Genomic DNA, 55,419 nt, shown 5'->3' on the forward strand with positions numbered 1-55,419 from the left:
GACAGCCAGCACCGCCTGATCGGCCTGACCCGCCCCGACGGCAGCAGCGCCACCTACCAATACGACGCCTTCGGCCGGCGCATCCGCAAAACCGTCGAGGGCCAGACCACCGAGTTCTTCTGGCAAGGCGACCACCTGATCGCCGAAAGCAGCCCGACGCAGCACCGCAGCTTCATCTACGAACCCGGCACCTTCCGCCCACTGGCGATGCTCGACGGCAAAGGCCCGAAACGCGCCTGCCCGTTCTACTACCAGCTCGACCACCTCGGCACCCCGCAGGAGCTGACCGACTACAGCGGCGACATCGTCTGGTCCGCCAAATACAGCGCATACGGCAAGGTCACCTCGCTGGAGCTGGCGACCGAGGACTACCTGAACCAGCCGCTGCGCTTTCAGGGGCAGTACTTCGATGATGAAAGCGGGCTGCATTACAACCGGCACCGGTATTACGACCCGGACGTGGGCCGGTACCTGACGCCGGATCCGGTGAAGCTGGCGGGTGGGCTGAATCAGTACCGGTATGTGCCGAATCCGACGGGTTGGGTGGATCCGTTGGGGTTGACGTCCAATTGTCCGCCGCCGAATAAGCCGGGATGTCCGGTGTCGGACAACGTTAGTGGAAGTATGGCAATCGAGGGCAACCCACCGTTGCCTATCGTTAATCACAGTGTTGACCCAAAATCTTTGAAGCGGACGCATGCGATTTCAGGAAAAACCTCAACTAAAGAAGTCGAGAAAATGGTGAATACAATGCGAGGCACAGGCTACGACAATCGATACCCCATAGACGTAGCGGAGCACCAAGGCGAACTCTACATTTTGGATGGCCACCACCGCGCCGCCGCCGCTAGACAAACCTCCACCAACGTCAGTATTAAGCTAATAACAAATATTAGAGAGCACCACGGCACTCTAAACACCATTGAAGAGGTGTTGGAGTCAGCACAAAGTATCGGGAACGACAGACTAGAGCACCGTAGAAGAAAATGACCAGACCTGAAATCACACTTGAAGATCTGATAACCGACTTCCTATCTAAAGTAGATATCGGCACGAAGCTATTAGAGGAAAAATTCGGCACCCGCAATATTCTGAGACTATGGCGTTCCAAACAAATAGAACGATGCGGAGAAATAAAGGATGGCGTTCAGTATGAGCTCCACGGCATTGGGTGCTTCATAATTTTCGCCACAGAGTCCGTGAATTTTGACTACGGGTCAGGCGATAGAGTTGATGGATTTGATATTTGGCGCCTCTACTCGTATGCCACCGACCGACCCTTGAGATACAAAAAGTACTGTGACAAACAAACTCTCGAAAACGAGTTTAGAGAATATTTGTCCTCAAAAAAAATAGAAAAAATGTCTCCAGTGGATGATCTGTATGTCCTAACAAATACTAACCAAACTTAATAAAAACGTGGGTGCGACAAGCACGCACCCATTCACTCATCATCATCAAAATCCTCATACTCAAGCTCCTCCTCACCCTCCAAAAGCGGAACCGTCGCATCATCCATCAACGACCCCGGATCTTCATTCCCCGGATCATTGATAAACGGCAATCCGCTCGGGCCTTTTTCTTCCTTGCCTTCGGTTTCGGGAGTCATGGCGCACCTCGTCAATCGCATTCGTATAGAACGTTCGAAAAGTATGGTCGCCATTCGTTCCTGCGCATGACGCGCAGGCAGAAAAAACCCGGCATAAAGCCGGGCTTTCGTAGAACCGGTCACTCAACGATGACGGTTCTTGTGTTTGTTCTTGTGCTTGTGGCCGCCCCCGGAGTGCGACTTGCCGCCATCGTCACCCAGGTTATTGCCGACCGCACCACCCGCTGCGCCGCCCAATCCTGCGCCGATAGTCGAACCGGTGGAGCCGCCGAGGCTGTTGCCGACCACGGACCCGCCTGCGGCGCCGAGGCCACCGCCAATGGCGGCTTCCGTGCGATTGCGTTTGTTCGCGCCGACGGCGCTGCCAGCTGCACCGCCAACACCAGCACCCACCGCAGCACCGGTGCTGCCACCGAGCTGGCCGCCGACCACATTGCCCAACGCGCCACCCAATCCGCCACCCACTGCAGCCGTGCCGTCACCGGCGGCCATCGCGCCTTGGGCCACGAGCAATCCCAAAACCAATGCGGATAATGTCAATCGCATACAGACCTCACAGGTCCCGAGTCGGGACGGTACGCCCGCGGAGGGGGCTATGTGGCATTGGAGGCGTATCCGGGAAAAACGTTCAGCAACGAAAAGGCCCGGCATAAAACCGGGCCTTTTCAGTCACGCGTTGGCAATCAGTGACGCTTGTGACCCTTGGACAGATTGCTGCCCACTGCGCCACCGGCTGCGCCGCCCAAGCCAGCACCGATGGTGGCGCCAGTTTTGCCGCCCAGGCTGTTGCCGATCACCGAACCACCTGCCGCGCCGACGCCACCACCGATGGCCGCTTTGGTACGAGCACCTTTCTTGGCAGCCAATGCGCTACCGGCCGCGCCAGCTACACCAGCACCAATCGCTGCACCGGTGCTGCCGCCCATTTTCTGGCCAACCACGTTACCCAGCGCGCCGCCCAGACCGCCACCCAGTGCGGCGGTACCGTCGCCAGCCATTGCACCTTGAGCAACCAGAAGCCCCAGAACCAGAGCAGGCAGAGTTAAACGCATGACGAAAACCTCAACAGAAGGGATAAAAAAAGGGCGCAGATTGAATGCTCTTGCCGCGGCAATGTCCAGCATCGCAGCGCACTTGGCGCCGATTGGACAGCGAATACGGAAAAGGTTTTATGGCAGGCAAAAAAAAGCCCGCTGGGGAGACGGGCTGGAGACTTGCTTTCTAACGGATGGCTTCACCCTACTCAGGCGGGTGTGAAAAGTTTGTGAAAGAAACCAGACGAATCCGCAATTTCTGTAGGACGCTTCTCAAAAAATAGAAACAAAAAACCCCGCTCAATGGCGGGGCTCTATGGCATCCGGATTACTTCCTGGAACGTGTCGTCACCCTGGGCAGAAATTTTGCTTTAGGCCCCTTGGGTGCTGCCGACTTGATCTTGCCGGTCTGCACCGGATCCTCGCCAAACCCGGCCTGATACTCCGTCTGGCCACAGCGCACGCAATTGTTGAATGGAAATTCAGCCCCGTCGTCTTCGATGTACGGATCAGTCATCTCTTCACCCCTTTTCAAATGCGGGCCGACACCGGCAAACCCTTTTGCCTGAAAAAATATCGACCTCCAAGGCTTTTGAGACTAGCCGGTCATTCCTGGACTTGTGATTCATATCACCCGAAGCCCGACGAATGGCTTACGGAAATTAAACACAACGACGAACCGTTGGTCCCGCACCACTAAAGATTCCCGGCTACCAGCCGCTGCCCTTTTTCCTGCGCAATGAATCTCAAGGAGAGAACATGGAAATCAAAGGATTCCCGACACTGCCCGTTGTAAAGCTCACGGACGAACAGATCGCCGCCGGCAAAGCAGGGGCGGAGAAACTCAAGGAAAAGATCGCTTCGGGTGAAATCGTCATCAAGCAGCCGACCGGACCGAGTCCGTTGCAGCCTGGCGTCATCTACCATCCAGACCCGGTTCAGCCAGTTCAACCAGGCAATACTCCGCCACTCGTCGCGATCGACACCCCACTGACCTACGACTCGAAAGGCACCATCCTGCTCAAACCGCAGGGCTGACTGTCAGTAACGAGCCCATTCCGTTGAATGGGCTCACAAGCGGAAACAATGCTCAGCGCAACTTGACCGCCGTACCGGTCGCAAACACCACAACCATGCCACCCTTCCCTGCCGGCATGCTGATCTCGAAATCCACCCCGACCACCGCATCCGCCTGCAAGGCCCGCGCGCGCTCCCTGATCTCGTCAGTCGCCTGAACACGCGCCTCCTTCAACGCCCGCTCCAGCGTCTGCGAACGCCCACCGAAAAAGTCCCGCATACCGGCGAACATATCGCGAATCACATTCACGCCCTGCACCGACTCGGCACTGACGATGTCCAGATACGCCGTAATCTGCCGGCCTTCGATGGATTGGGTGGTGGAAATGATCATGGAGGTCGTCCTTTTACATGCCGGATAAAACCGCGATTGTAATGCCCTGGCAAAAGGAAGCCGAACCGATCTCTGTGACCAAAAAAATCCGGACGCCAGAATGCACAAAACCCCTGGCTTCTTTCGAAACCAAGGGTTTTGTTTACATCGAATTTGGCGGTGAAGGAGAGATTCGAACTCTCGATACAGTTTCCTGTATACACACTTTCCAGGCGTGCTCCTTAAGCCACTCGGACACTTCACCGTATCTCTTCAAACATGTTCTGTCTGTCGAGGCGCGCTAATGTAGTCGAAAGCTTTTCTGATGGCAAACTTTTTTTCAGAATTTTCATGCGGTTAAGAGAAAAAGTCGCTTCAGCAGTCGATGGGCCATGGCAATCCGGCCAATCTCGGGTGGGCGCAGCCCTTCTATATAGATGCGCAGGCGTCAGGCGCGGGGCGTGTTGCAGCGCATCTGCCGGTAAACGGTGACTGGCGGGTCAGTCACAGTGCTTTACCTGACCGGCGACGGTGGGTAACGTCTGCCCATCTTTCTTATAAGGAATTGCGCCATGAGCGACCTGATTGCCTACCACCTCGAAGACGGTATCGCGACCCTGACCCTGAGCAACGGCAAGGTCAACGCCATTTCCCCGGACGTGATCGCGGCCTTCAACGCGGCGCTGGATCAGGCGGTGGCGGATCGCGCCATTGTGATCATCACCGGTCAGCCGGGCATTCTCTCTGGCGGCTACGATCTGAAAGTGATGACCGCCGGCCCTAAAGAAGCCGTGTCGCTGGTGACTGCCGGTTCTACCTTGGCCCGTCGCCTATTGTCGCACCCGTTCCCGGTGATCGTTGCTTGCCCGGGACATGCCGTGGCCAAGGGCGCGTTCATTCTGTTGTCCGCCGACTATCGGATCGGTGTCGACGGCCCGTTCAGCATTGGTCTGAACGAAGTGCAGATCGGCATGACCATGCACCACGCCGGCATCGAGCTGGCTCGTGATCGTCTGCGTCGCTCGGCGTTTCATCGCTCGGTGATCAACGGCGAAATGTTTGATCCGCAAAGTGCTGTGGATGCCGGTTTCCTCGACAAGGTTGTTTCGGCCGAAGAGCTGCAAGGTGCCGCTCTCGCCGCTGCACGTCAGTTGAAGAAGATCAACATGACCGCGCACAAGAACACCAAGTTGAAAGTGCGCAAAGCGCTGCTGGAAACCCTGGACAACGCGATCATTCAGGATCAGGAACACCTGGGCTGACCCCCGGCTCATACCGATTCAGAAAAGCCCGACCGTCGTGTCGGGCTTTTTATTACGCGGCCTGTTGAAAACTCCGCAGCAGCTCTAGGACGCCTCTGACCAACAAGTCGGAAACATGCGCTTAAACATCGCCCATCTCCGGACTCTATAGCGGCAATTGCCGAAAACAGTGCACATCCGTACACTGCGCCACCTTTTGTCCCGATGGGCCTGAAAATGCTGTTTGTGTTTCGTATGTTATTGATGGGCCTGCACTTTATTCTGGCGGGGATCCTCGGAGTGATCCTCGGGCTGTGCCGGCCATTCAACCCGGACAACAGTCGTCTGTGTGCTCGTCTCTATGCATTGCCAGCGATGTGCATTTTGCGTCTGCGAGTGAAGGCCGAAGTCGGCCCGTTGATGAACAAACCCGACAGCTGCGTGATCATCGCCAACCATCAGTCCAACTACGACCTGTTCGTGTTCGGCAACGTGGTGCCGCGTCGGACGGTGTGCATCGGCAAAAAGAGCCTGAAGTGGGTGCCGCTGTTCGGACAGTTGTTCTGGCTGGCGGGCAATGTGTTGATCGATCGTGGGAACGCGCACAAGGCGCGCCAGTCGATGCTGACGACCACCGACACCTTGCAGCATAAAGACACCTCGATCTGGGTGTTCCCGGAAGGCACCCGCAACCTGGGTGAAGAATTGCTGCCGTTCAAGAAGGGCGCGTTCCAGATGGCCATTGCCGCCGGGGTGCCGATCGTTCCGGTGTGTGTCAGCAGCTACATCAAGCACATGCGCCTGAACCGCTGGCACAGCGGGAAAATTCTCATACGCTCGCTGCCGGCAATTCCTACCGCCGGCCTGACCATGGACGACATGCCCATGCTCATCACCCAATGCCGCGAGCAGATGCGCGAGTGCATCGATGCGATGGATCGGCAGCTGCAAGCCGCGTGAAAAAGAAGCCCGACCTGTGCGGGTTTTCTTTTGCCCGGTGAACTGTGCAGATTTCACTGACTCTCAAGCAGCGACACGGCTAAGCTGAAGCCATGTCTCCCCTGCCATCTGCCAAGAAGAAGTGAATCACCACCATGGGTCGAGTTGTTGCTGCTGCGGTTTACAGCGCCGGTAAGAAAGTCACCAATATTTCCCTCGACGAAGGCGCGGCCTGGGCCGCCAAGACCGGCCACTTCGTCTGGATCGGCCTCGAAGAGCCGAATGCCCAGGAACTCTCCAACCTGCAACGCCAGTTCAACCTGCACGAACTGGCCATCGAAGACGCCCTGGAAAAGCACAGCCGGCCGAAGTTGGAAACCTTTGGCGACGCGCTGTTCATCGTCACCTACTCGCCGGTGCGCGAACACGGGATTCTGCAGTTCATCGAAACCCACATCTTTGCCGGCAAGGGCTACATCATCACTGCCCGCAACGGCCACTCGGCGTCCTACGCCCACGTCCGCCAACGCTGTGAGGCGCGACCGCTGTTGCTGGAGCACGGGGAAGATTTCGTACTGTATGCGCTGCTGGATTTCGTGATCGAAAACTATCAGCCGGTGGGCGAAGCGATTCACGCCGAGATCGATGAACTGGAACGCAACGTGTTGTGCAGCGCTTTGAATGAATACGACATCCAGAAGCTGCACGGCCTGCGTCGCGACGTCCTGCGCCTGCGCCGTTACGCCGCGCCGATGGTGGAAATCGGCGAGGAGCTGCAGAAGCTGAGCTTCCCCTTCATCGACAAGAACATGCGCCCGTACTTCCGCGATGTGCAGATCCATGTCACGCGGCAGATGGAAGATCTGACGACCCTGGCCGACATCGCCAGCCAGACCATCGAAATCGGCGTTCTGCTGGAGGCGTCACGCCAGAGCGTGGTGCAACGTAAATTCGCTGCATGGGCGGCGATTCTGGCGTTCCCGACGGCGGTGGCGGGGATCTATGGGATGAACTTCCAGAACATGCCGGAGCTGAGCTGGCACTACGGCTATTTCGGCGTACTGGGCTTTATCACGGTCGGCTGCGTGAGCCTGTGGGCGAGCTTCAAGAAATCGGGCTGGCTATAAGAAAAAACGCCCCCGTGCAAAACACGGGGGCGTCTACATTCAAGCGGCGGTCGGCTTGTGCGCCACGAAACGCATCATCCATTCCGCAACGGTGGTGCCGTGGTGCTGATGCTCCAGGCTGGCCACACCCTTGCTGTACACCTGCTCACCCAGCGCTTCCTGACGCAGATCCAGCAGCGCCCGCGAGTAGTCGTGAATGAATTCCGGATGCCCCTGGAAGCACAGCACCTGATCGTTGATGTGGTACGCGGCGAACGGGCAGAAATCGCTGGAAGCAATCACTGTGGCGTTCTCCGGCAACGCCGTGACTTGATCCTGGTGACTGATCAACAAAGTCAGCTCTTCACGCACCGGGCTCATCCACGGTGCCTTGGCCGCCAGTTTGTAATTGTGAATGCCGACGCCCCAACCCTGTGTAGCACGCTCGCTCTTGCCACCCAGCAGCAGCGCCAGCAGTTGATGGCCAAAGCACACGCCGAGCAGTTTGTCGCCGCGCTCATAGCGGGTCAGCAGGTATTGCTTGAGGGTCTGGATCCACGGGTCGGTGCCGAACGAGTCGGCCTTGCTGCCGGTGACCAAATACGCATCAAAGGTCAGGTCATCACTCGGATAATCGCCCTGCATCACGTTGTACACCGTGAACTCGGCGGCGATCGGCTGTTGCGAGAACAGGCGCTGGAACATCTGCCCGTAACCCTGATATTCATCGACCAGTTCCGGACGCAGGATGTCGGTTTCCAGAATGCAGATGCGTAGCGACATAAAAAATACCTGACACGTGATGGGAATAATGCACACCCCAGAGCCTGCCTTGAAACCATCCGGCAAGGCAAGCCCCGAAATGCGTCCCCGCCCCCGTTAGAACAACTCGCCTTTCGCGGCTTTTTCCAGCAGCAGCGCAGGCGGCGCGAAACGCTCGCCGTACTGCTCCGCCAGGTACTGCGCCCGGGCGACAAAGTCCTTCACGCCATATTGGTTGATGAACTGCAACGCGCCGCCCGTCCAGGCCGCGAATCCGATGCCGAAAATCGAGCCGACGTTGGCGTCCGCAGTCGACGTCAGCACGCCCTCTTCCACGCAACGCACGGTTTCGATGGCCTGCACGAACAGCAACCGGTCACGCACATCTTTCGGCGAAATCTGCCCGTCGGCTTTCTCGAAACGGGTTTTCAGCTCGGGCCACAGATGTTTCTGCCCACCCGCCGGGTACTCATAAAAACCGCCTCCCGCTGCTTTGCCCGGCCGCTTGTATTCGTTGAGCAGCAAGTCAATCACGGCGAACGCCGGGTGCTCAATCAGCGGTTTCCCTTCTGCTTGAAGGTCTTTGGCCGTTTGCTGACGGATATGGCTCATCAGGCTGAGGGAAACTTCGTCGGAGATCGCCAGAGGTCCGACAGGCATGCCGGCCTTGCGCGCTTCGGTCTCGATCATCGGCGCGCTGACGCCCTCACCCAGCATCGCAATGCCTTCATTGGTAAAGGTGCCGAACACCCGCGAAGTGAAGAAGCCGCGACTGTCGTTGACCACAATCGGAGTTTTCTTGATTTGCAGTACGAAATCGAACCCGCGTGCGAGGGTTTCGTCGCTGGTTTGCGCGCCCTTGATGATTTCCACCAGCGGCATCTTTTCCACCGGGCTGAAGAAGTGCAGGCCGATGAACTTGCTTTGATCCGGTACTGCGGTCGCCAAGCCAGTGATTGGCAAGGTCGATGTGTTGGAAGCAATCACAGCGTCGGCGCCAACCACCTGTTGCGCTGCTGCCGAGACCTTGGCCTTGAGTTGACGATCCTCGAACACCGCCTCGATGATCAGATCGCAACCTGCCAGATCGGTATCGCTTTCGGTCGGGTGAATACGCGCCAGCACCGCTTCACGCTGCTGCGCAGACATTTGCCCGCGAGCGACTTTCTTGTCCAGCAGCGCCGCCGAATGCGCCTTGCCCTTTTCCGCGGCAGCAAGGTTGATGTCCTTGAGCACCACGTCGATCCCGGCCGATGCGCTGACATAGGCGATCCCGGCGCCCATCATGCCTGCGCCGAGTACGCCCACACGCTTCGTCACATAAGGTGCAAAACCCTGCGGCCGCGAACCGCCGGCATTGATTTCATTGAGCTGGAACCAGAAGGTGCCGATCAGGTTTTTCGAGATCTGGCCGGTGGTCAGCTCGGTGAAGTAGCGGGTTTCGATCAGGTGCGCCGTGTCGAAATCCACCTGCGCGCCTTCCACCGCCGCGCACAGAATCTTCTCCGGCGCCGGCAACGTGCCCTGGGTTTTGGTGCGCAGGATCGACGGCGCAATCGCCAGCATCTGCGCGACTTTCGGATTGGATGGCGTGCCGCCGGGAATCTGATAACCCTTCACATCCCAACGCTGCACGGCCGCAGGATTGGCCAGAACCCAGGCCCGTGCCTTGGACAGCAATTCATCGCGATCTGCCGCCAGCTCATCGATCAAACCTGCCTGCAACGCCTGCTGCGGACGGACTTTCTTGCCTTCGAGCAGATACGGCAAAGCCTTTTCGATGCCAAGCATGCGCACCATCCGCACCACGCCACCACCGCCCGGCAACAGGCCGAGAGTCACTTCCGGCAAACCGAGTTGCACCGACGCATCGTCCAGCGCCACGCGGTGGTGACAGGCCAGGCAGATTTCCCAGCCGCCGCCGAGCGCCGCGCCGTTGATCGCCGCGACCACCGGTTTGCCGAGGGTTTCCAGGGTGCGCAACTGGCCCTTGAGGGTCAGCACCATGTCGTAGAAAGCCTTGGCTTCAGGCTTGCCGACTTTGATCAGTTCATTCAGGTCGCCGCCGGCGAAGAAGGTTTTCTTGGCCGAGGTGATGATCACCCCGGCGATGTCCTCTTTTTCCGCCTGCAAACGGGCGACGCTTTCGGCCATGGCCTCGCGGTACACCGCGTTCATGGTGTTGGCGCTCTGGCCCGGCATGTCGATGGTCAGGAGGACGATGCCGTCCTGGCCTTTTTCGTAACGAATGGCTTGGGTCATGACAGGATTCCTTGGGGTCAGAGGCGTTCGATGATGGTGGCGATGCCCATGCCGCCGCCGACGCACAGCGTCGCGAGGCCGTAACGCAGGCGTCGGGCTTCCAGTTCATCGAGCAAGGTGCCGAGGATCGCGCAACCGGTGGCGCCCAACGGATGGCCCATGGCGATCGAGCCGCCATTGACGTTGACCTTGTCCGGGTCGACGGCCATGTCCTTGATGAATTTGAGCACCACCGAGGCGAACGCCTCGTTGACCTCGAACAGGTCAATGTCCTCCACCCGCAGCCCGGCCTTGGCCAGCGCCTTGCGAGTGGCCGGCGCCGGGCCGGTGAGCATGATGGTCGGATCGGTGCTGGTGACCGCCGTGGCGACAATCCGCGCCCGGGGTTGCAGGCCCAACGCACGCCCCTTGGCTTCGGAGCCGATCAACATCAGCGCCGCACCGTCGACGATCCCCGAACTGTTGCCCGGCGTGTGCACATGATTGATTCGCTCGACATGGCTGTAGACCCGCAATGCCGTGGCGTCGAAACCCATCTGGCCGATCATCTCGAAACTCGGCTTGAGCTTGCCCAGACCTTCGAGGGTTGACTCGGCGCGAATGAACTCATCGTGATCGAGCAGGATGATGCCGTTCTGGTCCTGCACCGGCACCAGCGACTTGCTGAACGAGCCGTCGGCCCGGGCGCGAGCGGCTTTCTGCTGCGAGTGCAGCGCGTAGGCATCGACGTCCTGACGGCTGAAACCTTCAAGGGTGGCGATCAGGTCGGCGCCGACGCCTTGTGGTGTGAAGTGGCTGTGCAAATTGGTCTGCGGATCCAGCGCCCAGGCGCCGCCGTCGCTGCCCATCGGTACGCGGGACATGGATTCGACGCCACCAACCACCACCAGGTCTTCGAAACCGGAGCGCACTTTCATCGCCCCCAGGTTCACCGCTTCCAGCCCCGAGGCGCAGAAGCGGTTGATCTGCACGCCCGCGACGCTGACGTCCCAATCGGCCACCTGCACAGCGGTCTTGGCGATGTCCGAGCCCTGATCGCCAATCGGCGTGACGCAACCGAGCACCACGTCATCGACCTGGCTGGTGTCCAGCGCCGTACGTGCCTGCAAAGCGGTCAGCAGCCCTGCCACCAGGTTCACCGGTTTGACGCTGTGCAGCGATCCGTCGGCCTTGCCCTTGCCGCGGGGCGTGCGTAACGCGTCGAAAATCAAAGCTTGGGTCATGACGTCCTCGAACCTGTGCGGTGAGTGAAATTCGTGTTGTCACTGTTGTCTTCGCGGGCCACGGATTCAATGACCACAGCGCTCAATGACGTTGACGCGCACGCTCAGACGGACGGTCATCCGTGGCTTGATTAACCGGTTCAGGTGCGCGAGCTGTCTAGCAAACGGGCGGCAAAGAAGCTGGCAATGGGCCTCATGCCTTTTTAATCGCGACAGGTAGCAAATACATACGAAATGGATCTAAGCGAAGCGTGACGCGGGCCCTAAGGTGAAGATGTACGTCGTTGTCGTCGGGTTTTGCCGAGACAGGCGTTCGCTACAGGAAGTGCAGCGCTTGCCGTCATGGATATGCAGGCAGGTATCAGGAAATAACAAAAAAGGCGGTCAAGCCATGTTCAAACAACCGAAAGTACGGCAAGCAGGGCTCATTCTTTTCGCCACGACGCTGTTGTTGATTCTGCCGAACCTGACCAAGGTCATTGGCTGATTCAAGCGGCAGGTATTGTTTATCGCCACTGAAAATGTGACTGGCCCGCTACCCGGGCCAGCGTGGCTGTGCCAACCTTTGCGCACTTCCACGACACGGACGGCGATCACTTGAAAACGCTCATTCTGTTCGGGGCCATGCTGCTGAGCATGCCCCTGTCTGCCGCGCAGCTGAATCTGGAGCTGGGCGCGAACAGCCGCACCTGGCAGACCGAGGAGTTGCTCAAGCATCCTCAGGTACAAACCCTCACGGTCAAGAATGATGTGTCCTACAAGAAGGACATGACTTATCGCGCCGTACCGATGGCCGCGCTGCTGACCGGCATCAAACCCGAAGATCACCTGCAAGCCGTAGCGCTGGATGGTTTTGCCGCAGAGCTGTCCGCCGCGCCTCTACTGAACAACAAGGGTTCACGCTCCTGGCTGGCTATCGAAGATCCGGCGCAGCCCTGGCCGCCGCTGTCGGAAGGCAAGCACAGCGCCGGGCCGTTCTATCTGGTGTGGACCGATCCGCAGGCCGGCAATATCAGCCCGGAACAATGGCCGTTCGAAGTGGCGAGCATCAAGCGCATGGCGCTGGTGGCCGAGCGCTTCCCTGCGCTGCTGCCGGATCCTGCGTTGAAGGCCGATGACCCGGTGAATCAGGGTTTTGCGCTGTTCCAAAAGAACTGTCTGGCCTGCCACCGCCTGAATGGCGCGGGCGATGCGCAGTTCGGGCCGGACCTGAACATTCCATACAACCCGACCGAGTACTTCGGCGCGGACTTCCTCAAGCGCTACATCCGCGATCCGCAGAGCCTGCGCCAGTGGCCGCAGGCGAAGATGCCGGGGTTTACCGCCGAGGTGTTGCCGGATGCGGATCTGCAGAAACTGATCGGGTATTTGCAGCACATGGCCGGGCGCAAGGTCGCGCCCGCCAAGTAAACCGACAACTTCGTTTACTGCTGCTGCACCGAGATGATTGGCGCTGGTGTCGGCGACACCAGCACTTTCGCGTGCATCTGCTCTGAACCGCCGCCCCGGCGCATGCCGCGCACCGGGCAGGCGTCGAGGTAGTCCAGACCCACCGCCAGTTTCAAATGCCGCTCGGGCCGGGCCAGCTCATTGGTCACGTCAAAGCTGTACCAGGCGTCATCGATCCAGGCTTCGGCCCAGGCGTGACTGGCCAGATGTTCGCAATCCTCGCTGTACAGATAACCCGACACATAGCGTGACGGCACCCCGAGGCTGCGCGCGCAGGCCAGAAACGCGTGAGCGTGATCCTGGCAAACACCCGCCCGCCCGGCAAACGCCTCGGCGGCGCTGGTGTCGACTTCGGTGGCGCCCGGTTTGTAAGTCATGTGCTGGTTAAGCCCATGCATCAGGTCGATCAGTGCATTGCGGTCGCGGCGCTGTTTGCAGGACTTCTCGGCAAACGCTCGCAGCGCCTCGTCAGCTTCGGTGAGCCGGGTGAAACGCAGGAACGGCAACGCCGACTGACTCTCGTGCTCCGCCTCGCGCAACTCGTCGATATCCACCTGCCCCCGGGCGCCGATTATGATCGCTTCATGGGGCTCGTCCATGGTCAGCACATGCAGGATGTTGCCGAACGGATCAAGCTGGGCGCGCACCGGGCGCGGCAGGTCGAGCTGCCAGCTCAGCACATGCTGACGCTCGCTGTCATGGGGCGTCAGGCGCAGGTACTGGATGCTCGCGCGCACCTGATCTTCGTAGTGATAGGTGGTCTCGTGGCTGATGGAAAGTCTCATGCGGCCTCCAGGTAGGAACTGTGAATGGCGTTGCCCAGCTGGCGCACCAGCGGGATGAATTCGGTAAGCCAGGCGTGCAGCCCTTCCTCGAGAATTTCTTGAATGCCGGTGTAGCGCAGGCGCGCGTCCATTTCCGCCGCCAGTCGTTGTGCAGGGCGACCGTTGGCCCCCGGCAGTTGCGCGAGAATCTGGTCAATCTCTTCGGTGCAGGCCCGCAGCGAACGCGGCACGTCGGCGCGCAATAGCAGCAGCTCGGCCACATGCCGGGCGCCGGGCGCATCGCGATAGATCTCGGTGTAGGCCTCGAACGATGACAGCGCCCGCAACAGCGCACTCCACTGATAATAGGCGTGAGCGGTGCCGTCGCTGACTGCTTCGGCCTGATCGCCGGCCATCTCGTAACGGGCATCAAGCAGGCGCAAGGTGTTGTCCGCCCGCTCGATGAACGTACCCAGTCGAATGAAACGAAACGCGTCGTTGCGCATGATGGTGCCGTAGGACGCGCCCCGGAATAGGTGCGAACGTTCCTTGATCCACTCGCAGAAGCGGCTCATGCCGTAGCGGCTAAGACCCTGATTGGCGATCCCGCGAATCTCCAGCCAGGTGGCGTTGATGTTCTCCCACATGTCGGCAGTGATTCGCCCGCGCACCGCATGAGCGCTGGCCCGCGCCGCGCCGAGGCAGCTGTAGATGCTTGCCGGGTTGGCCGCGTCGAGGGCGAAGAAATGCAGCAGTCGCTCGGCATGCAGCTCGCCGTGACGTTCCAGGTAATCGTCCAGCGTGCCGGTGATCAGCAGCGGCATCGCCAGTTCGTGCAGACCGTCGCCACGGCCGTCCTGCGGCATCAGCGACAGCGAATAGCTGACATCGAGCATCCGTGCGAGGTTTTCCGCCCGCTCCAGGTAACGCGACATCCAGTACAGATCCGAGGCAGTTCTACTTAACATGGCAGGCTTCCTTCAATCCTCGACCACCCAGGTGTCCTTGGTTCCGCCGCCCTGGGATGAATTCACCACCAGAGAGCCTTCACGCAGGGCGACACGGGTCAAACCGCCGGGCACGACCCGGGTTTCGCGGCCGGACAATACGAACGGGCGCAGGTCGATATGGCGCGGCGCAATGCCGTTTTCGACAAAGGTCGGACAGGTCGACAGCGACAGCGTCGGTTGCGCGATGTACGCGTGGGGCTTGGCCTTGATCCGCTCGCGGAACGCATCGATTTCCGCGGTTGTCGCCGCCGGCCCCACAAGCATTCCGTAACCGCCGGAGCCCTGGGTTTCCTTGACCACCAGATCCGGAAGATTGGCCAGTACATGGGAAAGTTCAGACGGATTGCGGCATTGCCAGGTCGGCACGTTCTTCAGGATCGGCTCTTCGTCGAGGTAGAAACGGATCATCTCGGTGACGAATGGATACACCGATTTGTCGTCCGCCACGCCGGTGCCGATCGCATTGGCCAGCACCACGTTGCCGGAGCGATACGACGACAGCAGCCCCGGCACGCCGAGCATCGAATCCGGGCGGAAGGCCAGCGGATCGAGGAACGCGTCGTCGAGCCGGCGGTAGATCACGTCCACCGCTTTCGGGCCGTCAGTGGTGCGCATGAAGACTTTGTCGTCACGCACAAACAGATCCGCGCCTTCAACCAGTTCCACGCCCATTTCCCGGGCGAGAAACGCATGCTCGAAAAACGCGCTGTTGAACCGTCCCGGTGTCAGCACCACCACACTTGGGTCGTCGATGGGGCTAGAGCTTTTCAGGGTGTCGAGCAACAGGTTCGGGTAATGGTCGATCGGGGCGATTCGCTGGGCCGCGAACAGTTCGGGGAACAGGCGCATCATCATCTTGCGATCTTCGAGCATGTAGCTCACGCCGCTCGGCGTGCGCAGGTTGTCCTCGAGCACGTAATACGTGCCGTCGCCGTCGCGCACCAGATCGACGCCGGAGATGTGCGAATAGATATCGCGGTGCAGATCCAGCCCCTGCATCGCCAACTGGTATTGCTCGTTGGCCAGCACCTGTTCGGCGGGAATGATCCCGGCCTTGATGATGCGCTGCTCGTGGTAAAGGTCGGCGAGGAACATGTTCAACGCCTTGACCCGCTGGATGCAGCCGCGCTCGACGATCCGCCACTCGCTGGCGGGAATGCTGCGCGGAATGGTGTCGAAGGGAATCAGGCGTTCTGTCCCTTGCTCGTCCCCGTAGAGCGTGAAAGTGATCCCGGCACGATGGAACAGCAGATCGGCCTCGCGTCGCCGCTGGGCCAGCAGTTCGTCAGGCGTTTCGGCCAGCCAGCGGGCAAACTCCCGGTAATGCGGGCGGACCTGGCCGCCGGCATCGTACATTTCATCAAAATAGGTGCGGATCATGCCGTACTCCTTGTCACCCCGGACATACAGGCCTTCGCAAGGCCCGTGCCATCGGCATAAACGCTTTGATTTCAATCGGTTGGATATTCACGCCACATGCACCGCACCATTCCTGTGCGGCAAATGCCCCAACCTGATCGCCCCCGCTTCATTGCGACGCAGTCCCGTCGCCTATCACCAGCATAGTCAGAGTTGATTTCACTGCCCGCCGGCGGCTGCGGATAATCCGCGCATCCGCTGCAAAAACGTCGCTGACGAAGTACGCAGCTCCACTGATCCGGCTTGCCTCGGCAGCCCTCCCGGCCGTAACCCTGACCGGTTTCCTCTCCTTCCGGTCTTCCCTTTCAGCCACCTTTTCAGGTGGCTTTTTTTTGCGCCGGTTTCTTGTTTCAGGGTTTTGCCATGGGGCGTTCAGGGGGGCAGAAACGACAACGGCCGACCCGAAGGTCAGCCGTAGCTCGACATGTTGCGAGAGTGATCAGTTCAAACGGTGCCGGTTGCGGATCTCCTGTTTCACGCCCCAGCCTTCGATGATGCCGCCCAAGGGCTCGACCACCGCCGAAAAGCCCTGCTCGAAATCGCCAATGTCGTCGTAGGTTGCGTACATCACCTTGCTCAATTCCAGAGACCAGGCGCCGTCGTCGCGCGCACTGACCTGGGCATTGATGGATTCACCGCGAAATTTGCCTGCCGCCCTGCGCGCCCGCTCCTCGTCCGGGAAAATGGCGTAGAACTCGATGGGATGGAATCGGGAAAAATCGAAACCGCCTTCTTTCATGCGGCGCAGCACGCTGCTGCTGATGTCTTCTTGATAGGCTGTGCTCATGAATCGTCCCCCTCGCATAGATGGATAGACTTTCCGTATTCCCTGCACTGGCCCAAAGGGCCCGGGTGCTTACGGCAACCGCGTTGCCGGCGGGAAACAAGCATGTAGCTGACAAGACCAGACCTTAGCGATCCGTTCGCTGATCTCGCTTGCAGAGTAGCCCCAAGATAGAGCCGCTGCCAAGGTCTGGTAAGCAATGTAAAGGAAGATTCAGATTGGGGTGATGCTGCGGATTTCGATGCTGTTCTGGGTTTTCAGGCTTTTCACGCCGGCATCGGCGGTGCGCCCTTCCAGATCGTTCAGGTCAAGCTCGGCGGCGACTGGCAAGAGTCGTTCCTTGATGAGGCGTGCTGCCCGCTCATGGCTGGGGCATTCCTCGCACTCGAAGACTTCGTCGATCGTTTCACCATGATCGTCCACGAAAGTGACTTTCCACTTTGACATCGGAGCCTCCTCGATCAAACCCGCAAATGGGCTTACACCTATCTCGACTTTTGTCAGGATTGATCGTTCAAAAGGTTTACACCGATGCAACATGAAAAAAGCCGAGGCCGGTGTGTTTTCGCACACCGGCCTCGGCTTTTTCTTACCCGCGAACAATCAGTCGTTGCTTGGCTTGTTCACCGCTTGCAGCACGTATTGCGGCAAGGCGAAAGCACCGATGTGGATTTCCGGGTTGTAGTAGCGGGTGACGATGCCGCTGCCGATGAAGCGCTGTTGCAGCACCTCGCGGCTCAGCTTGCGGTAGGCCGGGTTGGTCGAGCCCCAGGCGAAGGTCATCGAACCGCCGATGTAGGTCGGCACGGCCGCCTGATAGAAGTGCCAGTCCGGGAACAAGCTGCGCAGGCGGCCGGCGGTGGTTTTCACTTCTTCGATCTGCATGAACGGCGTGCCGTTCTGGGTCACGAGGATGCCGCCCTCGTTCAGGCAGCGGTGGCAGGCCTGGTAGAAGTTTTCCGAGAACAGCACTTCGCCCGGGCCGATCGGGTCGGTGGAGTCGGAAATGATCACGTCGAACTTTTCGGTGGTAGTGGCGACGAAACGCATGCCGTCGTCGATTACCAGGTTCAGGCGTGGATCGTCGTAGGCGCCCTTGGAGTGGTTTGGCAGGAATTCCTTGCACATGTCGACCACGGTGCCGTCGATCTCGACCATGGTGATGTGCTCGACGCTGGCGTGTTTGGTCACTTCGCGCAGCATGCCGCCGTCGCCGCCGCCGATGATCAGCACGCGCTTGGCGGTGCCGTGGGCAAGGATCGGCACGTGGGTGAGCATTTCGTGGTAGATGAATTCATCGGCTTCGGTGGTCTGGATCACGCCGTCCAGCGCCATCACCCGGCCCATGCGCGGGTTCTGGAAAATCACCAGGTGCTGGTGCTCGGTGCGCACTTCGTGCAGCAGTTTTTCCATGCGAAAACGCTGGCCGTAGCCTTCGTAGAGGGTTTCCAGGTATTCGCTGGTCTTGGTGACGGTCATGGTGAAGTGCTCCGATGAATGCGCGGGCGCCAATCGTCAGGTTCGATTGCCCGGGAAAGGCGCGCATTCTACGTTGCCGAAGATGACAGGTCGAACCTCAGTTCATCGGCCCGACCCAATCAGGCTGCGAACGGTCAGATCCGCACATTGCCCCGCGGCCCGGCAATCGCCCAGATGATCAGGCCCAGCACCGGCAGGAGGATGATCAGCAGCACCCAGAGGATTTTCATCCCGGTCTCAGCGCCGCTTTTCAGCACATTGATGATCGCCCAGATGTCGAGCGCAAGAATGATCAGGCCGACCAGGCCGTTGAACGTGGAACCCATGGTGTCGCTCCAGAATAGTGGCATGCACTTTTAGGATAGACGGTCGCGCACAGGGTTCCCTTTTATTGCATTCAGACGTGAACGGCGACCTTCAGGGCTTCCAGCGACGGCGCGGCGGCAATGCCGACTTCGGCGCACAGTTCCAGCACGCGCGGCACGTCGTTGCCGTAGACCAGCACCACTTGCAACTCGTCGTCGAGCAACTGGCTGAAGTTCATCAGCATGTAACCGCCGTTTTCCTTGTTCAGGCTGCTCATCTGCACCTGGATGCGGTTGAGCGCGGTCAGCGCTTCGGTCTTGGCCAGTTGCTTGGGCTTGAGGTTGAAGTCGACGCCCGGGCCGAACGAAGCAACGATCTGCGCGAACAGGTCGGCGTAAGTATCCGCCTGGAACAGCACGGTCTCCGGCAGGCTGCCGACCACGACCCACTCGCCCAGCGGAATCGGGAAAGTGTCGTCGTAGTTGATGTCCGGGTTGGCGGTCAGAAAAGCGTCGGCATCGGCGTAGGCCTGTGCCGCTTCGTCAGCGACCTTCTGAATCTCGTCGTCGCCCATGCAGCCGGAGCTGATTTTGCTGATGAGTTCGGCGAGTGCGGCTTTCATGGGGGCGGATCCTGTGGCGAAGAGAATTTTGAGGGCGCGAAGGATAGCGCATTCTCGCCTTCGCCACAGAGCGGGTTCCGGCCAGCGGCTTCAGCCCAGCAGTTTTTCCAGCTGCGCGGTGGTGTCCACAGCGCCCATGGTGCGGGCCGCGTCCAGCGCGGTGATGCCGTTGGCGTCCTTGGCTTTCGGATCGGCGCCCTGGTCGATCAGGAAGTCGACGATTTCAACGCGGTTGAACATCGCCGCCATCATCAGCGCCGTGCGACCGTCGAACGAGGCGCCTTCGATCTGCGCGCCACCGGCAACCAATGCCTTGACCACCGCCAGGTCACCCTTGAACGCGGCGCCGGCAATCGGGCTCTGGCCGTTGCCGTTGCGTTGTTCCGGATCGGCCTTGTGCTTGAGCAGCACTTGCACCGCGTCCACGTGACCGTAGTAACTGGCGAGCATCAGCAGGGTGTCACCCTTGCTGTTGGTCAGGTTCACCGGCAGACCGGCAGTGATTAGGCGATCCAGCATCACCGCATCGCCCTCGCGCGCCTTGTTGAATACTTGCTCGGTGAATTCGGCAGCTTCTTCGGGGGTCATCTGGCGGCTTTGGTCGGACATGGGGCAACTCCACTTTCGGTCAATCGGAAAGCCGATAGTTTCCCGAGCGCGGCGATAGCTGTCATCCCCTTTTTTCAAAGACTGCCGATAGCCAATATCAATAACGGAACCTGCCTGCCCGGATGTCCGCAAGAATTTCATCCGTGACCTGCACGTAGGTTTCAGTCCCCGGCAGCCAAGCATAAATCGGGTCATCGCCCCTCTGGCCGGGGTCGAAGCCTTCGGTTTTCAGGCGGGTCTTCTGGTATTTGAAGGTGCCGGTGGTTTCCATTTTTACCTTGACCCGCAGGAACAGCGGCACCGCGTATGCCGGCATGCGCTGGCGGGCGAAGGCCAGCAGTTCGGCGAAATCCAGGGTCGCCAAAGACTCGGCTGGGGTGATCGCCGCCATCCCGGCGCGGCCATTGGTGTTGGGGATTTCCACGCCATAGGCCACGGCTTCTGAAATGTGCGGATGCTGGAGCAGCAGATTTTCGACCTCGGTGGTCGAGACGTTCTCGCCCTTCCAGCGGTAGGTGTCGCCGAGGCGGTCGACAAACTGTGCGTGGCCGAAACCGATGTTGCGCAGCAGATCGCCGGTGTTGAAGAAGCGGTCGCCCTTGGTGAACACGTCCAGCAATACAACCTTGGCGGTTTTCTGCGGATCGGTGTAGCCGTCCAGCGGCGCCTTGTCGTCGATCCGCGCCAGCAGCAGGCCTCGCTCGCCCCGACCGACCTTGCGCATGAATCCGTCAGTGCCACGAATCGGTTCGCCGCTGTCCTGGTCGTAGGCAACCAGCTCCCAGGCCATCAGCGAAAAACCGATGGTGTTGTCGAAATTGAGGATGTTGGTGAAGCCGATATTGCCGTCGCTGGCCGCGTACAGCTCACAGATGTGATCCACGCCGAAGCGGGTCTTGAACTCGGCCCACGCGCCGGGCCGCAGACCGTTGCCGATCATCTTGCGCACATCGTGACGGCTGTCGTCGGCGCTGAGCGGCTGATCCACCAGATAGCGGCACAACTCGCCGACGTAACCGATGGTGGTTGCGCGATAGCGGCGCACATCGCTCCAGAACTGCCGGGCGCTGAACTTGCGGCGAATCGCGAAACCCGACGCGCCATTGACCGCCGAACCCCAGCACACGCAAAGCCCGGTGGCGTGGTACAGCGGCAAGGTGCAATAGACGATGTCGTCCGGGCGCATGTCGAGGGCGATCATGCCGAAGCTCGCCGAACTGCGCATCCAGCGGCCGTGCTTGAACACCCCGGCTTTCGGCAAACCGGTGGTGCCGGAGGTGTAGATATAGAAACAGGGATCGTCGAAGAAAATCTGCCGGCTGCTGGCCGGGTTGTCGCCCGGGGCGTCGGCACTGGCGCTGATCAGGTTGATGTAGCCCTCGGGCGCGATGCCCGGATGGCTGAAGGTATCCTGATCGGCGACGAACCAGGCGCGCGCTGCCGGGATCGACACTTGCTCGCGCACCGCCGCAAACGCCGGCAGCAATTCTTCACCGACGACAATCGCCGCCGGTGTCACCAGATTGATGCTGTGGATCAGCGTATCGCGGGTCTGCGAGGTATTGAGCAGCGCGCTGACGGCGCCGACTTTGGCCAGCGCCAAAATCGTCACCAGCAGTTCCGGGCGGTTCTCGATGAACACCGCCACCACATCGCCCTTGCCGATCCCTTGCCCGATCAAATAGTGGGCGATGCGATTGGCCCACTGGTTGACCTGTGAATAACTCAGCACCACCTCGCCCGACAGCAGCGCGGGGCCTTCGGGATTGCGCAGGGTCGCTTGCTCGAACGTCCAGCCCAGGCCACAGGTTTGGGTCGGATCCTTGACGTTGGCCACCTTCATGCCTTTCACCACCCGAGGGATGGCTTTGGCAATCATCGGCAGTTTGCGGAGCATCATGCTCCAGGTAATCGTGTCGCTCGGCGCTTGGCGCATGGCAGCTCCCGTTCGACCTTGACGTGCAGGCCGGATTTTTATTGTCGGGCAATCGGGTGAGGCAACCGGCGCTTCTCAAGCGAGGGTCGAGGCCGAAAATACGTCAGGGCTTCGCGGGCTGTACACGCGGTTTTTGCAATGTTTTGTATCCGCCAGCGCTACAAGGCGAAGCGGGATTGCGGCTCGCTGGAATGGTTCCATCGGATCGACAACGATCCCGCAAAATGCAGGATGCACGATGGCCATTCATGCAGATTGCACGACGACCGAAAGATTCATAATTTATAACTTGTTGATTTATAACGATTTTTAAAAACAGAAATACTGGCACAATCGCTGCAACTCCCTACGCATGCTTGCCATTCAAGTGCATACGGAGCTGAAAGACATGAGCCTGATCCAAGAAAAATTTACCTCCCTGTTCTCCAACTTCAACGTCACCACTGCGCCACGTCCCGATGGCGGGATTCTTCTGACGCTGAAGAGTGCCGACGGCAAAGTGTTCAAACGTGCGCTGACCTATCAGCAATTGCATGCCGGCGACCAACTGTCGTGGGCAATCAGCGCGATCCGTCGTGATCTGGCGGAACAAGCCAGCGAGCTGCCGCAGATCGGCATGCTGCAAAGTCAGCAGCGTTTTGCCCTGCCAACCTATCACTCGATGTAATTCGAACACCGTATAAACAGACAGGCCGTGGAGCTTTCGCTTCACGGCCTGTTTTTTGCGCGTCGATTGTGTGAACTCAGAACGCTTCCGGTTCGATTCCGGTGAAGCTGTCGACGGTCACATGCCCTGCCAGCTCCCCGCCTTCACGGGCCAGGCCGCAGGTTTGCAGGCCGGCTGACTGGGCGGCGTCGAGTTCCTGGACGATGTCGGACAGGAACAGGATTTCCTGCGGTTCGACCCCGATGGCCTGCTGGATGTTGCTGTACGACTGCGCTTCGCGCTTGGGACCCGACGTGGTGTCGAAATAACCGCTGAACAGCGGCGTCAGATCCCCTGCTTCCGAGCAGCCGAAAATCAGCTTCTGCGCCTGGATCGAACCGGACGAATAAACGAACAGTTGATAACCGGCCTGATGCCAGCGCTGGAGCGCTTCAACGGCGTCCGGATAAACATGACCTTTCAACTGCCCGGCCTGATAACCCTGCTCCCAGACCATGCCTTGCAACGCTTTCAGCGGCGTGGCCTTGCGGTCTTCGGCGATCCACGCCAGCAGAATTTCCACGACCCGCTCGACGTCAGCCTGCGGTTCGTTGCTGTCGCGGCGCACGGCGTCCAGTTGCTCGGCAACGTCGGCACGCTGGGCGTTCTGGCGAACGAAGTCCGGCAGGTGTTTGGCGGCATATGGAAACAGCACGTCGAACACAAAACTCACCGCGCTGGTGGTGCCTTCGATGTCGGTAAGAATGACCTTGATCGACATCGGCTCAGTCCTCCAGACGCGGGAAGCGGCCGGCGATGTCTTCGCCGGTGAAGTTGGCGACCCAGCCTTCAGGGTTGTTGAACAGGCGGATCGCCACGAAATGCGGGTTCTCGCCCATGTCGAACCAGTGCTTGGTGCCGGCCGGCACCGAAATCAGGTCGTTCTTTTCGCACAACACCGCGTAGACGTAATCGTCGATGTGCAGGGTAAACAGGCCACGACCGGCGACGAAGAAACGCACTTCGTCTTCGCCATGGCGATGTTCTTCGAGGAACTTGGCGCGGAATTCGGCTTTTTGCGGGTGATCGCTGTTTAGGCTGATCACATCGACCGTGATGTAACCGCGCTCGGTCATCAGTTTGTCGATCTGCTCTTTATAGGCACCGATCACTTCTTCCTGGCTGGCGCCGGGCTGGATCTTCGCGGCGGCTTGCCAGCGGTCGAAGCGCACGCCCTGCTCTGCCAGGGTCGAGGCGATGTCTTCAAAATGGGTCAGCACCTTGTTCGGAATCTCGGGGCTGGAAACGTGATAGACGGACAGGCTGCTCATGGGGGCAATTCCTCGGTATCGGCCTTGCCGTCCGGTTCTTCGAGACCGGTCGGGCACTGCATTCATCAGGCAAATGGGCTGGTTCTGGTGAAGTCAGCCTTGGCGGTTCATGACGCTGCGGGTCTTCAACTCGCATTCAAACAAAAATTCAAAGGCCTCGATCTGGCGCAACGCGTCGCTCATCTGCGCGCCCCAGGTGTAGAGGCCGTGGCCGCGAATCAGATAACCGACGCAATCGGGATGGGCGTCGAGCCAAGGCTGCACTTTGGCGGCGAGGCGCGCAATGTCCTGATCGTTGTCGAAGATCGGCACGCGCACCCGGGACTCGTGGGTCGAGATGCCGCTGAAGGCTTTTTGCAGTTCGTAGTCTTCGAACTCGATGAAGTCTTCCGGCGTCAGGCGCGACAGCACCGTGGCGTTCACCGAGTGGGTGTGCAACACGGCGCCGATTTCCGGACGCCAGCTGTAGAGCTGGGTGTGCAGCAGGGTTTCGGCGGACGGCTTTTTGCCGGGCTCAAGACTGTTGCCGGACAGGTCGGTGGCGAGCACGTCGTCCAGGCCCAACTGGCCCTTGTGCTTGCCGGACACGGTCAGCAGCGCTTCGCTCGGCGACAGGCGCGTGGAGTAATTGCTGCTGGTGGCCGGCGACCAGCCGCGACCATAAAGAAAACGCCCGGCGTCGACAATTTGCTGGGCAAGCTGTTCACGGGTAAGGCTCATGGCCTGTCCTCTTGCATTCGAATGGCAATGATAACGGCAGCGGCGAGCGCTGCGAGACTGGCAATACTAAAGGTCAATGTCGCGCCGAGGGCATTCCAGCTGTAACCGGAATACAACGCGCCGAGCGCACCGCCGGTGCCGGCCAGCGCGGCATACAACGCCTGGCCCTGCCCTTGCTGGCGCGCGCCGAAGCTACGTTGCACGAACGCGATGGCAGCCGCATGAAAGCTGCCGAACGTCGCCGCGTGCAGCACCTGGGCAAACAACAGGACCCACAGGAACTCGGCGAACGAACCTAGCAGCAACCAGCGCAGCGCCGCCAGCAGAAAACTCGCCATTAGCACCCGCCGCAGGGAAAAACGCGCGAGGATCCGGCTCATGGCCATGAACAACAGCACTTCCGCCACCACGCCGACCGCCCAGAGCATGCCGATCACGCCACGGCTGTAGCCCAGTCGCTCAAGGTGCAGGGTCAAAAACGTGTAATACGGCCCGTGGCTCATCTGCATCAGCGCCACGCAACCGTAGAACGCCAGCACCCCGGGATTGCGCAACTGCTTGAGAAAGCCTTCGCCCGTCGGGCGGTTGCCCTGAGGCGGCTGAGCGTTAGGCACCCACAGACTGCTGAGGACGATGCCGGCCATGATCAACACCAGCGCCGCCGGGTAGATGTCGAGGCTGAGCCATTCGAACAGGCGACCGAGGGCGACCACGGTGATGATGAAACCGATCGAGCCCCACAGGCGGATCTGACTGTAGCGGGAGGTCTGGCCCTGCAAATGCGCGAGGGTGATGACTTCGAACTGCGGAAGCACCGCGTGCCAGAAGAACGCATGCAACGCCATGACCATCGCCAGCCAGGCGTAGGTCTTGCTGACGAAAATCAATGAGAACGTCAGCAGCGTACACACCGCGCCGAAGCGCACGATGGCCAGGCGTCTGCCGGTGTAATCGCCGAGCCAGCCCCAGATGTTTGGCGCCACGCAGCGCATCAGCATCGGAATCGCCACCAGCTCGCCGATGCGTGCCGCACTGAATCCGAGGTGATCGAAGTACAGCGCCAGAAACGGCGCCGTCGAACCGAGCAAGGCGAAATAGAACAGATAGAAACTGGACAGCCGCCAGTACGGGAGCGCCGCCACGGTCAGACCGCGGCGGCCTTGAGATCACCCATCAAAGCTGACCCAGCACCGGGGTGCTCACGCGCACATCGGCGTTCTGGCCACGGTGACGCAGCAGGTGGTCCATCAGGACGATGGCCATCATCGCCTCGGCAATCGGCGTGGCGCGGATGCCGACGCATGGGTCGTGACGGCCCTTGGTGATCACTTCGACCGGATTGCCGTCGATGTCGATCGAACGCCCCGGAGTGGTGATGCTCGAGGTCGGCTTCAGCGCCAGGTGCGCGACGATCGGCTGACCGGACGAGATCCCGCCGAGAATGCCGCCCGCGTTGTTGCTGAGGAAACCTTCCGGGGTCAGCTCGTCACGGTGTTCGGTGCCGCGCTGGGCGACACAGGCGAAACCGGCGCCGATTTCCACGCCTTTGACCGCGTTGATGCTCATCAGCGCGTGGGCCAGTTCGGCGTCGAGACGATCGAAGATTGGTTCGCCCAGGCCCGGCATCACGCCTTCGGCGACCACGGTGATCTTCGCGCCGACGGAGTCCTGATCGCGACGCAACTGGTCCATGTAGGCTTCCAGCTCCGGCACTTTGTCCGGGTCAGGGCTGAAGAAAGCGTTCTGCTCGACCGACTCCCAGGTCTTGAACGGGATTTCGATCGGGCCGAGCTGGCTCATGTAGCCGCGAATGACGATGCCCTGGCTGGCCAGGTATTTCTTGGCGATGGCGCCGGCCGCGACGCGCATGGCGGTTTCCCGCGCCGAGCTGCGACCGCCGCCGCGATAATCGCGCTCGCCGTATTTGTGGTGGTAGGTGTAGTCGGCGTGGGCCGGGCGGAACAGATCCTTGATCGCCGAGTAGTCCTTGGACTTCTGGTCGGTGTTGCGGATCAGCAGGCCGATGGAGCAGCCGGTGGTGCGGCCCTCGAACACGCCGGAAAGGATTTCGACTTCGTCGGCTTCCTGGCGCTGGGTGGTGTGGCGGCTGGTGCCCGGCTTGCGGCGATCGAGGTCGCGTTGCAGGTCCTCAAGGGAAATCTCCAGGCCCGGCGGGCAGCCGTCGACAATGGCGACCAACGCCGGACCATGGCTTTCGCCCGCGGTGGTGACAGTGAACAGCTTGCCGTAGGTATTGCCGGACATGCAGGACGCTCCGTGAAATCGAACCCAAATTCGTGATGCGCGCCAGTATACGCAGGCTAACCGAGTAGTTCATCCTCGAACCTTAGCGGTGTGGGTGAGTCCAACCGGCACCTTGGCAAATGATGGCGTGATGATGCTGCGAGTTTTGATCTTGAGCCTTTCCCTGTTTACCGGCTTTGTCCAGGCAACTGTCCTGCAACGTCCGGTCACGTTGACGACTGACAATGGCGAACTTTTCGGCTCGCTGTTGCTGCCGAAATCCGACAACCCCGTGCCGGTTGTCCTGATCCTTTCTGGCTCGGGTCCTACGGATCGTGACGGAAACAACCCCGACGGCGGGCGCAATGACAGCCTCAAGCGACTGGCCTGGGTGCTGGCCAAACACAATGTCGCCAGTGTGCGTTTCGACAAGCGCGGCGTGGCCGCCAGCCTGGCGGCAACTCCGGACGAGCGAAACCTGTCGGTGGAAGCCTACGTGGCGGACGCCGTGGCCTGGGGTCAGAAGCTGAAAGCCGATCCGCGCTTCGGCCCGTTGATCCTGCTCGGCCACAGCGAAGGCGCGCTGATTGCCAGCCTGGCCGCTCCAAAGGTCGATGCGGCGGCGGTTATCTCGCTTTCCGGCACGGCCCGACCGATCGATCAGGTGCTGCGTCGGCAACTGGCCCGCAGCCTCCCTCCTCCGCTGATGCTGCGCAGCAACGAATTGCTCGACAGCCTCAAAGCCGGGCATACCGACGACAATGTGCCGGCGCCATTGCAGGTGATTTTCCGTCCGAGCGTGCAGCCGTATCTGATTTCACTGTTCCGTCAGGATCCGGCTTCCGCCTTCGCTCAACTGAAAATGCCGGCGCTGATCGTCCAAGGCAGCAACGACATCCAGGTTCAGGTCGATGATGCGAAATTGCTCAAGGCCGCCAAACCGGACGCGCAACTGGCGCTGATCGAGGGCATGAACCACGTGTTGCGCATCGTGCCCAACGACGTGAAGCGGCAACTGGCCTCCTACAAGGACCCGAATTTGCCCTTGGCGGCTGAACTGGGGACACGTGTCCTTGAATTTATTGACGGACTTCGCACCCGTTAAGCTCTTTTACCCTCCAGTCTTGAAAAAAACGGCCGATAAGCCTTTGTCGCCAGCGTACTGGCTGGCGGCAAGCAGCTTGGACAGGATCTCGCCGTTATGACTGATACCCAGACTTCACCCGACACCACCGCTGAAAAAGACGCACCGCCAGCGGTCGAGCTGCCATGGGCGGATGTCCACGTCGAGCACCACAAGATGCTCCGCCTGGCGCCGTTGCAGACCGACCGCAATACCGGCGGGCGACCACTGCGCTTCGTTGAATTCGGTTACGCCGAGCGCAACGGCAAAGAACACAGCCTGATGCGCATGGTGATCAAGTTGCCCGCGCAGCGCGTGCGTAAAGAGCAGAATCATCTGGACGTGTGGGTCGACCACACGACCAAACGCGTGCATTTCGGCCCGGACAGCGGTTTGCAGATCGAACCGATGAACCGCGGCATCGGCCGTTTCATGGCCGCCCAAGGCATCAACTGGGCGAAAAAGCGCTGGCCCACCTACACCGTCGACGGCATGGACTTGAACAACAAGGACGCGCTGAACGAAGACACTCGCCTGCGCCGCGATCACTTTCTGCGGGTGCATGGCTTTGATGTGGTTTACGCCGACGCCCAGCATTTGAAGGGCAGCGTCAAGGAAGTGCAGGTCGGCGATTTGCTGGGCGACTGGAACAGCGAAAAGCTGCAGATCGTCGAGATTCTCGAAGCTGCGCAGATGTTGCAACAGGCCGAGCAGAATCTGGCCGAGCAGGAAGTGAAGCTGAAGAAGCAGGAAGACAAGGTCAGCAAGTTCAAGCGTGAAGACGCGGGTTTGCGCTTCACCATTACTTGTCTGGTGGCGTTTGCGGTGTTTCAGGCCGGGTTGCTGATCTGGATTGCAACGCACCGCTAAACCAATGACCGTTCCCACCGAGGTGGGAACGATCGGTTCAGGTCAGACGCGGGAAGCGAACAGTGCCTGATGGGCGCGGCACTGTTCGGCGGTCAGCATGAACACGCCATGCCCGCCGCGCTCGAACTCCAGCCAGGCGAAATCGACTTCCGGGTACAGCGCCTCGACGTGGACCTGGCTGTTGCCCACCTCGACAATCAGCAAACCCTTCTCGGTCAGATGGTCCGCCGCTTCGGCGAGCATCCGGCGCACCAGGTTCAAACCGTCGTCGCCGCAGGCCAGGCCCAGTTCCGGCTCGTGCTGGTATTCGTCCGGCATGTCGGCGAAATCTTCCGCATCGACGTAGGGCGGGTTCGACACGATCAGGTCGAAACGTTGACCCGGCAGACCATCAAAACCATCGCCCTGCACAGTGAACACACGCTCATCGACGCCATGACGCTCGATGTTCTGGTTCGCCACTTCCAGCGCTTCGAACGACAGATCCGCCAGCACCACTTCGGCGTTCTGGAACTCGTAGGCGCACGCGATGCCGATGCAGCCGGAACCGGTGCACAGGTCGAGAATCCGCGCAGGTTCGTCGCCGATCCATGGGGCAAAACGGTTTTCGATCAGCTCGCCAATCGGCGAACGCGGGATCAGCACGCGCTCATCGACGATGAACGACATGCCGCAGAACCAGGCCTCGCCCAGCAGGTAAGCGGTCGGAATGCGTTCCTCAATGCGACGCTTGAGCAGGCGCTGAAGATTGACCAGTTCGTCGTCTTCCAGCGCGCAATCCAGATAGCTGTCAGCGATTTCCCAAGGCAGGTGCAAGGCACCGAGCACCAGCTGTCGGGCTTCGTCCCAGGCATTGTCGGTGCCATGGCCGAAAAACAGATCCTCCCCATGGAAGCGGCTGACGGCCCAACGGATGTGGTCGCGCAGGGTACGAAGTCGGGAAGTGATCACGGGGCAGAACTCCAGAAAAAACGACTGGCGATTCTAGCAGCCAAAACGCGCCGCGACGACGCAGGAAAGATTCCGGGGCGACGGTAGGACGCTTCCGATTTTCCCCTCGGCTATTGAACAGATCGTGTAACTTGACAAGGCTGCAGGCCAGCAACGACGGTGTCTACGATGGTAGCGATTCACAGAACCGCTCAGCCAGAGGACAATGTCGCAAAAGCCCCACCCGAAGGAGCCCCAGAATGTCCGTTCCAAAAACGATGTTTCAACTCAGCGGTCGCGGTTACGCAGCGGCCACGTTGAGCCATGCCACCGTGGTCATCATCGATGCCCAGAAAGAGTACCTCAGCGGCCCGCTGGCCCTGAGCGGCATGGACGCGGCTGTCGCGAACATCAAACAACTGGTTGCCGCCGCCCGCGCAGCCGGCCGGCCGATCGTGCATGTGCGCCACCTCGGCACCGTCGGCGGCCTGTTCGACCCGCAGGGCGAACGCGGCGAGTTCATCCCCGGCCTGGAACCCCAGGGCGATGAAACCATCATCGGCAAACTGCTGCCGAGCGCCTTCCACGGCACCGAACTCTACGATCGTCTGCAAACCATCGGTTCGCTGGACCTGATCGTCTGCGGTTTCATGAGTCACTCCAGCGTCAGCACCACCGTGCGCGCGGCGAAGAACCTGGGTTTCCGCTGCACCCTGGTCGAAGACGCCTGCGCCACCCGCGATCTGCCGTTCAAGGGCCGCGTGCTCAGCGCCGAACAGGTGCAGGAAGCGGAAATGGCGATCATGGCCGACAACTTCGCCACCCTCGCGCTGACCCAAGACCTGATCTGATCGACCGTAAATGAGCGGCTCAACCCGCCGCTCATCTGCAAAAACCTCGCATTTGCTTCAATTACCCTAGCCTCAGGAACAACCCGGTCAACTCCCGGTCGAAGGGCCGATACCCATTGAGGAAGGTCGGAATGAAGTTATCCGATGGATTTGACGCACGCCGCTTGCGGCCCAAAGGCCAAAGCAACTGGCGATTTCGATTCGGCGCGGCGATCGCGGCCATTCTGGCCACGTTCGGCGTGCTGCTGGCGATGGCCGGGGCCGCCAGCCTGCTGGGGCGCCCGCCGGCACTCGGCGACCTGAACGCAACACCGCTTGGCTCGGCGATCATTCTGGCAGTCGGCCTGTTGTTCCTGTATTTCGGCGTGGCCCTGTGGCGTCGTTGCCGGCGTCGCGCACGGCAATCACGGGAGCTGAATATGTCCCCGCACCTGATGAAAAAACACGATTGATCGACGGCCTGGCTTTTTGCCGGGCCGTTTTGTGTCTGTTTGGGTAAACTGGCCGCCCTTCGCGGAGGCTGACATGCAAGACGACGATTTTTCCCTGTTCAAAAGTGCGATCCAAGGCGTCAAGCCGATCAAGCACGACCGCGCCGACACCGGCAAACCCAAGGCTGACCGTGACCGGATCGCCAAGCTGCGCCAGTCCGCCACCGTGCGCACCGATACCACTACCGTTGACGGCCTGTCCGATCAGTTCGTGATCGACGTCGGTCCCGAAGACGAGTTGATGTGGGCCCGCGACGGGGTGCAGGAAAGTCAGATGCGCAAGCTCAAGGTCGGGCAGATCCCGTTCGAAGGCAGCCTCGACCTGCACGGCATGAGTGTGGAAAAGGCTCGCGAAACCCTCTGGGCGTTTCTCGCCGAGGCTACCAAATTCGAAATCCGCTGCGTGCGCGTCACCCACGGCAAGGCCGTGCGTCTGGACGGCAAGCGGCCGATGATCAAAAGCCACGTCAACACCTGGCTGCGCCAGCATCCGCAAGTGCTCGGCTTCACGTCCTGCCAGGCGAAACATGGCGGCGCTGGCGCCGTGTATGTGATGCTCAAACGCACCATGATGGAAGGCCGCGACGAATAATCCCGTCACACCGAACTTGCAGGGTCGTGTCCGCCACCGTACCCTTGCCCTTTGCGAAAATCCCCACAGGTAGTTTCATGTCCCTGGAACAGAATTACACCGCGATTCTCGGCCAACTGGGCGAGGACGTCTCCCGCGAGGGCCTGCTCGACACGCCAAAGCGTGCCGCCAAAGCCATGCAGTACCTCTGCCGCGGTTATGAACAGACGCTCGAAGAGGTCACCAATGGTGCCCTGTTCAGCTCCGACAACAGCGAAATGGTGCTGGTCAAGGACATCGAGCTGTACTCGTTGTGCGAACACCACCTGCTGCCGTTCATCGGCAAGGCCCACGTCGCGTATATCCCGAGCGGCAAAGTGCTGGGCCTGTCGAAGGTCGCGCGGATCGTCGACATGTACGCCCGCCGCCTGCAGATCCAGGAAAACCTCAGCCGCCAGATCGCCGATGCGGTCCAGCAGGTCACCGGCGCGCTGGGCGTGGCCGTGGTGATCGAGGCCAAGCACATGTGCATGATGATGCGCGGTGTGGAGAAACAGAATTCGTCGATGATCACCTCGGTGATGCTCGGTGAGTTCCGCGAAAACGCGGCGACCCGCAGCGAGTTTCTCAGCCTGATCAAGTAATGCGTGACACAAAAAAAAACCGGCGTTGATCGCCGGTTTTTTTCGCCCGTGAAAAATCGGGTAAGCTGCGCGCCTTCTTCAATGTCCCTGTGAGGCTTGTAACGTGTTCGTCAAAGCGCTTCGTGTCGGCCTCGGCCAACTGATCATCTTCGTTGATTTCCTGACCCGCCCGGGCAAGAAACAGCGCCCCGCCGCTGCCCAGGCTCAGGTTGACGCCGCCGCCAGGGACCTGACCCTGTATCAGTTCCACGCCTGCCCGTTCTGCGTGAAGACCCGCCGCAGCCTGCGTCGCCTGAACGTTCCGGTGGCCCTGAAGGATGCGAAAAACAACGAGCAGGATCGTCAGACCCTGCTGGAACAGGGTGGCAAGATCAAGGTGCCGTGCCTGCGCATCGAAGAGAACGGCCAGACCACCTGGATGTACGAGTCCAACACGATCATCGAATATCTGAACAAGCGGTTCGCCGCAGTCTGAATCAAAAAAACCGGCCTGATGGCCGGTTTTTTTATGCCGCCTGCGCGGCCTGGGCCTGGCGTACCACTGTCGCCAGACGCTTGAGCCCTTCGTCCAGTCGCGCCGGATCGATGTGACTGAAGTTCAGGCGCAGATGACCGGGATTGCGGTCCGGCTCGGGGAAGAACGGTTCGCCCGGCATAAACGCCACATCGTTGGCCAGCGCGGTGTTCAGCAACGTACGCGTGTCCAGCGGTTGCTTCAGGGTCAGCCAGAAAAACAGCCCGCCCTGCGGCGTGTTCCAGTCCGCCAGATCGGCGAAATGGGTTTCCAGCGCCGCTTGAAAGGCATCGCGGCGCTGCCGGTAGAAGCCGCGCAATTCACTCAAGTGCTGCTGATATTTCTCACTGCCAACCCACTGCAATGCCTGCCACTGACCGATGCGGTTGGTGTGCAGATCCGCCGACTGCTTGAGTTTGAGCAGATGCGGAAACAGATCAGGGCTGGCGATCAGGTAGCCGACGCGCAGGCCCGGCAACAGGGTTTTCGACACGGTGCCGGTGTAGATCCAGCTGGATTTCTTCAGGCGTCCGGCAATCGGCTGGGCGCTGCCGCCGTCGAAGGTCAGCTCGCGATAGGGTTCGTCTTCGATCAGGGTCACGCCGAATTCGTCGAGCAATGTCGCAACGGCTTCGCGCTTGGCTTCGCTATAGCGCACGGCAGACGGGTTCTGGAAGGTCGGAATCAAATAGATGAACGCCGGGCGATGCTGTTCCAGGCGTTGACGCAACTGCGCGAGGTTCGGGCCGTCAGCTTCCAGCGGCACAGTCAGGCAATCGGCGCCGAACAGCTGGAAGATCTGCAAGGCCGCAAGATAAGTCGGCGCTTCGAGCAGAATTTCGGTGCCCTTGTCGATGTACAGCTTCGCCGCCAGGTCGAGGGTTTGCTGGGAGCCACTGACCACCAGCACCTGACTCGCCTCACACGGCAAACCCAGCGCCCTCGCCTCTGCTGCCAGTGCTTCGCGCAGTGCCGGCTCGCCTTCACTCATGCCGTACTGGCCGAGAGACAGCGGCATGTCGGCCCACTCGACCTTCGGCAGCATCGCTTCAGCCGGCAAACCGCCAGCGAAAGACATGACCTCCGGGCGCTGGGCCGCGGCAAGGATTTCACGGATCAGAGAACTTTTGAGGCGCGAGACACGTTCGGAAAAAGCCATGGAAGTCACCGCTAGCGAGGCATGGGAAAAATGAGTCAAACTTGTTGACTGAAATTACGACACCCTCCCTGGAAACGTCAATATGCTTGACCTTAAAAACTGCGCCAGCCAGCAACAAGCCATGGAAGCGTTTTTCTTCGGTTACCAGGCGTTCACCGCCAAGGCCGATGAAATGCTCGAGCGTCGCGGCTTGTCCCGAGTGCATCAACGCATCGTGTTTTTCATCGCCCGCTACCCGAACCTGAGCGTCAAGGAATTGCTCGCGCTGCTCGGCGTCAGCAAGCAAGCGCTGAACATGCCGTTGCGGCAATTGCAGGAAATGCATCTGGTGGACAGCGTGGCGTCCGAGACTGACAAGCGCAAACGCCTGCTGGAGCTGACCGTTGAAGGCGCGAAATTTGAACAGGCGCTGCGTCGTGAACAGGTGAAATTGCTTGAGCGCGTCTTTGCCGAAGCCGGCGAAACGGCGGTCAACGGCTGGCTGGCGGTGAATCTTGCACTGGGAGAACATAGTCCGAACGAGTGATATAGCTTGATCGCCAGTATTTTCGTCTACAAAACCAAAAACAATATTTGCTTTATTTGTACACAAAAGCATAATCCACAGCGTGCGAGTTCCTGACCGCATGGTCAACAAATTCGCGTATGCCTCAAAGGACTGCTGCCACCCCTCATGGGTCCGGTCCTGGAAATAACAATAAAACTCTTGAGGAGTACTCGCTGTGGAAAGCCGCAAATCCGAAGCATCGACGCTGGAACTCTCGCCGCCGTTACGCAATGGCCTGCTGGAGCGCATCTTTAAACTCAGCTTGCATGGCACCACGGTGAAGACCGAGCTGATTGCCGGTCTGACAACCTTCATCACCATGGCCTACATCATTTTCGTCAACCCGAACATCATGGCCGATGCCGGGATCGATCACGGTGCAGCCTTCGTCGCTACCTGTATCGCCGCCGCGCTGGGCTGCCTGCTGATGGGCCTCTACGCCAACTGGCCGGTGGGCCTGGCGCCGGGCATGGGCCTCAACGCATTCTTCACCTACACCGTGGTCGGCACCATGGGCTACAACTGGGAAACCGCGCTCGGTGCGGTGTTCGTCTCGGGCGTGCTGTTCATGATCCTGACCTTTTCGCGGATTCGCGAATGGCTGCTCAACAGCATTCCGGTCAGCCTGCGCTATGCGATGGGCGCCGGTGTGGGTCTGTTCCTCGGGCTGATCGGCCTGAAAACCGCCGGCATCGTCGTCGATAGCCCGGCCACTTTGATCAAGCTCGGCTCGCTGCGTGAACCCGGCCCACTGCTTGCCGCTATCTGCTTCCTGATGATCGCGATCCTCAGCTACCACAAAGTGTTCGGCGCGATCCTCATCAGCATCATCACCGTGACCCTGGCCGGCTGGGGGATTGGTCTGGTGCACTACGAGGGCATCATGTCCGCCCCGCCAAGCCTGGCGCCGACCTTCATGGCCATGAACGTCGCCGGCGTGTTCAACGTCAGCATGATCAGCGTGGTCCTGGCCTTCCTCTTCGTGCACATGTTCGACACCGCCGGCACCCTGATGGGTGTTGCCCAGCGCGCCAACCTGGTGAACGCTGACGGGCGCATCGAAAACCTCTCCCGCGCCATGAAAGCCGACTCCGCCTCCAGCGTTTTCGGCGCGGTCGTCGGCGTTCCGCCGGTCACCAGCTACGTGGAAAGTGCCGCCGGTGTAGCGGCTGGTGGTCGGACTGGTCTTACCGCAGTCACCGTGGGTGTGCTATTTATAGCCGCGATGTTCTTTGCACCGCTGGCCGGCATGATTCCCGCCTATGCCACCGCTGGCGCGCTGATTTACGTAGCGATGCTGATGATGGGCGGCATGGCGCACATCGAATGGGACGAAGCGACCGACAGTATTCCGGCGATCGTCACCGCGATCATGATGCCGCTGACCTTCTCGGTCGCCGACGGTATCGCGCTGGGCTTCATTACCTATGTCGCGCTGAAGGCCGGCACCGGTAAATACAAAGAGATCTCCGTCAGCCTGTGGGTGCTCTGCGCGATCTTCATCGCCAAGTTCATCTTCCTGTAAGCGCTACGCGGTTCACGCTTCAAAACAGCCTCACCCCACCGGGTGGGGCTTTTGCACATTCTTGATAACGATAAAAAGGAGCAAGTGATGAGTCTGGAAACCTGGCTGCTGTTCAGCGGCGCTGCGCTGGTGGTGATCCTGATTCCGGGGCCGCTGTCGTTGCTGATGATCAGCAACAGTCTGAATTACGGTCTGCGTCGTTCGTACCCGGCGTTTCTCGGTGGCGTGTTCGCCTCGATCTGCCTGCTCAGTGCCTCGGCTCTGGGGCTGGGCGCCCTGCTGCTGGCGTCCGAAAAACTGTTCAGCGCCCTGAAAATCGTCGGTGCGATCTACCTGTTTTACCTCGCTTGGCAGAGCTGGCAGCAATCGCGTCAGCCGTCGGTGGGTGCCGAAGTGCCTCAGGCTGCACCGGTTCCTAAGTTCCGCGCATTGTTCAGCCGGGCCTTCGTGCTGGGCGCGAGCAATCCGAAAGACATTTTGTTTTTCGCCGCGTTTCTGCCGCAATTTCTCAGCGCCGAGCAACCGTTCCTGCCGCAACTGCTGGTGATGATCGCCACCTGGACGCTGCTCGATCTGCTGTGCAAATTGACCTACGGCCTCGGTGCCCACGGCGCCGCGCGTTACCTGCGCAGCGGCAAGGGTCAGAGCTGGTTCAACCGAATCAGCGCCGGACTGTTCGGCGGTGCCGGTGCAGCGTCGCTGCTCAGCGGGCACTGATATCTGCAGACCATGTTCTGAGCTTCAGAAATTTCAAATCCGGCTGCCAGTTTCGACACTCAATTCATGCATCGAAACTGGCAGCAACTTCCGCTTCCAAAACGCAACACAACGCAACACCCCGCCAATGTACTTCGTTTGAACCCTTTTCCTAAGATGACGGCGCAGCACAACCTCATCTCAGAACAAGGATGTTCAAATGGCCACGCTTATTCACCCGTCCTCGATCGAATATAACGACGCAGACATTGCCGACATGCAACTTGTCGCCAATGAACGGCAACCTTCAACGATCGACTATGACGACGACAATTCCCGCCCGCCCTCTCCTGCGCTCAAAAACAAAAGAGCGCAGCTTAAAACCGTGGATCAAGTCTTCGGCCCGCTGCAGTTAGGCGAATATTCCATTACCCGTAGAGCGCTGAACACATTGGGCGCCACGGTCGACGGGCAACCCCTGAATGGCAAGAACACGTTTTTCCGCACACCGGGAAAGCGCTTTATCAACGCACTGCAATTTGACCCGGTCGCCATTGAAGCGCGGATGCAAACAACCACCGGCGCAGACGACTATCTACTTCCCGCCCTGCTCTTCGAACTCGCCAGCCGCCGTCCGCTGACCGCGCCCCCCTTGTTGATTGACCCTCTCGATGCCCACACCGATCCGGGCGCTTATCAGGCCAAGCTGAAACAGCTTCTGAATTCGGCGCAGAAACTCGACATCCGCCATGCTCATATCGAGGAGCCACTTCCGAACTGGGTCAAACGCTCCACCACCCGAAGCATGGCCAGCACCGGTATCGGACTTCAGGCGTTCGGTATCTACAGTGGTCTGCGCGGCCTGCAGGATGCAATAAGAGACAAGGATTCGTATGGCATCGTCTTCAACAGTTCGGCGTTCACCGCCGATGTCGCTTCGATAGCGATCGATCTGGCCGTCGCCCGCAAAGCCACGCAAATGCTCAAAGCCAGCGAGAGTGCCTACAAGGGTTTCGCCAAAACCAGTTTCGCCCTCAAGTTGGGTCGCGGCGGCGGTTTGATCGGCGGTGCCCTGACGCTGCCGTTCGATATCATTTCTGCAGTGGATGGTTTCAAGGCAGCAGCCAGAACAACCGGAAAAGAGTCCATCAATCACTATGTGAACGCCGGGTTGAGTGTCACCAGCGCGACCATGACCGTGCTGCTCGGTGCTGCAGCCCTTGCCGGATTTTCTTCAGCCGGTCCGATCGGGCTGGTCGCTGGTTTACTGCTGGTCGCGGGGTCCCGAGTCTGGGCAGCGATCAATGTGGTCGATGACATTGACGATTACATCACGCTGACCACCGAAGAGCGTCTGCGTACCGGCTGGTTCGCCTTCTGGGGCATCAGCCCGGATGAAAGCATTGAAGATCGTCACCTCATTGCCAGATCGGCTGCCCGACATTCACAACAACTTCAAACCACCGCCCGAAAGTTGCTGGACGAAACGCTGAAAGATCAGACCGAAGCCATCATCAATGGCAGTTTCCAGGTGGATATCGAATCACTCCAGGTCGCGACTTATGAGTGGACTCCGAAAAACCCGAAGTACAAAACCATCAAGCGTCCACGAATCAGCGATAACAACGACAACATCGACGCACATGCAGGCGTCACCCAAGACACACCCTGGGCAGTGTTTGGAACTTCTGCCGACGACAAAGACATCCTATGGTTTATCGGTGGCGGTAACGACACGATTCTGGGGGTAAAGAAAAAACCGAACAGGTTCTATTACGCCGACGGCCATAAATCCCTGAGCGGTGGCGAGAAACCCGATGAGTTCATCTTCGAGGGAGCTGCCGACCTGCTGAAAACAGGCACGCAAGGAACACTGATTTGCGAACTGCAAGGTGACGCGGGTAACGACACGCTGAAACTGGCCGGGCACTTTGCGCAAACCAACGAAGATCGTTACGGTTTCCGAGTTGATTTGCAAAAGGGCGAGATGTCGCTGCTGGTCAAGCCCGTCACGCCAAAAGAGCAGGCCTATCAACTTCACAGCCATCTGCAGAGCATCGAAAACGTCGAGACGCTGGCCGGTGCGACCAATGAAGTGGTTGGTAGCGAGGGGCCGAATATCATCAAGTCCCGTGGTCGCGACAACATTGATGCCGGCCCCGGAGAAGATCAGGTTTATTTACTCGGCAGTTACGCATCGGCCAATGGCGGTGAAGGAAAGGACGCCTACGCTGTCGCTCATGTCCCCGGCACCGTATCGATTATTGAAGACGGCGCAGATGAAAGCATCATCGCGCTGGACTGGCGCTCCGACCTGATCGAAAGCTGGAAGATTGAAAACAGGGAACTGGTCATCACGTCGGGATTCGAACTCGACGACACCAGCAAGAAAGTTGTCCGGATCAAGAATGTTTATCAGCAAACTGCAGACTGCCGAGCGTTACTGAACGGAAAGCTGACATTCATCACCCAGGATGGGTTTCATCTTGCGCCAGATCTTCCGGCCCTTATCGAAACACCGCAGACAGTCGACATCGAGGTGGTGATCCTGCGGCAGGGAACCCGTTATCTGCCGGCCATTGTATTTGATACAGAGTGCGCCATTCCTCACGGCAAGAGCTCGAGCTATTGGGTGTCGCGCAACAAGAGCCAGACCGTTTTCCGGGTAAAGGAAGCCGGCAGGGAAAGTGCCACCTCACTGCACGCCGATTTTGCCAGTAGCGAACTGACTCGCGTCGATGCTCATTACAACGCCGACCTCATATACGGAACGCACTTCAACTACATCATGTACAAGGAATGTGGAATCACCCTGCATTTCGGCAGCAACCAGATATCGATCAAGAATTTCGCCGGCTCTCGCACCACCGGCATGCGCAATCTCAAACCCCGCCTGAAAGCCCCCGAACTGGCAATCAATCACCCGTTCACCCTGACCTTGAACGACGGCGTGTCATACCGGCTCGGCCTGCCTCCCGCCTCCGACAGACTGTTTTTCAACGACACGTTTGAAATCAACGGCCCCATGCAATGGAGCAGCGCAATCCCCCTGCCCCTCCCACGCCGCCAGGGAAGCCACGCCTACCTGAGGCCGCTCGACAACGAAACCCATGCGCTGGGTGGCCAGGACAAGTGCGTCAAGCTCCACGCGGCCACTGTGCAGACTGCCGTGGAAAGCCTCACCGGTGAAGGTTCGAAGTACCTCGTACATCTCAGTCCCGGTATGTCGTTGCGCATTTCCACGCCAGGCGCCTTGGCGACCGCGAGCCAACAGCTGGCCTATTCCTCGACGTGGGAATTCGACGCCTCCAGTCTGGGCGAGGTCGAGATCAGGCTCATCGACAACCAGTTGCAGATCGGGCAGACGATCATTTACTTGCCGCAATACCAGAACACAGGCGACCTGATCGACCAGGTTCGCGTGATAACCACAGAGGGCATTGTCTGGGCGGTCGACCTGATTTTCGAGGCGGTCTATATCGAAGCGATAGACGCACGGTTCCTGGTACCGGCAACCGACGTTTCGACCCCCTTGCCTGCCGGGCTGAAGCAGCATCCGGAAGACCACATACTTGTACGCAACATGGTCATGAAAGATGGCAGCCTCGGTGCACTGCTGTATCACCTGACACAGCGCAAATGGATGCTCGACACAGACAAGTCCCGCACCATTGCCCCCCGGGATCTGCAGACAACCAATCACTGTACCCACCAACTGAAACTGTTCGAAGAGGTGGCACAGATCGGCCTCGCTTACTCTCCTCCACTTGGCGAGCAAGCCTTGAGAGTCCTGCGCGAACAATGCGTCAAACTGATGGGCGATCTCTCGCTGGACTACCCGGCGAAACTGGAAAAGGCGAAACACCTCGCCTGGCTTTTATCCGGACAAACGCACTACAACTGACGCCCTCGGGAGCCACGGACTCAGGTGGAAACGCTTTGCATCAGTCGCTTGCGCCAATTGATATATGTACCACACGCCAGAAGCCTGCTTTGACGATCATTCAGCCCCCTTTAGCCAGCACACTCCATGGCTTTACACCGCTGAATCAGTCGTACACCGGAGCACTTCAAATGGCCAAGCCACCCAAGCAGATTCCTCCCGCGAGTTCGTCGCCTCCCAGACCGGCAACAGGCACGCCCCACCTCAACGTCGATAACGTTTCGAACCTTCGCCCCGGCGTGCGTTTGCATGCCGGTGAGCCGGCTTTTATCGGACATCTGTCGCAACATACATTGCAGCCTGATGGCACTCCCCGACCGCCGTCAGTCGAAGTCAGCGAGATGCTGCCCCTCCAACTGCCCCACACATCGATCAATGCACCTGAAACGCTGGCAAGACCCACATCACCCGTGTTCATTCCCGTGCATCTGGCCCTCAGGCTGACACCGGCAGCCGCTTCCCCGCAAGGTATCCGCCGTGACGGTCGGGAGCGAACCTATGTCGACATGCGCGAAGGCACTGCCATGGTTCATCAACACCCTGACGGTCGCTTCCAACTGACCTCGGCCAGCGAGTTGACGCCATCCGGTTTTCTGGTCGAGCGAATCCATGGCACGAATCTGTGGCAAAAACGCCAAGCCATCTCGGCACGTCGCCCACATGTCGACGAGCCGGACGAGCAAGCCGGTCCGAGCAAGCGCCCGCGACTGAGTGAAGATGAGGCGTCGACCGATCCGGACCCGTTCGCCGACAAGGCTTCGGCAACTACCCATCAGCCGCTCGACCTGTCCAGCAAGCCATGGCGAAGCTGGGGTCAACCGACAAAACCCACCAGCGGTCAATCGATTGAAATAGACGGGCTGCACTACCCGATCGTGGCGCAGATCGTTCGCTCCAATACACCCATCGTCTGCCTCAAGCATCCGCGCTTCAACCCGGAACGCTTCGAAGCTTTCGAACAGATGCTCGTAGACAATCGCACGCTGCAACCACGCTGGGCAGCCCGGGCCCCGGACAACCGGTGGATCGTTGCGGACGATCACCTGCCATTCGAAAAACCGCTGACGCAATACGTCGCCGATGCCTTCGAGTACTTGTCCGGGCAGTCTGCCAGAGCCGTGGCCAAGGCCATGTTCAAAGAGTACCGCGGTACAGAAGTGATCAATGGTGAGGGATTGCAGGCACTGAGCCAGACGTTTCGTTACTAGGAAGACAGGACCGTCCCCGCCCCCCGACACCTCGCAGATCCGCTGATGTTGCTGCCGATCCAGCCCATCATCGATGACGGCACTTTCGGGGGAAGGATCGAGCTGCCCCCGACAAGCGGGCCGAGCCTGCAGCGAGTCGATATTGATCCGCAGAAATTCTCGCAGCAATGGAATGAATATACGGCTGAACCGGGGGCTGCGAGCTTGCAAAAGCTCTTCTACAAAATTCTGGTCAAGAGCGGCTACACGGTCAGTCCGCCAGATCCCCTGCTGCTGGAAAACTCGCTGGTTTTCCGTCGGGAAGGACTGGACTCGCTTTTCGTACTGAAGCTTCCGCTCGTCTCCTCCGACTTCATCCCCCGCTACACCAGACCGGGTTCCGAACTGACCAGTTCGGCAGCGCTTATGACACTCGACGAAACCGGACGGCAACGGCTGAACACCCTGCTGGCACAAGACAAAATCAACTATCTGGTGGGCGGCATTCAACGACCGAGTCCGGACCAACCCACCCTCTTCATTCTTCGCGAAGGCTGATCATCAATGAGCCCCAAACGTCCTATCCGTACGAAAACAGATACACCGGATTCAACGCCTGTTGTACGAGACACCACGCCGGACATTCCAGCGCGCCCGCGCCTGACGCCCGACACCTTGATCGATCCGACCCTCACGCATCCGGCCTGGCAATTGCCTGCGCCGCCCGTGACTCGCCGTCAGATGATCGAAATCTACGATCTCCCTGCCGAGACACAGGTCAGGGACAGCACCGCGCAAAGGCCGATCGGCAGTTATTTTCTTGCACCCGGACTCGTCAACAGGTTGCCGCCTCCCGACTTGCTGAGCGGCATTCGTTCCGCGGGACGCTATGCCTATGTCGATCTTGTCGAGGGTGGCACCGTGCTGATCGGTGCGGATGCACAGAATGGAATGAGGGCCCGTTTATCGAACGAGCTTCTCGCATCCGGTCCATTGCTGGAACGGGTTGAGGGGACGTTGATGTGGCGACCGGTGCCTGTGGAAACCGCGCCGGATACTTCCAGGCTGACCATCACACGCCACCGATTGCCGGATGATGAACCGTCAGCCGTACCGTCAAAACGCCCTCGCCTGGAAGAGACACCGTGGAGCGAATGGGGCATCGACCCGCAACATGCCACCCCGGGTGACATTCGCGTCGACGGTATTCAGTACAAAGTCATTCCGCGAGGCGATGCGAGAGATCCGATCGTCTATATCAAGAACCCGAGTCACCTGATCTACGACTTCGACCTGCTGGAGCGCACACTCCGACTGGACCCGCAGCAACAACCGCGAGGTGCCATTCAGATTCCGCCTGCCCAGCACTGGCAAATCGATCCGACGTTGCCATTCGATCGTCCATTGACGAATTACGTCGCTCGATACTTTCCCGAGTTGTCCGCGAGTTCGCAGGAGAATGTCGCGTTTCACCAGTTTGTGTTGGCAAACGGAACCAATACCGCCACCGGCTCGGGACTGACCTTGCTGCGACAAACCTTCAACGACTGGGAAACCGGAAACGACACTCCACGCCCGCAATTGGCGGATCCGTTGCTGATGCTGCCGATCCTGCCAACGTCGGGCACTGGAACGATCCGTGTGATCGAACTACCGACGCCGGAATCGGGTGGTCCGCTGCAGCGACTGGATTTCGATCCGGCACTGTTTCGTCAGGAATGGCTGTATTCGACCAATACCCAATCGGCGGTGGATCTCAAACGCTTCATGGCGACGCTGCTGACCCGTAACGGTTACGCCGTGTTCGATCCTAGCCCTTCCAACTCGTATCCGGCATTGGTGTTCAAGCGCACCGGGCATGACTATGTATTCTTCATCAGCCTGCATCGCATCCGGGGCCGCAAGATCAACCAGACTCTGAATGTCGATCAGAACAGCGCCAGTCTGCGCCTGCACATTCAGGTGGGCGCACCGGCGGCGGCAGCAGTGATCGCAGCAAATGCCAGAAACAGAGTCGTCTGGCTCAGAGGCGGCCCGCAGACGCTGGCAAACGTCGACGACACGGTATTTATCGTGCGCGATGGCCACCCACGGCTTTGATGACGGGTTGCTGAATGACAGACGAAAAAAAGCCCGCAGTGTGAGCGGGCGAAAGACCAAAGAAGCTATATGCGCAGTCGCTTCCCGGCAGGGGCAGCTGCTTGGGGGTCAGCTGCCCCGATAGGTGGAATAGCTGTAAGGCGAGATCAGCAACGGTACGTGGTAGTGATCCTGTTCGGCAGAAATACCGAACCGCAGCACGACCACGTCCAGGAATGCCGGCTCCGGCAACTGGACGCCACGGGCGCGGTAGTAATCGCCGGCGTGAAACTGAACCTGATAGACACCGGTACGGTAGTCATCGCCTTGCAGCAGCGGCGCATCGACCCGGCCATCGCTGTTGGTAAGCGCACTGGCGACCAATTCCAGGTGCGAACCTTCAACGCGGTACAGCTCGACCTTGATCGAGCTGCCCGGGCAACCGTGTGCAGCGTCCAAAACGTGTGTTGTCAAACGTCCCATTGATTCTGCGCGCCTGCCTGCGTGGAGCAGTCAGACTTCGCGCCTCCCGAAGTCAGTTGAAAAGGAGACCGCACCGTTTCGGAGCACGAAAAGCTGCGGCGAGCGATTGATTAAGACACTTTTCAAAAAAATTGTACACAATAAAAACGACATTTTTCCTCTCACCCCCGCCATCCTTCGATTTCCCGGTGATTTGCCCCATAACCTCGCATTCATTGAACCCCCAATCCATTAGCTGACTGGTCAGGCAGGTTTCTTGCAGGTTCACGCCATTAACAGCAAAAGATGACAGCCGGTGAAAAATGCGAAAATTCAGGCTTACAAATTGAGAATAAAGTTGTATACAATCAGCCCATCGCTGTGACGCCAGCCTGCCATCCAAACTTCAGGGCGCCACACAATCTGTCAACGAATAAGAAGGAAGACTGCAGTGAGCGCTGACTACCCACGCGACCTGATCGGTTACGGCAGTAACCCTCCTCACCCACACTGGCCGGGCAATGCCCGGATCGCCCTGTCGTTCGTACTCAATTACGAAGAAGGCGGCGAGCGCAACATTCTGCATGGCGACAAAGAATCGGAAGCCTTCCTCTCGGAAATGGTCGCGGCCCAGCCTCTGCAAGGCGCGCGCAACATGAGCATGGAATCGCTTTACGAGTATGGCAGCCGTGCCGGCGTCTGGCGGATCCTGAAACTGTTCAAGGAATTCGACATTCCGCTGACCATCTTCGCCGTGGCCATGGCCGCCCAGCGTCACCCGGACGTGATCCGCGCGATGGTCGAAGCCGGTCACGAGATCTGCAGCCACGGCTACCGCTGGATCGACTACCAGTACATGGACGAGGCGCAGGAACGCGAGCACATGCTCGAAGCGATCCGCATCCTCACCGAACTCACCGGCGAGCGCCCGCTGGGCTGGTACACCGGTCGCACCGGTCCGAACACCCGTCGCCTGGTGATGGAAGAAGGCGGTTTCCTCTACGACTGCGACACCTACGACGACGACCTGCCCTACTGGGAACCGAACAACCCGACCGGCAAGCCGCACCTGGTGATCCCGTACACCCTGGACACCAACGACATGCGCTTCACTCAGGTCCAGGGTTTCAACAAGGGCGACGATTTCTTCGAATACCTCAAAGATGCGTTCGACGTGCTTTATGCCGAAGGCGCCGAAGCACCGAAGATGCTGTCGATCGGTCTGCACTGCCGTCTGGTGGGCCGTCCGGCGCGTCTGGCTTCGCTCAAGCGCTTTATCGAATACGCTAAAAGTCATGAACAGGTGTGGTTCAGCCGCCGCGTCGACATCGCGCGTCACTGGCACGAAACCCACCCGTACCAAGGGGCTGCCAAATGAGCACCTTTCAAACCCTGAAACCGTCGACCCTGAGCCGCGACGCCTTCGTCAAAGCCTTCGCCGACATCTACGAACATTCGCCATGGGTGGCCGAGAAGGCCTTCGACCTGGGCCAGGACGCGTCGATCGACCAGATCGAAACCCTGCACCAGCGCATGAGCGACATCCTGTTGAGCGCCGATCACGCCAGTCAGCTGGCACTGATCAACGCTCACCCGGACCTGGCCGGCAAAGCTGCCGTCCAGGGCGAGTTGACCGAAGCCAGCACCAATGAACAGGCTGGCGCCGGTATTCACCAATGCACGGCCGAAGAGTTCCAGCGCTTCACCGAGCTGAACGACGCCTACAAAGCCAAGTTCAAGTTTCCCTTCATCATGGCGGTAAAAGGCAGCAACCGGCATCAGATCCTCGCGGCGTTCGAAACGCGCATTCACAACCCGGTCGACACCGAGTTCAAATGCGCGCTGGCGGAGATCAACAAGATCGCCCTGTTCCGATTACTGACTCTCTAGCAAGCCTGGCCCGAGTGCATCAAACGCGGAGAGCACCCAGGGCCCTGCAAGCATCCCAAGCCACTTATTTAAAGGCAGACAAGAAGAATGAAAGCTTACGCCGTACCTTTCGAGAAGTTCGTCAACCTGGCCGATGCCCGTCTGGGCACCAAAATCATCTCGGTCACCGATGACTGGTTCGCAGACGCCAATCGTCTGTTTCAGCCGACCCCGGCCGTGTGGAAGGAGGGCGTGTTCGATGACAACGGCAAGTGGATGGACGGCTGGGAGTCTCGCCGCAAGCGCTTCGAAGGCTACGACAGCGCGGTGATCCGCCTGGGCGTACCGGGTTCGATCAAAGGCGTGGACATCGACACTTCATTCTTCACCGGCAACTTCCCGCCATCGGCCTCGCTGGAAGCCTGCTTCCTGGCGTCGGGCGAGCCGGACGAAAACACCCAGTGGACTGAAGTGCTGTCGGCCGTCGAGCTGCAGGGCAACAGCCACCACTACCACGAAATCAGCAACGACAAGGCGTTCAGCCACCTGCGCTTCAACATCTACCCGGATGGCGGCGTGGCCCGTCTGCGCGTGTACGGCATTCCGTTCCGCGACTGGTCGGCGGTTGGCGACAACGAGCAAGTCGACCTGGCCGCAGCCCTCAACGGTGGCCGCGCCCTCGCCTGCTCCGACGAACACTTCGGCCGCATGAGCAACATCCTCAACCCGGGCCGTGGCATCAACATGGGCGACGGCTGGGAAACCGCACGTCGTCGCACGCCAGGCAATGACTGGGTGATCGTCGCGCTGGGCCACCCGGGCGAGATCGAAAAAATCATCGTCGACACCCTGCACTTCAAGGGCAACTACCCGGACACCTGCTCGATCCAGGGCGCGTTCGTCAAGGGCGGCACCGACAGCCAGATCGAAACCCAGTCGCTGTTCTGGCGCGAACTGCTGCCAAGCCAGAAGCTGGAAATGCACGCCGAACACACCTTCGTCGAGCAGATCAAGGCACTGGGCCCGATCACCCACATCCGTCTGAACGTGTTCCCGGATGGTGGTGTGAGCCGCCTGCGCGTTCTCGGCAAGGTAGCGAAGTAAGCGGCGCGACCATTCGCGAGCAAGCTCGCTCCCACATTGATCGCAATTCCTGTGGGAGCGAGCTTGCTCGCGAAAGCGTCAGATCAAACAACACAGAATTCGGATAAGAAGAACAGCATGCGCACATTGACGATTGAACCGCTGACCAAAGAAGCCTTCGCCCCTTTCGGTGACGTGATCGAAACCGACGGCAGCGATCACTTCATGATCAACAACGGTTCGACCATGCGCTTCCACAAACTGGCGACGGTCGAAACCGCGACGCCTGAGGACAACGCGATCATCAGCATCTTCCGCGCCGACGCGCAGGACATGCCGCTGACCGTCAGCATGCTGGAACGCCATCCGCTGGGCAGCCAGGCTTTCATTCCGCTGCTCGGCAACCCCTTTCTGATCGTGGTCGCGCCACTTGGCGATGTACCTGTATCAGGCTTGGTCCGCGCCTTCGTCACCAACGGCAGGCAGGGCATCAATTACCATCGCGGCGTCTGGCACCACCCGGTGCTGACGATCGAAAAGCGGGATGACTTCCTGGTGGTTGATCGCAGTGGCACAGGCAATAACTGCGATGAGCATTTTTTCAAAGAGGATGAGCGTTTGATCCTCGCCCCCCACCAATAAGAGAAGGTCTGATCACTCGACAACAAGAGTGACAGGCGAGAGGTAAAGACTGTGGAAGCACATCTGTTGGAATGGCTGAACCTGAGCGTGCGCTGGGTTCACATGATCACTGGCGTGGCCTGGATCGGCGCGTCGTTCTACTTCGTCTGGCTGGAGAACAACCTCAACCGCGTCAACCCGAAAACCGGTCTTGCCGGTGATCTGTGGGCGATCCACGGCGGCGGTATCTATCACCTGGAAAAATACAAACTGGCCCCTCCGTCGATGCCGGAGAACCTGCACTGGTTCAAATGGGAAGCCTATTTCACCTGGATGTCGGGGATCGCGCTGCTGTGCGTGGTGTTCTACTCCAACCCCGTGCTTTACCTCGTGGCACCCGGCAGCGGCCTGACCGGCCCTGAAGGCGTGGCCATCGGCATCGGTTCGCTGATCGCCGGCTGGTTCATCTACGACTTCCTCTGCGATTCGCCTCTGGGCAAGAAACCTGCCCTGCTCGGCTTCATCCTGTTCGTGCTGATCATCGGTGCGGCGTATGGCTTCAGCAAGGTGTTCAGCGGTCGTGGTGCATACCTGCACGTCGGCGCGATCATCGGCACCATCATGGTCGGCAACGTGTTCCGCATCATCATGCCGGCGCAGCGGGCACTGGTTGCCGCGATTGCCGAAAACCGCACGCCGGATCCGGCGCTGCCGGCCAAAGGCCTGCTGCGTTCGCGTCACAACAACTACTTCACCCTGCCGGTGCTGTTCATCATGATCAGCAACCACTTCCCGAGCACTTACGGCAGCCAGTACAACTGGCTGATCCTGGCCGGGATCGCAGTGTTGGCGGTGTTGGTGCGTCACTACTTCAACACCCGTCACGACAGCCACAAGTTTGCCTGGACCCTGCCGGTTGCAGCGGTAGGCATGATCAGTCTGGCGTACGTCACCGGCCCTGCGCCGATGTCGACCGCTCCGGACGTGGCCAAGGCGCCTGCGAAAATCGAGTACCAGCCGCTGCCGGAAACGGCTTTGGGTGGTGGCGCGAAACCGGCTGAAGCGGCACAACCGGCAGCTCCTGCTGCACCGGCCGCTGCTCCGGCTCAGGCGTCCAACGCCGGCCCTGCGTTCGACAAGGTGCACAACGTGATCCAGGAACGCTGCGCGGTCTGCCACTCGGCCAAACCGACCAGCCCGCTGTTCAGCGCTGCACCGGCCGGTGTGATGTTCGACACCCCTGAGCAGATCCGCCAGAACGCGGCGCGGATCCAGGCGCAAGCCATCACCACGCAGATCATGCCACTGGGCAACATCACACAGATGACCCAGCAGGAACGTGACCTGATCGGTGCATGGATCGCCCAGGGAGCCCAGACCAACTAAGCAGTAAAAGCATCGCTGGCAAGCCAGCTCCCACAGGGTTTTGCACTGCCTGTGTGGGAGCTGGCTTGCCAGCGATTAGCCGCAACGCGGTTTACCTGATGCAAAGAAACAGCTGTGAGCAACCCGGCAGCTGTTAATCACAAGAATAAAAAAGATCCGAGGTGTTGCATGTCCGAGCTGTCCAAAGCGCGCATCCCCGACGCACCCGCCATTCAGCGTTTGCCCCTTTTGCAACTGATCCTGGTCGGTTTGCAACATGTACTGCTGATGTACGGCGGCGCCATCGCGGTACCGCTGATCATTGGACAGGCCGCTGGCCTGAGTCGTGAAGAAATCGCCTTCCTGATCAACGCCGACCTGCTGGTCGCCGGCATCGCCACCATTGTGCAGTCCCTGGGGATAGGCCCGATGGGCATTCGCATGCCGGTGATGATGGGCGCCAGTTTTGCCGCCGTCGGCAGCATGGTCGCCATGGCCGGCATGCCCGGCATCGGTCTGCAGGGAATCTTCGGCGCCACCATCGCCGCCGGGTTCTTCGGCATGATCATCGCGCCGTTCATGTCCAAGGTCGTACGCTTCTTCCCGCCTCTGGTGACCGGCACGGTCATCACCTCGATCGGTTTGTCGCTGTTCCCCGTGGCCGTGAACTGGGCCGGTGGCGGCGCTGGCGCCGCTCAATTCGGTTCACCGATTTACCTGGCCATCGCCGCGCTGGTGCTGGCCACCATTCTGTTGATCCACCGCTTCATGCGCGGCTTCTGGGTCAACATTTCCGTGCTGATCGGCATGTGCCTGGGCTACGTGCTCTGCGGCGCCATCGGCATGGTCGACCTGAGCGGCATGGCCAACGCGCCGTGGGTTCAGTTCGTCACCCCGCTGCATTTCGGCATGCCGAAGTTTGAACTGGCACCGATCCTGTCGATGTGCCTGGTGGTGGTGATCATCTTCGTCGAGTCCACCGGGATGTTTCTGGCGCTGGGCAAGATCACCGGCCAGGAAGTCTGCCCGCGCATGCTGCGTCGGGGTTTGCTGTGTGATGCCGGCGCGTCGTTCTTCGCCGGCTTCTTCAACACCTTCACCCACTCCTCTTTCGCGCAGAACATCGGCCTGGTGCAGATGACCGGCGTGCGTTGCCGTTCGGTGACCATCGTCGCTGGCGGTCTGCTGATCGTCCTGAGCCTGCTGCCGAAAGCGGCATTCCTGGTGGCGTCGATTCCACCGGCGGTGCTCGGTGGCGCGGCGATTGCGATGTTCGGCATGGTGGCAGCCACCGGCATCAAGATCCTGCAGGAAGCCGACATCGGCGACCGTCGCAACCAATTGCTGGTAGCCGTGAGCATCGGCATGGGCCTGATCCCGGTGGTGCGTCCGGAGTTCTTCGCCCATCTGCCATTGTGGATGAGCCCGATCACCCACAGCGGGATCGCCATGGCCACCCTCAGCGCGCTGACGCTGAACCTGTTGTTCAACATTCTCGGCGGCGCCGAACGCGCCGCGATCAACGACTGCCACGCACACCCGCACTGATCCGAAGAGTAAAAAAGGGGGCTCGCCCAAGCCTGCCCCCTCGCGACAGCTTTGCCTCAAACAATAAAAACAAGAGGGAGCAACAGATGATCCGGACTCAAACCAACGTGTTGTTGAGCGGCGGCCTGCTGGCCGCATCGCAAGCCATGGCCGGCGATTTATTGCTGTGGCAGACCAACAGCCTGAGCTACCTGTACGGCAGGAACTTCGCGATCAACCCGTCGATCCAGCAGACGGTGACGTTCGAGCACGCCGACAAGTGGAAGTACGGCGACAACTTCCTGTTTGTCGACAAGATCTTCTATAACGGCCAGGAAGACCGCAACAAAGGCCCCCATGCGTTCTACGGCGAATTCAGCCCGCGCCTGTCGTTCGGCAAGATCTTCGACAGGAAGCTGGAGTTCGGCCCGGTCAAGGACGTGCTGCTGGCCATGACCTACGAATACGGCGAAGGCGACAGCGAGGCCTATCTGATCGGCCCCGGCTTCGACCTCAAGGTGCCGGGCTTCAACTATTTCACCCTGAACTTCTATCGCCGCCAGACCGAAGGCCCGCGCCCCGGCGACGGCGTCTGGCAGATCACTCCCGGCTGGTCCTACAGCATTCCCGTGGGCAATTCCGACCTGCTGATCGATGGCTATCTGGACTGGGTGGTCGACAACGATCAGAACTCACGCGGCACCTATCACGCCAACCTGCACATCAACCCGCAGATCAAATACGACCTGGGTAAAGCCCTCGGCTGGGGTGAAAAGCAGGTGTACGTCGGCACCGAATACAGCTACTGGAAAAACAAATACGGGGTCGAAAGCACCCACAGTTTCGACACCAACCAGAACACCGCCAGCCTGCTGGTGAAGGTGCACTTCTAAGATGACCCGCAACCGTGCCCCCTACCTGTCGTCGGTGCTCTGTTGCGGGGCACTTGAGGCCTGGCCGTTGAGTCAGTATTCTCCGCGGCCTCCTGAATTCGGTCTAAAAAAAAGCCCGAATTTAATTCCTGACCGAAAAGCCAACTTATCCCGGCCGCGGTCAGTACCGAGGCATCCCGAAAACACGCTCAATCGACTGTTTTTCAGCAGCCGACGGGCGTTTTTTTGCTTTTCGAAAAGCCTTGGCTCAGCTCTTGCTAACAGCATGAAAGCTGACCGAATGGATGATTTTTGCTGCAACGAAAAAAGGCGCCACACCAGAGCGCCGACTCAAAAAAATAAACGTGGAACACCTACTTTGGGAGCAACCGAATGAAACGTATGTGCACCAGCCTGATGCTTGCGGGATCGCTGCTGGCAGGGGGTCAGGCCATGGCCGACGGCCTGCTGCAATGGCAGAACAACAGCCTGACCTACCTCTACGGCAAAGACTTCAAGGTCAACCCGGCCATCCAGCAGACCGTGACCTTCGAGCACGCCGATGCGTGGAAGTACGGGGACAACTTCTTCTTCCTCGACAAGATCTTCTACAACGGTGACAAGGACTTCAACAACGGTCCGAACACCTACTACGGCGAATTCCAGCCACGCATCTCGCTGGGCAAGGTTCTCGACCAGAAGATCGAGTTCGGCCCGATCAAGGACGTCCTGCTGGCGATGACCTACGAGTTCGGCGAGGGTGACACCGAGTCCTACCTGATCGGCCCGGGCTTCGACCTGGCCATTCCGGGCTTCGACTACTTCCAGCTGAACTTCTACCAGCGCCACACTGAAGGCTCGCGTCCGGGTGACAACGTCTGGCAGATCACACCAGTGTGGTCCTACACCATTCCGGTGGGCGACTCGAACATCCTGATCGACGGCTACATGGACTGGGTGGTCGACAACGACGTCAACAACAAAGGCGAATACCACGCCAACCTGCACTTCAACCCGCAGGTCAAATACGACCTGGGCAAGGCGCTGAATTTCGGCGAGAAGCAGTTGTACGTCGGTGTTGAATACGACTACTGGAAAGACAAGTACGGTATCGACGACACCAAGGCCTTCACCACCAATCAGAACGTGACCAGCTTCCTGGTGAAGTTCCACTTCTGATAGTGCGGCGTCCTCACGGACGCGATCGCGAGCAAGCTCGCTCCCACAGGGTCATGCGTCGTTCACAGCATTTGTGTACGCCAAAGAACCTGTGGGAGCTGGCTTGCCAGCGATTGCTGCACCCCAAATCTCAGGCCGAAACCAGCGCCTCGCCAATCCCGAGAAACCGGCTCAGCTCATCGCGCTTGGCCAGGGCATCGCGTCGCCCAAGGTCGATCAATTCGCTGCAATACCCCGCCTCGAACAGCAAGTAACTCAACACCCCTGCCCCGCTCGTCTTGGTCGCTCCCGGCCCACGCAGAAACAACCGCAACGCCGCCGGCAATTCCTGACGATGCCGCGCCGCGATTTCATCGATCGGCTGACTTGGTGAAATCACCAACACTTCCACCGGCGCCACACCCAACGCGCGGGTCGGCGTGCCTTCGGGCATCAGATGACTGAACTGGTTCAGACGCTGAAGCAGCTCGATGTCGCTTTCCAGGCTATCAATGAAGGTGCTGTTGAGCATGTGCCCGCCGATCTGCGCCAGCGTCGGCTGCTGCCCGGTGTAAGTGCGCTCCAGCGGTTGCGCCGGATCAAAACCGCGCGGATTGCCGCTGACGCCCACCACCAGCACCCGGCTCGCGCCCAGGTGCAGCGCCGGGCTGATCGGCGCCGACTGTCGCACCGCGCCATCACCGAAATATTCATCGCCGATCTTCACCGGCGCGAACAACAGCGGGATCGCCGAACTGGCCAGCAAGTGCTCCACCGACAACTGCGTCGGCACACCGATACGCCGGTGACGCAGCCAGGAATCGATGGTGCCGCCGCCCTGATAGAAGGTCACCGCCTGCCCCGACTCGTAGCCGAACGCCGTCACCGCCACCGCGTGCAATTGCTTGCGGGCGATGGACTCGGCGATGCCGGGCATGTGCAGTTTTTCGTTGAGCAGATGACGCAGCGGCGAGCTGTTGAGCAGCGCCACCGGCATTTGCCGGCCCATGCCCAACAGACTGTGACTGACGAAACGACTGGCCTGGCGGATCACTCCCGGCCAGTCGCTGCGCAACACGCGATGGCTGCGAAAGCCTTGCCAGAACAGCGTCAGGCGTTCGATGGCGGCGCGAAAATCAGTCGCGCCGCTGGCCAGGCTGACCGCGTTGATCGCCCCGGCCGAGGTGCCGACGATCACCGGAAACGGATTGTCCGCCCCCAACGGCAGCAATTCGGCAATCGCCGCCAGCACCCCCACCTGATACGCCGCCCGAGCCCCGCCGCCGGAAAGAATCAAACCTGTGACCGGTTCAGCTGGGCTCATCGCAACGCTCCGTGGTGCTTATGGGGATGGGTCAATCAACCGCGTTTGGCGTACAGCTTCGGCTCGCCCGGTGGCCGGCTCTTGAAGCGCCGGTGTGCCCACAGGTATTGCTCGGGGCACTCACGCAACACGCCTTCGACCCACTGATTGATGCGGATGCAATCTTCTTCTTCGGTCTCGCCCGGGAAACCTTCCAGCGGCGGATGAATCACCAGACGATAACCGCTGCCGTCGGCCAGACGCTCCTGAGTGAACGGCACCACCAGCGCCTTGCCCAGACGGGCGAACTTGCTGGTGGCAGTAACCGTCGCGGCCTGAATGCCGAACAGCGGCACGAAGATGCTTTGCTTGGCGCCGTAGTCCTGATCCGGTGCGTACCAGATCGCCCGACCTGCGCGCAGCAGCTTGAGCATGCCGCGCACGTCGTCACGTTCCACCGCCAGCGAGTCAAGGTTGTGCCGCTCGCGGCCCTGACGCTGGACGAAGTCAAACAGCGGGTTCTTGTGTTCGCGGTACATGCCGTCGATGGTGTGCTGCTGGCCAAGCAGCGCTGCGCCGATTTCCAGGGTGGTGAAATGCACCGCCATCAGAATCACGCCCTTGCCTTCGCGCTGGGCCTTTTGCAGGTGCTCCAGGCCTTCGACGTGGGCCAGTTTCGCCAGGCGCTGACGCGACCACCACCAGCTCATCGCCATTTCAAAGAAGGCGATGCCGGTGGAAGCGAAGTTTTCCTTGAGCAGGCGCTTGCGTTCGGCGGCGGATTTTTCCGGGAAACACAGTTCCAGATTGCGCTTGGCAATGCGCCGCCGGTCGCCGGCGAAGCGATACATCAAGGCACCGAGAAAGCGACCGATGGCCAGCAAGGCCGGATACGGCAGCTGCACGATCAGCCACAACAGCCCGAGGCCGCACCAGAGCGGCCAGAAGCGTGGGGCAAGAAATGCTTTTCGAAAACGCGGGCGATCCATTAAAGCTTCCGTAAATACAGTGGCCGCGCATTCTACATCGTTCGACCCGGCTTGCGGCCTGCGGGCGTTCTCGTTATAAGTCTCGGCACTTTTAGTGACAAGCCGTTGTATGCCGACATGAGCCAAACCGAACCGAAAGACCAAGATCCCGTGTT

General features: G+C 59.7%; 59 protein-coding genes and 1 tRNA gene (1 of these 60 only partly in view). 31 read left to right on the top strand and 29 right to left on the bottom strand.

The window, feature by feature from the left end; genetic code table 11:
- Positions 1–990, top strand: a 990-nt coding sequence (locus tag AC1Q9F_RS26810) for an RHS repeat domain-containing protein (protein WP_492621305.1), incomplete at its 5' end; no start/stop codon positions are given.
- On the top strand, positions 987–1,412 hold the full coding sequence (locus tag AC1Q9F_RS26815; RefSeq protein WP_492621306.1) for a DUF6896 domain-containing protein: 426 nt from the start codon (positions 987–989) through the stop codon (positions 1,410–1,412). The genes AC1Q9F_RS26810 and AC1Q9F_RS26815, both read left to right, overlap by 4 nt.
- 32 nt (positions 1,413–1,444) lie before the next feature.
- Here AC1Q9F_RS26815 and AC1Q9F_RS26820 read toward each other — a convergent pair whose 3' ends face one another.
- From AC1Q9F_RS26820 to AC1Q9F_RS26835, 4 genes are all read right to left on the bottom strand, one after another.
- Complete coding sequence (locus AC1Q9F_RS26820) at positions 1,445–1,609, bottom strand: hypothetical protein (RefSeq protein ID WP_007952178.1); 165 nt, start codon at positions 1,607–1,609, stop codon at positions 1,445–1,447.
- Between the two features lie 123 nt (positions 1,610–1,732).
- Positions 1,733–2,155, bottom strand: a complete 423-nt coding sequence (locus AC1Q9F_RS26825; protein ID WP_085609058.1) for a glycine zipper domain-containing protein — start codon at positions 2,153–2,155, stop codon at positions 1,733–1,735.
- 137 nt (positions 2,156–2,292) lie between these two features.
- Entirely contained in the window at positions 2,293–2,661 is a 369-nt protein-coding gene (locus AC1Q9F_RS26830) for a glycine zipper domain-containing protein (protein WP_039769955.1), read from the bottom strand.
- A gap of 310 nt (positions 2,662–2,971) precedes the next feature.
- The gene (locus AC1Q9F_RS26835) at positions 2,972–3,160 is read right to left on the bottom strand and encodes a hypothetical protein (protein WP_273902046.1); all 189 of its coding nucleotides are present in this window, start codon (positions 3,158–3,160) and stop codon (positions 2,972–2,974) included.
- 242 nt (positions 3,161–3,402) lie between these two features.
- Here AC1Q9F_RS26835 and AC1Q9F_RS26840 point away from each other — a divergent pair, with 242 nt between their 5' ends.
- Complete coding sequence (locus tag AC1Q9F_RS26840) at positions 3,403–3,681, top strand: hypothetical protein (protein WP_492621307.1); 279 nt, start codon at positions 3,403–3,405, stop codon at positions 3,679–3,681.
- A 52-nt stretch (positions 3,682–3,733) separates the two neighbouring features.
- On the opposite strand, the gene AC1Q9F_RS26845 is transcribed toward AC1Q9F_RS26840, so the two are convergent.
- Positions 3,734–4,054: a YbjQ family protein gene (locus AC1Q9F_RS26845; protein WP_207985506.1), complete on the bottom strand. Its 321-nt coding sequence runs from the start codon at positions 4,052–4,054 to the stop codon at positions 3,734–3,736.
- A 154-nt stretch (positions 4,055–4,208) separates the two neighbouring features.
- Positions 4,209–4,298, bottom strand: a tRNA-Ser gene (locus AC1Q9F_RS26850).
- Between the two features lie 307 nt (positions 4,299–4,605).
- Between AC1Q9F_RS26850 and AC1Q9F_RS26855 the strand changes: the two genes are divergently transcribed.
- The 3 genes from AC1Q9F_RS26855 (at position 4,606) to AC1Q9F_RS26865 (ending at position 7,340) form a co-directional block, all read left to right on the top strand.
- The gene (locus tag AC1Q9F_RS26855; RefSeq protein ID WP_085732367.1) at positions 4,606–5,295 is read left to right on the top strand and encodes a crotonase/enoyl-CoA hydratase family protein; all 690 of its coding nucleotides are present in this window, start codon (positions 4,606–4,608) and stop codon (positions 5,293–5,295) included.
- A gap of 216 nt (positions 5,296–5,511) precedes the next feature.
- Positions 5,512–6,234: a 1-acylglycerol-3-phosphate O-acyltransferase gene (locus AC1Q9F_RS26860; RefSeq protein ID WP_179692160.1), complete on the top strand. Its 723-nt coding sequence runs from the start codon at positions 5,512–5,514 to the stop codon at positions 6,232–6,234.
- 134 nt (positions 6,235–6,368) lie between these two features.
- Positions 6,369–7,340 carry a magnesium and cobalt transport protein CorA gene (locus AC1Q9F_RS26865; protein ID WP_207985505.1) on the top strand — a complete coding sequence of 324 codons (972 nt, stop codon included), beginning with the start codon at positions 6,369–6,371 and terminating at the stop codon, positions 7,338–7,340.
- Positions 7,341–7,379: 39 nt separating this feature from the next.
- On the opposite strand, the gene AC1Q9F_RS26870 is transcribed toward AC1Q9F_RS26865, so the two are convergent.
- The 3 genes from AC1Q9F_RS26870 to AC1Q9F_RS26880 form a co-directional block, all read right to left on the bottom strand.
- Positions 7,380–8,102, bottom strand: a complete 723-nt coding sequence (locus AC1Q9F_RS26870; protein WP_007959955.1) for an amidotransferase — start codon at positions 8,100–8,102, stop codon at positions 7,380–7,382.
- 96 nt (positions 8,103–8,198) lie between these two features.
- Complete coding sequence (locus AC1Q9F_RS26875; protein ID WP_492621308.1) at positions 8,199–10,343, bottom strand: 3-hydroxyacyl-CoA dehydrogenase NAD-binding domain-containing protein; 2,145 nt, start codon at positions 10,341–10,343, stop codon at positions 8,199–8,201.
- Between the two features lie 17 nt (positions 10,344–10,360).
- The gene (locus tag AC1Q9F_RS26880; RefSeq protein ID WP_221532960.1) at positions 10,361–11,566 is read right to left on the bottom strand and encodes an acetyl-CoA C-acetyltransferase; all 1,206 of its coding nucleotides are present in this window, start codon (positions 11,564–11,566) and stop codon (positions 10,361–10,363) included.
- Positions 11,567–12,190: 624 nt separating this feature from the next.
- Here AC1Q9F_RS26880 and AC1Q9F_RS26885 point away from each other — a divergent pair.
- Positions 12,191–12,976, top strand: a complete 786-nt coding sequence (locus tag AC1Q9F_RS26885; RefSeq protein ID WP_492621329.1) for a c-type cytochrome — start codon at positions 12,191–12,193, stop codon at positions 12,974–12,976.
- A gap of 14 nt (positions 12,977–12,990) precedes the next feature.
- Here the strand turns inward: AC1Q9F_RS26885 and AC1Q9F_RS26890 are convergent, their stop codons facing one another.
- The 10 genes from AC1Q9F_RS26890 to AC1Q9F_RS26935 form a co-directional block, all read right to left on the bottom strand.
- On the bottom strand, positions 12,991–13,800 hold the full coding sequence (locus AC1Q9F_RS26890; RefSeq protein WP_007959971.1) for a transglutaminase family protein: 810 nt from the start codon (positions 13,798–13,800) through the stop codon (positions 12,991–12,993).
- Entirely contained in the window at positions 13,797–14,747 is a 951-nt protein-coding gene (locus AC1Q9F_RS26895) for an alpha-E domain-containing protein (RefSeq protein WP_007959974.1), read from the bottom strand. The genes AC1Q9F_RS26890 and AC1Q9F_RS26895 overlap by 4 nt, the downstream gene beginning before the upstream one ends.
- A gap of 12 nt (positions 14,748–14,759) precedes the next feature.
- On the bottom strand, positions 14,760–16,169 hold the full coding sequence (locus tag AC1Q9F_RS26900; protein WP_085690507.1) for a circularly permuted type 2 ATP-grasp protein: 1,410 nt from the start codon (positions 16,167–16,169) through the stop codon (positions 14,760–14,762).
- Positions 16,170–16,647: 478 nt separating this feature from the next.
- The gene (locus tag AC1Q9F_RS26905; RefSeq protein ID WP_007959978.1) at positions 16,648–16,995 is read right to left on the bottom strand and encodes a ribonuclease E inhibitor RraB; all 348 of its coding nucleotides are present in this window, start codon (positions 16,993–16,995) and stop codon (positions 16,648–16,650) included.
- Between the two features lie 210 nt (positions 16,996–17,205).
- Positions 17,206–17,439, bottom strand: a complete 234-nt coding sequence (locus tag AC1Q9F_RS26910) for a hypothetical protein (protein ID WP_007959980.1) — start codon at positions 17,437–17,439, stop codon at positions 17,206–17,208.
- Positions 17,440–17,595: 156 nt separating this feature from the next.
- Entirely contained in the window at positions 17,596–18,471 is an 876-nt protein-coding gene (gene speE / locus AC1Q9F_RS26915) for a polyamine aminopropyltransferase (protein WP_007959983.1), read from the bottom strand.
- Positions 18,472–18,605: 134 nt separating this feature from the next.
- Positions 18,606–18,797: a PLDc N-terminal domain-containing protein gene (locus AC1Q9F_RS26920; protein WP_007959984.1), complete on the bottom strand. Its 192-nt coding sequence runs from the start codon at positions 18,795–18,797 to the stop codon at positions 18,606–18,608.
- Between the two features lie 71 nt (positions 18,798–18,868).
- On the bottom strand, positions 18,869–19,399 hold the full coding sequence (locus AC1Q9F_RS26925; protein WP_492621309.1) for a hypothetical protein: 531 nt from the start codon (positions 19,397–19,399) through the stop codon (positions 18,869–18,871).
- Positions 19,400–19,489: 90 nt separating this feature from the next.
- Positions 19,490–20,008, bottom strand: coding sequence for an ankyrin repeat domain-containing protein (locus tag AC1Q9F_RS26930; RefSeq protein ID WP_085608799.1), 519 nt, complete (start codon positions 20,006–20,008; stop codon positions 19,490–19,492).
- A gap of 97 nt (positions 20,009–20,105) precedes the next feature.
- Positions 20,106–21,944: a long-chain-acyl-CoA synthetase gene (locus tag AC1Q9F_RS26935; protein WP_492621310.1), complete on the bottom strand. Its 1,839-nt coding sequence runs from the start codon at positions 21,942–21,944 to the stop codon at positions 20,106–20,108.
- A 388-nt stretch (positions 21,945–22,332) separates the two neighbouring features.
- Between AC1Q9F_RS26935 and AC1Q9F_RS26940 the strand changes: the two genes are divergently transcribed.
- The gene (locus AC1Q9F_RS26940; RefSeq protein ID WP_007959992.1) at positions 22,333–22,611 is read left to right on the top strand and encodes a DUF3509 domain-containing protein; all 279 of its coding nucleotides are present in this window, start codon (positions 22,333–22,335) and stop codon (positions 22,609–22,611) included.
- A 76-nt stretch (positions 22,612–22,687) separates the two neighbouring features.
- Here the strand turns inward: AC1Q9F_RS26940 and mtnC are convergent, their stop codons facing one another.
- The 5 genes from mtnC to aroC form a co-directional block, all read right to left on the bottom strand.
- Positions 22,688–23,371: an acireductone synthase gene (mtnC, locus tag AC1Q9F_RS26945; protein ID WP_492621311.1), complete on the bottom strand. Its 684-nt coding sequence runs from the start codon at positions 23,369–23,371 to the stop codon at positions 22,688–22,690.
- A gap of 4 nt (positions 23,372–23,375) precedes the next feature.
- Complete coding sequence (locus AC1Q9F_RS26950) at positions 23,376–23,921, bottom strand: 1,2-dihydroxy-3-keto-5-methylthiopentene dioxygenase (protein ID WP_007959995.1); 546 nt, start codon at positions 23,919–23,921, stop codon at positions 23,376–23,378.
- A 93-nt stretch (positions 23,922–24,014) separates the two neighbouring features.
- The gene (locus AC1Q9F_RS26955; RefSeq protein ID WP_085710648.1) at positions 24,015–24,641 is read right to left on the bottom strand and encodes a methylthioribulose 1-phosphate dehydratase; all 627 of its coding nucleotides are present in this window, start codon (positions 24,639–24,641) and stop codon (positions 24,015–24,017) included.
- Positions 24,638–25,783 (bottom strand): MFS transporter, encoded by a 1,146-nt coding sequence (locus AC1Q9F_RS26960; protein ID WP_492621312.1) that lies wholly within the window; start codon positions 25,781–25,783, stop codon positions 24,638–24,640. Before AC1Q9F_RS26960 ends, AC1Q9F_RS26955 begins: the two co-directional genes overlap by 4 nt.
- A 31-nt stretch (positions 25,784–25,814) precedes the next feature.
- Complete coding sequence (aroC, locus tag AC1Q9F_RS26965; RefSeq protein WP_102718276.1) at positions 25,815–26,906, bottom strand: chorismate synthase; 1,092 nt, start codon at positions 26,904–26,906, stop codon at positions 25,815–25,817.
- A gap of 130 nt (positions 26,907–27,036) precedes the next feature.
- Between aroC and AC1Q9F_RS26970 the strand changes: the two genes are divergently transcribed.
- Both AC1Q9F_RS26970 and AC1Q9F_RS26975 read left to right on the top strand, forming a co-directional pair.
- Positions 27,037–27,990, top strand: coding sequence for an alpha/beta hydrolase (locus AC1Q9F_RS26970; protein ID WP_492621313.1), 954 nt, complete (start codon positions 27,037–27,039; stop codon positions 27,988–27,990).
- Between the two features lie 96 nt (positions 27,991–28,086).
- Complete coding sequence (locus AC1Q9F_RS26975; protein ID WP_492621314.1) at positions 28,087–28,878, top strand: hypothetical protein; 792 nt, start codon at positions 28,087–28,089, stop codon at positions 28,876–28,878.
- A gap of 42 nt (positions 28,879–28,920) precedes the next feature.
- On the opposite strand, the gene prmB is transcribed toward AC1Q9F_RS26975, so the two are convergent.
- Positions 28,921–29,829 (bottom strand): 50S ribosomal protein L3 N(5)-glutamine methyltransferase, encoded by a 909-nt coding sequence (gene prmB, locus AC1Q9F_RS26980; protein ID WP_007960007.1) that lies wholly within the window; start codon positions 29,827–29,829, stop codon positions 28,921–28,923.
- Between the two features lie 239 nt (positions 29,830–30,068).
- Between prmB and AC1Q9F_RS26985 the strand changes: the two genes are divergently transcribed.
- From AC1Q9F_RS26985 to AC1Q9F_RS27005, 5 genes are all read left to right on the top strand, one after another.
- Positions 30,069–30,659 (top strand): cysteine hydrolase family protein, encoded by a 591-nt coding sequence (locus tag AC1Q9F_RS26985; protein ID WP_011333204.1) that lies wholly within the window; start codon positions 30,069–30,071, stop codon positions 30,657–30,659.
- Positions 30,660–30,790: 131 nt separating this feature from the next.
- A complete protein-coding gene (locus AC1Q9F_RS26990) occupies positions 30,791–31,111 on the top strand; it encodes a hypothetical protein (protein WP_007960009.1) in 321 nt (106 codons plus the stop codon).
- 73 nt (positions 31,112–31,184) lie between these two features.
- Complete coding sequence (locus AC1Q9F_RS26995) at positions 31,185–31,742, top strand: Smr/MutS family protein (RefSeq protein ID WP_492621315.1); 558 nt, start codon at positions 31,185–31,187, stop codon at positions 31,740–31,742.
- A 77-nt stretch (positions 31,743–31,819) separates the two neighbouring features.
- A complete protein-coding gene (folE, locus tag AC1Q9F_RS27000; RefSeq protein ID WP_003204506.1) occupies positions 31,820–32,365 on the top strand; it encodes a GTP cyclohydrolase I FolE in 546 nt (181 codons plus the stop codon).
- Between the two features lie 103 nt (positions 32,366–32,468).
- Positions 32,469–32,840: a glutathione S-transferase N-terminal domain-containing protein gene (locus AC1Q9F_RS27005; RefSeq protein WP_134023246.1), complete on the top strand. Its 372-nt coding sequence runs from the start codon at positions 32,469–32,471 to the stop codon at positions 32,838–32,840.
- Between the two features lie 31 nt (positions 32,841–32,871).
- On the opposite strand, the gene AC1Q9F_RS27010 is transcribed toward AC1Q9F_RS27005, so the two are convergent.
- Complete coding sequence (locus AC1Q9F_RS27010) at positions 32,872–34,038, bottom strand: aminotransferase-like domain-containing protein (RefSeq protein WP_492621316.1); 1,167 nt, start codon at positions 34,036–34,038, stop codon at positions 32,872–32,874.
- 82 nt (positions 34,039–34,120) lie between these two features.
- Between AC1Q9F_RS27010 and AC1Q9F_RS27015 the strand changes: the two genes are divergently transcribed.
- The 7 genes from AC1Q9F_RS27015 to AC1Q9F_RS27045 all read left to right on the top strand — a co-directional run bounded on the left by AC1Q9F_RS27015 (position 34,121) and on the right by AC1Q9F_RS27045 (position 44,036).
- Positions 34,121–34,564, top strand: coding sequence for a MarR family winged helix-turn-helix transcriptional regulator (locus AC1Q9F_RS27015; protein WP_492621317.1), 444 nt, complete (start codon positions 34,121–34,123; stop codon positions 34,562–34,564).
- A 196-nt stretch (positions 34,565–34,760) separates the two neighbouring features.
- On the top strand, positions 34,761–36,110 hold the full coding sequence (locus AC1Q9F_RS27020) for an NCS2 family permease (protein WP_007960018.1): 1,350 nt from the start codon (positions 34,761–34,763) through the stop codon (positions 36,108–36,110).
- Positions 36,111–36,197: 87 nt separating this feature from the next.
- Entirely contained in the window at positions 36,198–36,827 is a 630-nt protein-coding gene (locus tag AC1Q9F_RS27025; protein WP_007960020.1) for a LysE family translocator, read from the top strand.
- 199 nt (positions 36,828–37,026) lie between these two features.
- The gene (locus AC1Q9F_RS27030) at positions 37,027–40,710 is read left to right on the top strand and encodes a calcium-binding protein (RefSeq protein WP_492621318.1); all 3,684 of its coding nucleotides are present in this window, start codon (positions 37,027–37,029) and stop codon (positions 40,708–40,710) included.
- Positions 40,711–40,880: 170 nt separating this feature from the next.
- Positions 40,881–41,957, top strand: a complete 1,077-nt coding sequence (locus tag AC1Q9F_RS27035; protein ID WP_492621319.1) for a hypothetical protein — start codon at positions 40,881–40,883, stop codon at positions 41,955–41,957.
- Between the two features lie 45 nt (positions 41,958–42,002).
- Entirely contained in the window at positions 42,003–42,494 is a 492-nt protein-coding gene (locus AC1Q9F_RS27040) for a hypothetical protein (protein ID WP_492621320.1), read from the top strand.
- 6 nt (positions 42,495–42,500) lie between these two features.
- Positions 42,501–44,036: a hypothetical protein gene (locus AC1Q9F_RS27045; protein WP_492621321.1), complete on the top strand. Its 1,536-nt coding sequence runs from the start codon at positions 42,501–42,503 to the stop codon at positions 44,034–44,036.
- Between the two features lie 108 nt (positions 44,037–44,144).
- On the opposite strand, the gene uraH is transcribed toward AC1Q9F_RS27045, so the two are convergent.
- Entirely contained in the window at positions 44,145–44,498 is a 354-nt protein-coding gene (uraH, locus tag AC1Q9F_RS27050; RefSeq protein WP_011333195.1) for a hydroxyisourate hydrolase, read from the bottom strand.
- Between the two features lie 430 nt (positions 44,499–44,928).
- On the opposite strand from uraH, the gene puuE reads away from it, so the two are divergent.
- From puuE to AC1Q9F_RS27090, 8 genes are all read left to right on the top strand, one after another.
- Positions 44,929–45,855: an allantoinase PuuE gene (gene puuE / locus AC1Q9F_RS27055; protein ID WP_007960032.1), complete on the top strand. Its 927-nt coding sequence runs from the start codon at positions 44,929–44,931 to the stop codon at positions 45,853–45,855.
- Positions 45,852–46,367, top strand: coding sequence for a 2-oxo-4-hydroxy-4-carboxy-5-ureidoimidazoline decarboxylase (gene uraD, locus AC1Q9F_RS27060; RefSeq protein WP_007960034.1), 516 nt, complete (start codon positions 45,852–45,854; stop codon positions 46,365–46,367). Before puuE ends, uraD begins: the two co-directional genes overlap by 4 nt.
- An 87-nt stretch (positions 46,368–46,454) precedes the next feature.
- Positions 46,455–47,450 carry an allantoicase gene (gene alc, locus AC1Q9F_RS27065; RefSeq protein ID WP_007960036.1) on the top strand — a complete coding sequence of 332 codons (996 nt, stop codon included), beginning with the start codon at positions 46,455–46,457 and terminating at the stop codon, positions 47,448–47,450.
- 117 nt (positions 47,451–47,567) lie between these two features.
- Positions 47,568–48,071 (top strand): ureidoglycolate lyase, encoded by a 504-nt coding sequence (locus AC1Q9F_RS27070; protein ID WP_027613342.1) that lies wholly within the window; start codon positions 47,568–47,570, stop codon positions 48,069–48,071.
- Positions 48,072–48,122: 51 nt separating this feature from the next.
- Positions 48,123–49,436: a urate hydroxylase PuuD gene (locus tag AC1Q9F_RS27075; RefSeq protein WP_064378710.1), complete on the top strand. Its 1,314-nt coding sequence runs from the start codon at positions 48,123–48,125 to the stop codon at positions 49,434–49,436.
- 168 nt (positions 49,437–49,604) lie between these two features.
- Positions 49,605–50,963, top strand: a complete 1,359-nt coding sequence (locus tag AC1Q9F_RS27080; protein WP_011333188.1) for a nucleobase:cation symporter-2 family protein — start codon at positions 49,605–49,607, stop codon at positions 50,961–50,963.
- 86 nt (positions 50,964–51,049) lie between these two features.
- Positions 51,050–51,835 carry an outer membrane protein OmpK gene (locus tag AC1Q9F_RS27085; RefSeq protein ID WP_492621322.1) on the top strand — a complete coding sequence of 262 codons (786 nt, stop codon included), beginning with the start codon at positions 51,050–51,052 and terminating at the stop codon, positions 51,833–51,835.
- Between the two features lie 372 nt (positions 51,836–52,207).
- The gene (locus AC1Q9F_RS27090) at positions 52,208–52,993 is read left to right on the top strand and encodes an outer membrane protein OmpK (RefSeq protein ID WP_102718282.1); all 786 of its coding nucleotides are present in this window, start codon (positions 52,208–52,210) and stop codon (positions 52,991–52,993) included.
- Positions 52,994–53,123: 130 nt separating this feature from the next.
- On the opposite strand, the gene AC1Q9F_RS27095 is transcribed toward AC1Q9F_RS27090, so the two are convergent.
- Together AC1Q9F_RS27095 and AC1Q9F_RS27100 are read right to left on the bottom strand one after the other, a co-directional pair.
- Complete coding sequence (locus tag AC1Q9F_RS27095; protein WP_207985487.1) at positions 53,124–54,296, bottom strand: patatin-like phospholipase family protein; 1,173 nt, start codon at positions 54,294–54,296, stop codon at positions 53,124–53,126.
- 35 nt (positions 54,297–54,331) lie between these two features.
- Positions 54,332–55,264: a lipid A biosynthesis lauroyl acyltransferase gene (locus AC1Q9F_RS27100; RefSeq protein WP_007960061.1), complete on the bottom strand. Its 933-nt coding sequence runs from the start codon at positions 55,262–55,264 to the stop codon at positions 54,332–54,334.
- 117 nt (positions 55,265–55,381) lie between these two features.
- Here AC1Q9F_RS27100 and minC point away from each other — a divergent pair, with 117 nt between their 5' ends.
- Positions 55,382–55,419, top strand: partial view of a septum site-determining protein MinC gene (gene minC / locus AC1Q9F_RS27105; protein WP_007960063.1) — the 5' end (the start) only. It continues 700 nt past the right edge of the window; 38 of the gene's 738 nt are visible here — the first part of the coding sequence; the start codon lies at positions 55,382–55,384; the stop codon falls past the right edge of the window.

Source organism: Pseudomonas sp. GW823-FHT04A03, from assembly GCF_058796615.1.

What these genes read in the sequence shown, in the direction of transcription:
- AC1Q9F_RS26830 (WP_039769955.1), bottom strand. Translation starts at nt 2,661, where the DNA reads ATGCGTTTAACTCTGCCTGCTCTGGTTCTGGGGCTTCTGGTTGCTCAA.
- AC1Q9F_RS26935 (WP_492621310.1), bottom strand. Translation starts at nt 21,944, where the DNA reads ATGCGCCAAGCGCCGAGCGACACGATTACCTGGAGCATGATGCTCCGC.
- alc (WP_007960036.1), top strand. Translation starts at nt 46,455, where the DNA reads ATGAAAGCTTACGCCGTACCTTTCGAGAAGTTCGTCAACCTGGCCGAT.
- AC1Q9F_RS26940 (WP_007959992.1), top strand. Translation starts at nt 22,333, where the DNA reads ATGAGCCTGATCCAAGAAAAATTTACCTCCCTGTTCTCCAACTTCAAC.
- AC1Q9F_RS26875 (WP_492621308.1), bottom strand. Translation starts at nt 10,343, where the DNA reads ATGACCCAAGCCATTCGTTACGAAAAAGGCCAGGACGGCATCGTCCTC.
- AC1Q9F_RS26970 (WP_492621313.1), top strand. Translation starts at nt 27,037, where the DNA reads ATGATGCTGCGAGTTTTGATCTTGAGCCTTTCCCTGTTTACCGGCTTT.
- AC1Q9F_RS26895 (WP_007959974.1), bottom strand. Translation starts at nt 14,747, where the DNA reads ATGTTAAGTAGAACTGCCTCGGATCTGTACTGGATGTCGCGTTACCTG.
- mtnC (WP_492621311.1), bottom strand. Translation starts at nt 23,371, where the DNA reads ATGTCGATCAAGGTCATTCTTACCGACATCGAAGGCACCACCAGCGCG.
- AC1Q9F_RS26925 (WP_492621309.1), bottom strand. Translation starts at nt 19,399, where the DNA reads ATGAAAGCCGCACTCGCCGAACTCATCAGCAAAATCAGCTCCGGCTGC.
- AC1Q9F_RS26930 (WP_085608799.1), bottom strand. Translation starts at nt 20,008, where the DNA reads ATGTCCGACCAAAGCCGCCAGATGACCCCCGAAGAAGCTGCCGAATTC.
- AC1Q9F_RS26955 (WP_085710648.1), bottom strand. Translation starts at nt 24,641, where the DNA reads ATGAGCCTTACCCGTGAACAGCTTGCCCAGCAAATTGTCGACGCCGGG.
- AC1Q9F_RS26880 (WP_221532960.1), bottom strand. Translation starts at nt 11,566, where the DNA reads ATGACCCAAGCTTTGATTTTCGACGCGTTACGCACGCCCCGCGGCAAG.
- AC1Q9F_RS26840 (WP_492621307.1), top strand. Translation starts at nt 3,403, where the DNA reads ATGGAAATCAAAGGATTCCCGACACTGCCCGTTGTAAAGCTCACGGAC.
- AC1Q9F_RS26825 (WP_085609058.1), bottom strand. Translation starts at nt 2,155, where the DNA reads ATGCGATTGACATTATCCGCATTGGTTTTGGGATTGCTCGTGGCCCAA.
- AC1Q9F_RS27030 (WP_492621318.1), top strand. Translation starts at nt 37,027, where the DNA reads ATGGCCACGCTTATTCACCCGTCCTCGATCGAATATAACGACGCAGAC.
- AC1Q9F_RS26885 (WP_492621329.1), top strand. Translation starts at nt 12,191, where the DNA reads ATGCTGCTGAGCATGCCCCTGTCTGCCGCGCAGCTGAATCTGGAGCTG.
- aroC (WP_102718276.1), bottom strand. Translation starts at nt 26,906, where the DNA reads ATGTCCGGCAATACCTACGGCAAGCTGTTCACTGTCACCACCGCGGGC.
- AC1Q9F_RS26870 (WP_007959955.1), bottom strand. Translation starts at nt 8,102, where the DNA reads ATGTCGCTACGCATCTGCATTCTGGAAACCGACATCCTGCGTCCGGAA.
- AC1Q9F_RS26995 (WP_492621315.1), top strand. Translation starts at nt 31,185, where the DNA reads ATGCAAGACGACGATTTTTCCCTGTTCAAAAGTGCGATCCAAGGCGTC.
- AC1Q9F_RS26860 (WP_179692160.1), top strand. Translation starts at nt 5,512, where the DNA reads ATGCTGTTTGTGTTTCGTATGTTATTGATGGGCCTGCACTTTATTCTG.
- AC1Q9F_RS26835 (WP_273902046.1), bottom strand. Translation starts at nt 3,160, where the DNA reads ATGACTGATCCGTACATCGAAGACGACGGGGCTGAATTTCCATTCAAC.
- uraH (WP_011333195.1), bottom strand. Translation starts at nt 44,498, where the DNA reads ATGGGACGTTTGACAACACACGTTTTGGACGCTGCACACGGTTGCCCG.
- AC1Q9F_RS26990 (WP_007960009.1), top strand. Translation starts at nt 30,791, where the DNA reads ATGAAGTTATCCGATGGATTTGACGCACGCCGCTTGCGGCCCAAAGGC.
- AC1Q9F_RS26910 (WP_007959980.1), bottom strand. Translation starts at nt 17,439, where the DNA reads ATGTCAAAGTGGAAAGTCACTTTCGTGGACGATCATGGTGAAACGATC.
- AC1Q9F_RS27015 (WP_492621317.1), top strand. Translation starts at nt 34,121, where the DNA reads ATGCTTGACCTTAAAAACTGCGCCAGCCAGCAACAAGCCATGGAAGCG.
- AC1Q9F_RS26975 (WP_492621314.1), top strand. Translation starts at nt 28,087, where the DNA reads ATGACTGATACCCAGACTTCACCCGACACCACCGCTGAAAAAGACGCA.
- AC1Q9F_RS26985 (WP_011333204.1), top strand. Translation starts at nt 30,069, where the DNA reads ATGTCCGTTCCAAAAACGATGTTTCAACTCAGCGGTCGCGGTTACGCA.
- AC1Q9F_RS26865 (WP_207985505.1), top strand. Translation starts at nt 6,369, where the DNA reads ATGGGTCGAGTTGTTGCTGCTGCGGTTTACAGCGCCGGTAAGAAAGTC.
- AC1Q9F_RS27035 (WP_492621319.1), top strand. Translation starts at nt 40,881, where the DNA reads ATGGCCAAGCCACCCAAGCAGATTCCTCCCGCGAGTTCGTCGCCTCCC.
- folE (WP_003204506.1), top strand. Translation starts at nt 31,820, where the DNA reads ATGTCCCTGGAACAGAATTACACCGCGATTCTCGGCCAACTGGGCGAG.
- AC1Q9F_RS27045 (WP_492621321.1), top strand. Translation starts at nt 42,501, where the DNA reads ATGAGCCCCAAACGTCCTATCCGTACGAAAACAGATACACCGGATTCA.
- AC1Q9F_RS27080 (WP_011333188.1), top strand. Translation starts at nt 49,605, where the DNA reads ATGTCCGAGCTGTCCAAAGCGCGCATCCCCGACGCACCCGCCATTCAG.
- AC1Q9F_RS26815 (WP_492621306.1), top strand. Translation starts at nt 987, where the DNA reads ATGACCAGACCTGAAATCACACTTGAAGATCTGATAACCGACTTCCTA.
- AC1Q9F_RS26845 (WP_207985506.1), bottom strand. Translation starts at nt 4,054, where the DNA reads ATGATCATTTCCACCACCCAATCCATCGAAGGCCGGCAGATTACGGCG.
- AC1Q9F_RS27040 (WP_492621320.1), top strand. Translation starts at nt 42,003, where the DNA reads ATGTTGCTGCCGATCCAGCCCATCATCGATGACGGCACTTTCGGGGGA.
- AC1Q9F_RS27025 (WP_007960020.1), top strand. Translation starts at nt 36,198, where the DNA reads ATGAGTCTGGAAACCTGGCTGCTGTTCAGCGGCGCTGCGCTGGTGGTG.
- AC1Q9F_RS26900 (WP_085690507.1), bottom strand. Translation starts at nt 16,169, where the DNA reads ATGATCCGCACCTATTTTGATGAAATGTACGATGCCGGCGGCCAGGTC.
- AC1Q9F_RS26950 (WP_007959995.1), bottom strand. Translation starts at nt 23,921, where the DNA reads ATGAGCAGCCTGTCCGTCTATCACGTTTCCAGCCCCGAGATTCCGAAC.
- AC1Q9F_RS27095 (WP_207985487.1), bottom strand. Translation starts at nt 54,296, where the DNA reads ATGAGCCCAGCTGAACCGGTCACAGGTTTGATTCTTTCCGGCGGCGGG.
- AC1Q9F_RS26905 (WP_007959978.1), bottom strand. Translation starts at nt 16,995, where the DNA reads ATGAGCACAGCCTATCAAGAAGACATCAGCAGCAGCGTGCTGCGCCGC.
- AC1Q9F_RS27010 (WP_492621316.1), bottom strand. Translation starts at nt 34,038, where the DNA reads ATGGCTTTTTCCGAACGTGTCTCGCGCCTCAAAAGTTCTCTGATCCGT.
- uraD (WP_007960034.1), top strand. Translation starts at nt 45,852, where the DNA reads ATGAGCACCTTTCAAACCCTGAAACCGTCGACCCTGAGCCGCGACGCC.
- AC1Q9F_RS26820 (WP_007952178.1), bottom strand. Translation starts at nt 1,609, where the DNA reads ATGACTCCCGAAACCGAAGGCAAGGAAGAAAAAGGCCCGAGCGGATTG.
- AC1Q9F_RS26920 (WP_007959984.1), bottom strand. Translation starts at nt 18,797, where the DNA reads ATGGGTTCCACGTTCAACGGCCTGGTCGGCCTGATCATTCTTGCGCTC.
- AC1Q9F_RS27085 (WP_492621322.1), top strand. Translation starts at nt 51,050, where the DNA reads ATGATCCGGACTCAAACCAACGTGTTGTTGAGCGGCGGCCTGCTGGCC.
- AC1Q9F_RS27100 (WP_007960061.1), bottom strand. Translation starts at nt 55,264, where the DNA reads ATGGATCGCCCGCGTTTTCGAAAAGCATTTCTTGCCCCACGCTTCTGG.
- AC1Q9F_RS26890 (WP_007959971.1), bottom strand. Translation starts at nt 13,800, where the DNA reads ATGAGACTTTCCATCAGCCACGAGACCACCTATCACTACGAAGATCAG.
- AC1Q9F_RS27070 (WP_027613342.1), top strand. Translation starts at nt 47,568, where the DNA reads ATGCGCACATTGACGATTGAACCGCTGACCAAAGAAGCCTTCGCCCCT.
- AC1Q9F_RS27090 (WP_102718282.1), top strand. Translation starts at nt 52,208, where the DNA reads ATGAAACGTATGTGCACCAGCCTGATGCTTGCGGGATCGCTGCTGGCA.
- speE (WP_007959983.1), bottom strand. Translation starts at nt 18,471, where the DNA reads ATGACCGTCACCAAGACCAGCGAATACCTGGAAACCCTCTACGAAGGC.
- AC1Q9F_RS26855 (WP_085732367.1), top strand. Translation starts at nt 4,606, where the DNA reads ATGAGCGACCTGATTGCCTACCACCTCGAAGACGGTATCGCGACCCTG.